This window comes from Marinobacterium profundum, from assembly GCF_001528745.1.
GTDB classification, from domain to species: Bacteria; Pseudomonadota; Gammaproteobacteria; order Pseudomonadales; family Balneatricaceae; genus Marinobacterium_A; species Marinobacterium_A profundum.
In genome coordinates this window covers 56742-114412 of sequence record NZ_BCNS01000080.1, presented here as the reverse complement: position 1 = coordinate 114412, position 57671 = coordinate 56742, and the positions used below count along the sequence as shown (strand labels likewise).

The window sequence follows — 57671 nt, the reverse complement described above, 5'->3', positions numbered from 1 at the left end:
TATTCCCGCACTAAAAAATGCGGCGGCGACTTTCCTGATTGCAGGTACCGGTGGTCCCGATGTCTATAAGGGTAAAGACATGCTGGCGGCACACAAGGGGATGAATATCTCCGCGCTGGAGTTCATGGCGGTGCTGGATGATGCACTGGCGGCGCTCGAAAAAAATGCTATTGGGCAGCGTGAACAGGAGGAAGTACTCTTCGCGCTTTACAGCATGCGCTCCCAGATTGTGCTCGTGTAGTTGTCCAGTCGTGGGCTTGGGTGGCAGGTCAGGATAGCGCCGGCGCCGGCTAAAGTTCAGGCTTTAGGCCGCCTATGACCTTGTCATGCATGGATACCAAAAAGCCCGCTTTCCTTGTGGAGAGCGGGCTTTTTACCGCCTGCTGATCACGAATCACGAATCACGAATCACGAATCACAAATCATCATTCAGATAGCTCCGATCCTGGCGCATTTGCAGGGGTGTATCGCCTGTGACTTTTTTGCATGGCTGGCTGCAAAATTGTAGTTTGCCGCGATAGTCGTATTTGTTTCTGATAAGGCGAGGTTCTTTCGTTTTATTCAGGACAGTAAAACACTATGACGAGTCACAGCCTTCGTATCGAGCATGACCTTATCGGCGAACTTGAGGTGCCTGCCAGCGCACTTTTTGGCGTGCAAACCCAGCGGGCCATCAACCTGTACCCGCTAAATGGAGAGAAACCACTCTCTGCTTATCCTGAATTGCTGCGGGGGTTGCTACAGGTTAAAAAGGTGGCCGCGCGAACCAATATGCTCACCGGTGAACTGGAGCCTGAACTGGGTCAGGCGATCGTCGACGCCATAGACCTGCTGCTTGAACAGAGTCCGCCTGAGTACTTCCCGGTGCATGCCTTTCACGGTGGCGGGGGCATATCCAGCAACATGAATGTCAACGAGGTCATCGCCAACCTGGCCAACCTCAATGCATTCGGCCAGCCGCTTGGGACCTACGCTCCCATTCACCCCAATGATCATGTGAACCTGAACAACTCCACCAGTGATGCGCTGAGCACGGCCTGTCATCTGGCGGTGATGAGTCAATGGCAAGCGCTGGAAGCGGCGCTGGGTCACCTGGCCGAGACTTTGGATGCACAGGCGCTGCGGTGGCAGCAGGTGCTGAAAATATCCCGTACCTGTTTGCAGGATGCCGTTGAAATCAGTTTTGCAGATATGTTCGGTGGTTATTCCTCCCTGGTGAAGCGCAATTGCAGGCGCCTGAAAGCGGATGTGGATGCGCTTTATGCGGTCAATCTGGGGGGTAATATTATTGGCCGGCGGGGCGATAGTTCGGAGGCATTTTTCGAGCGCTGCATCGCACAGCTGAATCGGCTGATGGCAAGCGAGCGCTTTGTGCACAATGACAACCTGTTCGACAGTTCGCAGAATCACGACAAGCTGATACGCGTTTCAGCCGGGCTGGATCAGCTATCCCGGGCTTTGTTAAAGATCGCCAAGGATTTCAGGCTGATGGCCTCCGGGCCTCAGACCGGTTTCGGTGAAATCTCGTTGCCCGCGGTGCAGCCGGGCTCCTCGGCCATGCCGGGCAAGGTTAATCCGACCATCGCCGAGTACCTGGTGCAGTGCTGCATGCAGGCCTGTGGTCGCTGCTATTCGGTGCAGATGACCCACGACCACGGGGAGCTGGATTACACGCCCTGGCAGTCCATCGTGATCAACAACCTGCTCGATAGCATGTCCTGCCTTGAAAGCGGTATTAGCGCCTTTACGCAGCATTGTCTGCACGGGATCGAACCCAATATTGAGCGCAACGCTGCGAATGTTAATAGCCTGATTCCCACCGTTATGCGCCTCAAGAAGGCCCGTGGCTATTCATATGCCTCCCGCATTTATAAGGAAGCCGGCGGCGACCTGGAGCTGATTCGCCAGCACCTTGATGAATAGGGCAGTCGTGGGCCTGGGCCTGGGGTCGGCTGCAAGGATGAGTTTTTTGCAGCCTGGCATACCCTAATGTCAATTGTGCTTAATCCCCCTCACTTTTATGCTCCTTTGCAACGATAAGGGGTATCGACAGACACCGCAGGGCGGGTCCTGATGCCTCTGATTTGCGACTCTCCCGGCCACTCTGGCGGGAGCTGCTCGACCGAGCCTCTAAACGATCGATAGTGCTAAGCGGAGCATCAGATGGACACTACAAAAAGCATTCCCCTGTCCTGGGCCAATGACTGGCTGCAACAGGCTAAACATCAGTATATCGACGGACAATGGGTGGCCGGTGCGAGCCAGGACAGCTGGGTCGTCAGCAATCCTGCGAATCGCCAGACGCTGTGCGCCTTTGCCATGGCCGATGCCGAGCAGATTGAGTACACCGCGCAAGTGGCCCATGAGCGTCACCTGGACGGTGTCTGGTCTAAGGTCAGCCGCACGCAGCGCGCCAACATGCTGCGTCAGATTGCCAGCCTGATTCGTGAAAATACCGAAAAGCTGGCGGTGCTGGAAACCCTGGCCAACGGCAAGCTGTTTACAGAATCCATGGCGGATGACATTCCGACCTGTGCGGATATCTTCGATTACTACGCCGGCTGGACCGACAAGTATTACGGCGAAACCTCACCGGTGGATGATGGTTTCCTGAACTACACCCTGAAAGAACCCGTGGGCGTATGCGGCCTGATCGCGCCGTGGAACTTCCCGCTGTACCAGGCGAGCCTGAAAATAGCGCCGGCGCTGGCCATGGGCAATACCGTTATTATCAAGCCTTCCGAATATACGCCGCTGACGGTGATTTATCTGATGGAGCTGATTGATCGTCACCTTAGCTTCCCCAAAGGCGTGATCAACATGCTGCTGACAGACGGCAAGATGGCGAATCAGCTGACCCTGAGCGATAACGTGCACAAGATCTCCTTTACCGGCAGCACCGGTGTGGGGCGCAAGATTGTACAGAACTCCGGCGGATCAAACCTGAAGGCGACAACGCTGGAACTGGGTGGCAAGTCCCCCTGCATCTTCTTTGAAGATACGCCTGATCTTGAAGGTGCCATCGACCGCGCCTTCACCGTGATGTTCTCCCACAAGGGCGAGAAGTGTTCCGAGCCGACCCGTTTCCTGATCCACGACAGCCTCTACGACCAGGTGCTCGCGGCACTGATTGAAAAAGCCAATGCGGTGAAATGTGGTAACCCGTTCGATGCCGGCGTTACGCAGGGTCCGCAGTGCAATGAAGCCCAGTTCAACAAGATCATGGATTACATCGAGATCGGCAAAACGGAAGCCGAGCTGGTGGCCGGCGGTTATGCGGATACCGAAGGTGAAAACGCCAACGGCTACTTTATTCGCCCGACGATCTTTTCCAATGTGGATCAAAACGCGCGTATCGCCCAGGAAGAGATCTTTGGGCCGGTGCTGTGCTGTACAAGATTCCATACCACTGAAGAAGCGGTCGCCATGGCCAACGGTACGGCCTTTGGTCTGGCCGCAGGCATCTATACCGCCAATGTTGGCCGTGCCCATCGTGTGGCGGAACAGATTGACGCCGGCATGCTGTTTATTAACCGTTATGGCTGCTACGGGCTTAGCAGCCCCTTCGGTGGCTTCAAGCAGAGCGGCTGGGGCAAGGAAATGGCGATCCACTCGCTGTCGTCCTACACCAAGACCAAGTGCGTCTGGGTTTATTTCGGCGACGCCTGAAGCCGGAGTTGAAAGGGCGCTTCGGCGCCCCATCAGGGCCCGGCATTATAGTCCGGTAAACCGGCTGTAGGGATTCAACTGAGTGCGGCTGAGTCATGCGCGCTTTATCCGGCACGGTGATAGCAGCCGGGCCAAATGTACTGCAATGCCAGCGTGCTTTTGATGATTACATTTTGTCATGGTGACAGGCGTTTATGTCATTTTTGTTTCGGCAGCGGTTGCGCCAATATGGCCACGATTCAAAAAAGTACCGGACGTCAGCCTCTCTGACCTACAACAATAACTCGGGGGAGATATGAAAAATATCCGACCAATAACGTTCTGGCCCGCATTCATATGTCTGGCCCTGACGATCATCTATACGATTATGGATGAGAAGAATTTCATTGCCGCCACTTCGGCCCTCAATGATTTGATTATTACCAATCTGTCCTGGCTCTTTAACCTCAGCGCCCTGTCGATGGTTTTTGTGGCCGCCTATGCTTTTTTTGCACCAATTGGCCGGGTGCGTATCGGCGGCGAAAGCGCCAGCCCTATGCTGAGCCCGTTCCGCTGGTTTGCCGTATCCCTGACCACCGTTATCGCCATGGGAATTCTGTTCTGGTCGGTGGCTGAACCCATTCTGCATTACTACGAGCCGCCTCAGTCCCTGGGCATTAGTGCGCAAAGCCCGGAAGCGATGCGCTTTGCCATGTCCACCACCTTCGTGCACTGGACCATCACGCCCTACAGCATTTATACAGTCGCAGGGCTGGCCTTTGCGCTGGCGTTCCATAACCTGAAGCTGAGTTTCTCTATCGGTTCCATGCTGCGCCCGTTATTGGGACGCTGGGTGGATGGTGTCGGCGGTCAGGTGATCGATGGCCTGGCGCTGTTCTCGGTGGTGCTGGGAATGGCGGCAACCCTGACGTCGGGTCTGCTGGTTATTGGCGATGGTCTGGAGTCGGTGCTGGGGATCGAAAAGAGTTCGCTGGTGTATGGCATCATCGCGATCAGCATTATCGGTTCTGCCATTATCTCCGCCGCTTCAGGCCTGCACCGCGGCATTCAGACGCTGGCGCGTATTAATACCTGGCTGTATTTCACCGGCGCCCTGTTTATTTTTATCGTCGGTCCTACCGCGTTTATTCTGTCACTGGGCGTTGAGTCGCTTGGGGTATACCTGTCTGATTTCTTTGCCCGCAATCTGGTCACGGGTGCGTCTGGTAACGATCAATGGCCAGGCTGGTGGACGGTTGCATTCTTTGCCAGCTGGTTTGCCTGGGCGCCGCTGAGTTGCTTGTTCCTGGGCAAGATAGCCCGTGGCTATACGGTGCGACAGTTCATTATCGTTAACCTGCTGTTGCCCTCGGCGTTCGGCTTCCTCTGGTTCAGCATCTTCAGTGGCTCGTCCCTGTTCTTTGATACGACCCAGGGCGGGATCATGTACGCCGCGTATCAGGAAAGCGGCTTTGCGGCGGTGATCTATGTGCTGTTTGATCAGCTGCCCGGCAGCACGTTACTCAGCGGCCTGTTTATCTTTGCCTGCCTGATTACCTTCATTACCGCGGCGGACTCCAATACCGATGCCATCGGCGGTCTCTGTATCAAGGGTGTCGATGCGCAGAATCTGACTTCGCCTTTGTGGATCAAGGTGTGCTGGGGCAGCGCTATCGGTTTCGTGGCCTGGATCAGTGCCAGTTATATCGGCGTCGATGCCATCAAGATGCTGTTTAACCTCTCAGGGGTGCCCGGCATGCTGATTGTCATCGGAGCGGCCTTTGCACTGTTAAAACTGGCGGCCCGGGTTGAGATTAACGGCCGGACCGTGGAGCTCAAGTCTGACGCCCTGGGCGTGGAGCACACCACCGCGCTGGCACGGCCGCTGGCCAAGCCTGCCGCTGTCTGAGCACTCTTATTCACTGCGGTTCGTTGCCCGAGGCGCCGGATCGTAACGCAATTTCGTTGCAAGGATGAGCCGGTGGCTGCCGGCTCTGATTTAATATTTGAGGGGTTCACATGCAATATGTACGTCTTGGCCAGTCTGGCCTGAAGGTCTCCCGCCTTTGTCTGGGTACCATGAATATGGGGTCCAAAGAATGGAAGCCCTGGATCTTCGACGAGAAGGAGAGCGAACCCATTATTCGCCACGCGCTGGATAACGGCGTCAACTTTATTGACCTGGCGGATTTTTACTCCATCGGGGCCGGTGAAGAAGTGGTGTGCAATGTGTTGCGCCGTATCGGTCGTCGCGACGACATGGTTATCACCACCAAGGTGGGCTATGCCATGAGCGATGATGTGAATGCTCAGGGTCACTCGCGCAAGAACATCTTCAACGCCATCGACAACTCGCTCCAGCGTATGGGCATGGATTATGTCGATATCTATATGCTGCACTATTTCGATACCGAGACTCCGCTGGAAGAAACCATGGGGGCGCTGAACGATATAGTGCTGGCAGGCAAGGCGCGTTATATAGGCGTGTCCACCATGTATACCTGGCAGCTGGCAAAAATCCTGCAGGTCTGTGACAAGAACGGCTGGGCACGCCCGATCAATATGCAGCTGCAGCTTAACTGTGCCTACCGTGAAGAAGAGCGGGAAATGATTCCGTTCTGCATGGATCAGGGCATAGGCGTTTCTGTGTTCAGCCCGCTGGCCCGCGGTATTCTGACCAGTGATCTGCAATCGACCCGTAACAAGACGGATTTCTTTACGGCCGAGATGTATAACGATCAGGCCTCAAGGGATATCGCCCATTCGGTGGCCAAGGTGGCCGATGCCCGTGGTTGCCTGCCGGCGCAGGTCGCCCAGGCCTGGGTACTGAACAAGCGCGAGGTTTCGTCAATGCTGGTGGGTGCCGATACCACAGCGCAGTTTGACAGCGCACTGGCGGCGCTGGAAATGCAGCTCAGCGCCGAAGAACTCTACGAGCTGGAGCGCAACTACACCCCCTGTGATCTGATCAATGATTACACGTCCGGCAAGCGTATCGCCCGTACTGCGCGTCAGGCCATGGCACCCTTTACCGGCTGATTGCAAAGCCTTGCTCAAGCATCCTGCTCAAGTGTTAAGTGTTGCACCCGCTGTCTATTTTGGCCCCGCTGTTGCGGGGCTTTTTTTTGAGCGGTGAAAGGGTGGCAGCTTTAGTCTTGCGGACGACGGTCGGGCTCAATGAGCCTGGGTTGGCGACTCTGCGGTGACTTCGCGCAGCCATTCGCTAAAGCGAATCACCTTGGCCAGCCCCTGTCTTTCTGCGTTGATGTCCAGCCAGTAACCGCAGGGGCCGCTGACCTCTATGTCACTAAAGGCGACCAGAGTGCCGGATTTCAATTCGCGGGTAATCATATGCCGGTCGATGATGGCAAAGCCGGCTCCGTTAATGGCGGCGTTGATAACCTGATCGAGGGTGCTGAACTCCATGCCACGGCTGACATCGACCTGATCGCTCATCCCGGCGGCCTGCAGCCAGTTTTCCCATACGGGAAGCCGCTCCCCCTGATCCAGGATATGCAGCAGGCTGGCGTTGGACTTGGCCAGCTGTTGCGCCTTATCCATCATATCGGGGGCGCAGACCGCGAGATGCTGCTCCAGCATAAGCAGTTCACTGTAGTGACTGGGTTTGGCCGTGTGGCCAAAGCGGATGCTGCAGTCGAAGAGGCTGTGTTCGCTTGCGCTGTTGTGAATCGACAGCTCCAGCTCTGGAAAGCTGCTGTGAAAACTGGCCAGGCGAGGCGCGAGCCAGCGCGTGGCGAAGGTCGGGGGAACAAGCAGGTTCAGTTTCTGGCGCTGGTTCGGGTCGCGTAATTCCTGTACCGCCACTTCCATCAGGTTAAAGGCCTGTTCCAGCTTGGCAAGCAGCTGTTGCCCGGCGTCGGTCAGCTCCAGCTTGTGGTGCAGGCGCACAAAGAGGGGTACGCCCAGGTAGTCCTCCAGCTGCTTGACCTGCCGACTGACGGCGCTCTGGGTCACATGCAGCTGCCTGGCCGCATGGGTAAAGCTCAGATACTTCCCCGTTGTTTCAAAAACACGCAGTGCTGTCAGGGGAGGGAGTGAGCGCATAAGGGTTCCGGGGATAGAGGGCGATGCGGGCTGCTGAGCCGCCAGTATAATTCATTGCTCCAGTTGCCAGTAGAGTGATTGCCCACCTACTCGATGCTCGACATGTTCGGTAAAAGGGCGGCACAAAAAAGCCCGCGCTCCATCCGGAGCGCGGGCTTTTTGTTGCTTACGGCTTACAGCTTATCGCCTACCGCTGGCTCACAGCGCTTCGATCTTGGCGTACTGCTCGCTCAGCTTGTCGAAGGCGGACTGGGACTCGGCGATCTTTTCCCGTTCCTTGGCGACGACCTCGTCCGGTGCGTTGGCGACGAACTTGGCGTTGGACAGCTTGCCGACAACCCGCTTGATCTCGCCCTGCAGACGGTCGAGTTCCTTCTGCAGACGGGCAAGTTCCGCATCCTTGTCGATCAGGCCGGCCATGGGCACCAGCACCTCCATATCGCCGACCAGCTGTGTGGCGGCCATGGGCACGTCGTCGTCGGGGTTGAGCCAGGTGATGGAGCTGAGTTTGGCCAGTTTCTTCAGGAAGGAGGCGTTGTCAGCCAGGCGGCGCTGGTCTTCTTCGCTGCCGTTGGTGAAGAGCACATCCAGATCCCTGGACGGCGGAATCTTCATTTCGCCGCGAATGTTGCGGATGCCGGTGATCACGCCCTGCAGCCATTCGATATCGGCTTCGGCCTGGGTATCGATCTTGCTGTCTTCAGCCGCGGGGTAGGGCTGCAGCATGATGGTGTCGCCTTGGGTGCCGGCCAGGGTCTTGATGGACTGCCAGATTTCCTCGGTGATGTAGGGCATCAGCGGGTGGGCCAGTCGCAGCACGGCTTCGAGTACGCGCACCAGGGTGCGGCGGGTGCCGCGCAGGGCTTCTGGCGATGCATTTTCATCCCACAGAACCGGTTTGGACAGCTCCAGATACCAGTCGCAGTACTGGTTCCAGATGAAGTCGTAGATGGTCTGGGCGGCCAGGTCGAAACGGTAGTCGTCCAGCTGCTTAGTCACTGTGGCTTCGGTGCGTTGCAGCGAGCTGATGATCCAGCGATCCGCCAGCGACAGGTCGACAGCGTTACCGCTCTGGCCGCAGTCCTGGTCTTCGGTGTTCATCAGCACGTAGCGCGCAGCGTTCCAGATCTTGTTGCAGAAGTTGCGGTAACCTTCGAGGCGCTTCATGTCCCAGTTGATATCACGCCCGGTGGAGGCCAGTGCCGCCAGGGTGAAACGCAGGGCGTCGGTGCCGTGGGCGGAGATGCCTTCGGGGAACTGCTTCTCGGTGCGCTTGCCGATTTTCTCGGCCTGCTGGGGCTGCATCATGTTGCCGCAGCGTTTTTCCAGCAGCTCGGGCAGGCCTATGCCGTCGATCATGTCCAGCGGGTCGAGCACGTTGCCCTTGGACTTGGACATCTTGTCGCCGCTCTCGTCGCGGATCAGGCCGGTGACGTAGACGGTCTTGAACGGCACCTGGGGCTTGCCGTCTTCATCCTTGATCAGGTGCATGGTCATCATGATCATGCGCGCGACCCAGAAGAAGATGATGTCAAAACCCGTCACCAGGGTGTCGGTGGGGTGGAAGGTTTTCAGGCGTTCGGTGTTCTCGGGCCAGCCCAGAGTGCCGAAAGTCCAGAGCGCGGAGCTGAACCAGGTGTCCAGTACGTCGTTGTCCTGGTGCAGTTCAAGGTCCGCTGCCAGATTGTACTTTTCCCGTGCACCGGCCGCCGAGTTGGAGACGTAGACGTTGCCGGCGTTGTCGTACCAGGCGGGAATGCGGTGGCCCCACCACAGCTGGCGGGAAATGCACCAGTCCTGAATGTCGCGCATCCAGGAGAAGTACATGTTTTCGTACTGCTTGGGCACGAACTTGATATCGCCGTTTTCCACCGCTTCGATGGCGGGTTTGGCCAGGGTTTTGGCATCGCAGAACCACTGGTCGGTGAGCATGGGCTCGATAACAACGCCGCCGCGATCGCCGTAGGGCACGGTCATGGCGTTTTCTTCGATTTTCTCCAGCAGGCCCAGTTCTTCAAAATCAGCGACTATCTGCTTGCGTGCCGCAAAGCGTTCCATGCCCTGGTACTTGGCCGGCAGGGCAGTGTCGACGTCGGTGTTGACGCTGCCGTCCGAGTTGAACACTTGGGCCTGGTCGCGGACATCGGCGTTGAGGGTGAGGATGTTGATCAGCGGCAGCTTCTGACGCTTGCCAACTTCGTTGTCGTTGAAGTCGTGGGCCGGAGTGATCTTGACGCAACCGGTACCCTTTTCCATATTGGCGTAGTCGTCGGCCACGATGGGGATACGGCGGCCGACCAGGGGCAGCTCAACGAACTTGCCGATCAGTGCCTGGTAACGCTTGTCCGCCGGGTTCACCGCCACGCCGCTGTCGCCGAGCATGGTTTCGGGGCGGGTGGTGCCCACAACGATGTAATCCTTGCCATCCAGGGTAGTGGCGCCATCGGCCAGCGGGTAGCGCAGGTACCACATCTTGCCCTTGACCTCGCGGTTCTCCACTTCAAGGTCGGAGATGGCGGTGTGCAGTTTCGGGTCCCAGTTGACCAGGCGCTTGCCACGGTAGATCAGCTTGTCGTCGTACAGGCGGATAAAGACTTCCTGCACGGCCTTGTAGAAGCCGTCATCCATGGTGAAACGTTCGTTCGGCCAGTCGACCGAGTTGCCCAGGCGGCGCATCTGTTCGGTGATGGTGCCGCCGGACTCTTCTTTCCATTCCCACACTTTATCGATAAAGGCATCGCGACCCAGGTCGTAACGGGTTTCGCCGGTCGTGGCCGCCAGCTTGCGTTCTACCACCATCTGGGTGGCGATGCCGGCGTGGTCGGTGCCCACCTGCCACAGGGTGTTGCGACCCTGCATGCGACGGTAACGTGTCAGCGCATCCATGATGGTGTGCTGGAAGGCGTGGCCCATGTGCAGGCTGCCGGTGACGTTGGGCGGCGGAATCATGATGCTGTAGGCATCGCCTTCACCCGAGGGCGCGAAGTAATTGCGTTCTTCCCAGGTTTTGTACCAGGATTTTTCGATGTCGTGGGGCTGGTAAGTCTTGTCCATTACGATTGGCGTCTCTGGAATTCTTGGGAGTCGCTGTATCCGGTTCGCAACCGGGTCAGGCTCGCTGGCATCTGAAAGAATCGGCCGATTATACCCGCTGCCCTCCGATCAAGGTAGGGCGTAGCGGATTGCACTCGGAGTGGGAAGCTAGCGCATGTCGCGGCGGTGCAGTTCCAGACCCTGGTCCTTGCACAGACGGTAGTTGCTGCGGCTGGCCTGAAGTATGGCATCGTCCTGTACCACGATTTCAACGATGCGCTTGAACTGCAGCGCCTCGGGTGGAAGCTCCAGCCCAAGGTTAACGTAGACATCGCGGTGTGCAGGCAGCTCAGAGCCCCAGCCGATGGTGATCGGTGCCTCGGGCGTTGCGCCCTGCAGGGCGTGGGGTACGAAGCTGTCCGGCCGCCAGGACCAGAGCTGTTCGTCGAGCCTGCCGGCGCGGATTTCATCCGGCACCTGCACAAACACCTGCAGCCCGAGGCCGAGAATTTTCTCGCTCAGGCGGCAGAAAAACTGCTGGCGGCTGTCCTCGTCGGACGCCGCCAGTATGTAGAAGTCAGCGCGGTTTTTAGTGCTCATGCTCGCTGTCTTCGATCTGGTCCAGCAGGTACTGGCTCAGTAGTGGTACGCAACGTCCGGTAGCGCCCTTTTCCTTGCCCTTGCTGTTCCAGGCCACGCCTGCGATATCCAGGTGAGCCCAGCGCAGCTTCTTGGTGAAACGGGACAGGAAGCAGGCCGCGGTAATGGTACCGCCCGCCGGGCCACCAATGTTGGCTATATCGGCGAAGTTGGAGTCCAGCTGTTCCTGGTACTCGTCCCACAGCGGCATGCGCCAGGCGCGGTCGGCGGCGAATTCGCCGGCTTCCAGCAGCTCGTTGGCCAGGGCATCGTCGTTGGCCAGCAGGCCTGATGCCTGGTGACCGAGCGCCACTATGCAGGCGCCGGTGAGGGTGGCGATATCCACCACTGTCTTGGGCTTGAAACGCTCGGAGTAGGTGAGGGCGTCGCACAGTACCAGACGGCCTTCGGCATCGGTATTGAGGACTTCAACGGTCTGGCCCGACATGGTGGTGATAACATCACCAGGTTTGGTGGCCCGGCCGCTGGGCATGTTCTCGGCGGCGGCGATGATGCCGACCACGTTGATTGGCAGCGCCATCTCGGCCACCGCGCTCATAGTACCGAGCACGCTGGCGGCACCGCACATGTCGAACTTCATTTCATCCATGCCGGCACCACCCTTCAGGCTGATACCGCCGGTATCGAAGGTGATGCCCTTGCCTACCAGAGCATAGGGCTGGGCGTTGGCGTCAGCGGCACCCTTGTATTCCATCACGATCAGCTTGGAGGGCTGATCACTGCCGTGGCCGACCGACAGCAGCGAGTGCATGCCGAGCTTTTCCATCTCGGATTCATCCAGCACACTGGTGCTGATGCTGTCGTATTCGTCACCCAGACGGATCGCCTGCTGAGCCAGGTAGGTAGGGGTGCAGATGTTGCCCGGCAGGTTGCCGACATCCCGCGCCACCGATACACCGTTGGCAATGGCAACGCCGTCGACCAGGGCATGCTCGCCGGTTTCGACGTCGTCGTCGGGTAGCAGAATATGCAGGTGTGCCAGCAGCAGTGGTTCGGCTTTCTGACTTTTGGTTTCATCGTACTGATAGAGTTCGGCGGTGCCCCACTCAACCAGCTGGCGGGTCTGGCGGTACAGATCGTTCTGCTGAGTGGCGGGCACGTCCAGCGCGAAGGTCACGCTGGTGGCGCGGATGCTCTTGATGCTGCCAAAGGCGGCCTTGACCAGCTTGCGGTAGCTGCGTTCGCTACGCTCGTCGCTCTTGCCCAGGCCCAGCAGCAGAACGCGTTTGGCGGTAACGCCCGGGACGCGCTGCAGCAGAAGGCTTTCGGCCAGCTTGCCCTGGATGTCGCCACCGCCAAGGATGTCGCTCAGGTAGCCGTTACTGGCACTGTCCAGATTGGCCGCAGCGGGGGTCAGGACATTGTCGGCTTCGACGCCGACGATCAGCAGTTCCGTTTCCAGCGCCGCGATGGCGCCACTTACAATCTCGAAATCCATGATGGCTCCAAACAAGACTTTAAAGTCGTATTTATGGATAATGCCGCAGCACTCCAAAGTGCTTTGCACTATAAACTATTTAAAACTATTTGAATTCATTGAACTTAGGATGCGCTGAGTTATTCACAGACGGTGTCCGCCATGCCATCGGGGTCTGCTGCGCCTGCACGCGCGCCCCACAGGCCTGTGCCGAACCCTGCGAATAGCGCAGTTTGTCCTCTGACCAACAAGGTAAAACGTCTTGATCGTTTTCCGATACCTGACCCGCGAAGTACTGATCAGCACGGCTGCAGTAAGCACAATCCTGCTGATGATCATCGTAAGTGGGCGCTTTATCAAGTACCTCGGTGATGCGGCGGCGGGCAAACTTGCGCCCGAGTTGCTGGGTCAGATGCTGCTCTATCGGTTGCCAGGCTTTCTGGAGCTGATTCTGCCGCTGGGGCTGTTTTTGGGTGTATTGCTGGCTTTCGGGCGCCTCTATCTCGAAAGCGAAATGGTGGTGCTGCGGGCCTGCGGCATAAGTCAGAAACGGCTGGTACTTTATTCCCTTGGTCCGGCCGCAATTGTGGCGCTGGTGGTGGGGTTGCTGAGCATGCAGTTGTCGCCGCTGGGGGCGCAGCGCACGGCAGATCTGTACCTGCAGCGAGACAACATCAATGCCTTCGATACGCTGGTGCCGGGCCGCTTTCAGCCGTTGCCAGGCGGCAATCGCGTGACCTACACCGAGTCGCTGGATGCGGCGGCCGGTGGGCTGGAGCGTCTGTTTATTTCCGACAGTAGCCAGGGCGGTGCGCCCGTGGTGGTGCTGGCGGAGCGGGGCTATCGCTACGATACCCAGGACAAGGGCCGCTTCCTGGTGTTGCAGGATGGCGTGCGCTACGAAGGCGTGCCGGGGGACGCCAGCTATCGCCGCATTCAGTATGGCGAGTATGGTGTGCGCCTGCCGGATGCCGCGGCAGAATTGAAGAGTGCAGAACTTGAGGCGCTGCCGACCCTGGCGCTGCTGGCCGATGGCAGTAATGCGGCCCTGGCCCAGTTCCACTGGCGCCTCTCGCTACCCGTGCTGGCGCTGGTGGTGACGCTGCTGGCCGTACCCATGAGTCGCACCAATCCGCGTCAGGGGCGATTTGCCAAGCTGATTCCCTCCATTTTGCTCTATCTGCTTTATCTGACGCTGCTGGGGGCGGCCCGTGGTGCGGTGGAAGACGGTAAGGCTCCGGGTATAAGTCTGTGGCTGGTGCATGGCGGCTTTCTGGCTCTGGCGCTGAATCTGATTTTTGCCGAACACTTCTGGGAGCGGCTGGGCCAGCGCTTGCCGAGCCTGCCGAGTCTTAAACGGAGGCGCGCATGAGAAAGCTCGACTGGTATATAGCTCAGCATGTCCTGGGTGCCATTATGGTGGTCATGCTGGTGGTGGTGGGGCTGGATCTGTTGTTCTCGCTGGTGGATGAGATGGATTCCTTCAACGAGCGCTACGACATGCTGGAAGCGCTGCTGTATCTGGGCATGACGGTGCCGCGTCGCATCTATGAATTTCTGCCGCTGAGCTGTCTGGTCGGCTGCCTGATCGGGCTTGGCATGCTGGCTTCCCACAGCGAACTGACTGTTATGCGCGCGTCTGGCGTGTCTACCGGGCGCATTGTCGGGGCGGTGATGAAGCCGGTGCTGGTGCTGGTGCTGGTGGCACTGATACTGGGTGAGTACGTGGTGCCCAAGACCGAGCAGATCGCCCAGAGCCGCAGGGCCATGGTGCAGTCCGGTGGCGAGGCGTTGCAGTCGCGTTATGGTGTCTGGCACCGTGAAGGCGACAGCTTTATCCATATCAACGCCGTACAGCCCAATGGAGTGATATTCGGTGTAACCCGCTATCAGCTCAATGGTGAGCGGGATCTGGCCTCGGCGAGTTATGCGCGTCGCGGCGAGTTCGTCGACAATGCCTGGAATCTGGAAGACATCCGTGAAACCCGTTTTCTGGGGAATAGCACCGAGGTGCTGGAGCGTGCGAGCGAAGTCTGGAATTCGGGCCTGACGCCAACCCTGCTGTCCGTCATAGTAGTGGAACCGGTGGATCTGTCGATTACCGGCCTGAGCGCATTTTCGGCCTATCTGAGCGAACAGGGGCTGAGCAGTGTGGATTATGAACTGGCCTTTTGGGGCAAGCTGCTGCAGCCACTGGCGATACTGGCACTGGTGCTGATCGGTATTTCGTTTATCTTCGGGCCGCTGCGCAGTGTCACTGTGGGGCAGCGCCTGATCGTCGGTATCCTGGTGGGCCTGACCTTCAAGTTTGCTCAGGATCTGATGGGGCCGGCCAGCAGCGTTTACGGTTTCGCGCCCTGGCTGGCGGTACTGGCGCCTATTCTGGTGTGTATGCTGCTGGGCGGATGGATGCTGCAGCGCGCCAAATAGCAGTGAAAAGGGGCAAGATGAAAGTGGCAAATTGCCCCTTGCCCCTTGCCCCTTGCCCCTTGCCCCTTTTTACCTTGCTCTTCCTAGCCCCTAGCCCCTAGCCCCTTTTACCTTGCTCTTCCTCGCACCTCGCACCTTATCTCACGACTTGGGCTGTTTTTTCAGCTGCACCACGCGGGTGTCTGAGAAACGATCATTCCAGCTGAGCCTCTCGTCGCTCAGCAGCATCCACCAGTAGCCTGCACCCAGCAGTAATACCGAGGGTATGGCTATCAGGAAGCGGATCAGTGCCTGCGTCCAGCTGATGCGCCCGCCCGCCAGGGTCTCAACACGCAGGTTCCAGGCGATCATCCCCAGGGTCTGGCCGCTGCGGGTCCAGAAATAGGCGAAGAACAGGTAGCTGGATATAAACAGCACTGACTTGAGCAGCGGGCCTTCCACGGCCTCACCGTGGTTGATGGCCACACCGATACCACCGAGCACCATCCAGAGCGCGAGAACCAGCAGGCTGTCGTACAGCATGGACAACAGCCGGCGCACCAGAGTGGCGGAGCGTACAGCCTCGCGGCTGTCGGAAAAGGGGATATGCATAAAGTCTCCGGGCGCGGCGAGCCGACACCGGGTCGCAGCGGGAGTCGATGCGGCCTGATGTCAGACTGGAGCTGATTACTTGAAGGGACGCACGTACTGGTCGAGATACTCTTCGGCCAGGGTTTTGGCGGCCTCGGTCTGGGGCTCGTCGAGCTTCATCAGCAGACGTTTTTCGATGGCCGCGGCGGTAGCGTTGCCCAGCTGTGCCGAGTTGTGCATCCAGGCGTAGGCAATCACGTTGGTGTCGGCACTATGATCCAGACCGTGGTTATTGGAATAGAGGGTGCCAAGAAAGAACATGGCATCCATGTGGCCCTGCTGGGCGGCTTCGCGATACCAGAGCTCGGCTTCGGTAAAGTTCTGTTTCACGCCTGTGCCAAAGTTGTAGCAGCGGCCAACGTTGTGCTGAGCGACAACCAGCTTCTGCTCGGCGGCACTCTGGTACCAGCTGAAAGCCAGATTGGGGTCACGCTCAATGCCGTAGCCGAATTCGTACATTTCGCCAAGACGATTCTGGGCGCTGGCATCGCCGGCTTCTGCGCTCAGCTGCACGCTTTTCAGTTCTTCACGGTATTCGATGTTCTTCAGTCGGCGCAGGCCGTTAACGCTGTCCAGGTGGCCCTGATTGGCACCGCGCTTGAACAGGGCGGCGGCCTTCTCGATATCCTGTTTCACACCCCAGCCGTTTTCATACATCTGCCCGAGCATGCTCAGGGCGTCCGGGTTGCCCTCCTTACCCAGGGACTCCAGGGCGTCGAGCGCAGCGCTGTAGTCCTTGTTTTCAAAGTCGCGGCTGGCCTGGCCCAGATCTGCCGCCAGCAGGGGTGTGCTGGACAGAACCATTAACAGGCCGGCGGCGGCAAGGAGTGTTCTTTTGCTCATTGGAAATGGTGCTCCATTGGATCGCGGAGGTACTTCAGAAGTCAGAATGGCGGCTATTATAGCGGCGCGAAGCCGTGGATAAAACGTGTGCAGGCGAAGCTGGATCAATGTCTGCTGACAAAGAGAACCGGAGACGGCGGAAATGTGCAGATAAAACAGGCAACTGCGCGGTGCAGGGCACCGCGCGGCAGGTGATTGCTGCAGCTTAATCGAGGCGCTTGGGATCCAGCAGTTCGATCATGTAGCCATCGGGATCCTTGACGAAGGCCAGAATGCTGGTGCCGCCCTTCATGGGGCCTGCCTCGCGCACGACCTGGCCACCGCGGGTCTTGATGTTATCGCAGGCAGCGTAGACATCGTCCACTTCAATGGCGATATGACCGTAGGCAGTGCCCAGCTCGTAGCTGGAGGTATCCCAGTTGTGGGTCAGCTCCAGCACTGTAGTGTCCTTCTCATCGCCGTAGCCGAGAAAGGCGAGGGTGAACTTGCCAGCCGGATAATCCTTGCGACGCAGCAGGCGCATGCCCATCAGCTCGGTGTAGAAGGAGATTGACTTCTGCAGGTCCGTAACCCGCAACATGGTGTGTAAAAGACGCATAACCACTCCTGATTGGTCGACTGGGCCCGGCGCTTAATGCCACCCTGAGCTTGCCCAAATCCGATTCGAGTGCTGTATTATAGAGACTTGTGAGGAATCATCGTATTACTTCCTTTTATGAGTTTCCTGCAGGCCTGTCGCGACTTTGTTCCCGCCTCAACAAGGGTGATCGCCATGTTTCAAGACTTTACCAAGCAGTTCGGCACATCGATGGAACCGTTCAAGGATCTTGTCAACATCCAGACCAAAATGCTCGAAGAGCTGACCCGCCAGCAGATGGAGTGCACCAAATCCTGCGTCGAGGCGACTATCCAGCAGACGCGGGAAATGCAGAAATGTCAGAACGCATCGGACCTGATGGAGCTGCAGAAGGCCTACGCCAAGGAGCTTGAAGAAACGCTGCGCAGCGTGGGTGAACAGAATCTCAAGGCGCTGCAGGATGCGCGCTCTGCGATCGACAAGATTACCCAGAGCAGTTTCGAATCCTTTAATCCCAAGTAATTCCCGCGTTTCCGGTTCTGCCGCAGCCTGGGGCTCGGCAGAATGCGCTTGATTTTCCCCGCCTGGCTTTTTACTTCAGCTTGTCACTTCAACTTTTTATTTCAGAGCTTCACTGCGGATTTTCATGCTTGCACCTATAGGGCTCTTCTACGGCTCCACCACCGGCAATACGGCCCATGTCGCCGAGCGTCTGTTTCAGCTGGCAGGCCCAGGCCTGATTGATCTGCATGACATAGCTGACACCGCACTCGCGGCTGTGGATGATTACAGTTACCTGATTTTTGGTATCTCCACCTGGGATTTTGGCGAGCAGCAGCTGGACTGGCAGGACCTTTGGCCGCAGCTGGAGACGCTTGATCTGCAGGGGCGCGTCTGTGCGCTCTTTGGTCTGGGGGATCAGATGGGGTATTCGGACTGGTATCTGGATGCCATGGGTCTGCTGCATGAGCGCCTGCAGGCCAGGGGTGCCCGTATTGTCGGTGCCTGGCCCTGCTCCGATGACTATGACTTCAAAGCATCGCTGGCGCTAAGTGAAGATAGGCGCCTTTTCGTCGGTCTTGCGCTGGATGAAGACAGCCAGCGCAGCGAAACCGATCAACGGCTTGCCTGCTGGCTGCCTCAGGTGCTGGCGGCGTTCGGCCTGTCGGGCTGAGAGCGCAGCGCGCAGACTCCATACCAGAGCAGCCCCGCCGCGGATATCAGGCTGGCGATACCAAAGGCGACCCGGTAGGCCATGACCGGATACTGGCCGGCATCGCCGACGGGCCAGAGCTGAATAATGCCGCCCAGACCCCACTGCATCACAAAGGCAAAGACAAAGATTCCCAGGTTCAGGCTGGTACTGACCCGGCCACTCTGGCTCGGCGGGAACTGCTGCGCCAGGCCCGCAAACATCAGTGTGCCCGAAGTGCCGAAAAAGCCCAGCAGGCCCCAGAGCAGCAGACTGGGGGCGCCTGTGTCGAGCTGCAGCAGTAGCAGCAGGCAGACGAAAGCGCTTATACCCCCCAGGCTCAGGTGGCGTGGGGCAATCCCCAGATGCTGCAGTCGGTCGGCGATCAACCCCATCAACAGAAAGCCTGCCACCATGCCGGCGGCGCAGACAAAGAGCACGTCGGCGGCCTCGGCGTCTGGCAGCAGCATTACATCACGCAGCCAGGCACCGACCCAGAGCGATTGCAGGGCGATAAAGCTGGCCTGGGACAGTACGCAGGCAGGTGCCACACGGTAAAAACGCGGGTCAAGCATGACCTGTACGACCGAAAGTTTGGCTTGAGTGTCGCCGTTGACAGCGTCTGTCACTGGTTTTTTGGGCACCAGCAGCCAGAGCAGCAGGGATACCAGCAGGCACAGCAGCGCCATGCCCAGAAAGAGGCCGCGCCAGTCGGTGATGCCCAGCAACCACTCCACCGGTGAGGTTGCTGCCAGGGCGCCGAGCCCGCCGCAGGCCAGTTGCAGGCCATTCACCAGCGGCAGGCGCGCCGGTGGCAGCCAGATGACATAGGCCTTGAAGGCCGCCATCAGGCTGGCGGACACGCCTATGCCAATCAGCCCCCGTCCTATGAGCAGCCCAAGGGCGGATTCCGCCTGGGAAAAAATCAGGCTGCCGGCCGCGGCAAACAGCAGCAGCGCAGCGGCCAGTTTGCGCACCTCTATGCGATCAAGCAGTGCTCCGAGTGGAATCTGGCAGGCGGCAAAGGTGAGAAAGTAGCTACTGGAAATCAGCCCCAGGGTGGCGGCATCCAGTTGCAGGTCTGCGGTGAGGGCAGGCGCCACCACGGCGCTGACTACGCGGAACAGATAGGACAGGAAATAGCCCAGCGCGAAGGGCAGGAACAGTCGTAACAGGGTCGTCATCAGATTCCACTTATCCACAGATGGCAGAGTACGCTCAGGGCGTAGCCCAGGGCAATGGCCCAGGTCCAGCGCAAATGGCTCATAAAGGTATAAACGCCGTGGGCCTGGCCCATCAGGGCTATGCCCGCGGCCGAGCCGATAGACAGTAATGAGCCGCCGACACCGGCGGTGAGGGTGACCAGCAGCCACTGGGCCATATCCATGTCAGGCGCCATGCGCAGCACCGCCAGCATGACCGGAATATTATCGATCACCGCCGACAGCAAGCCGACGGCAATATTGGCCAGTGTAGGTCCGAGAGTGCCATAGACGTGCTCCGAGGCCAGGCTCAGGTAGCCCAGTTGGGCCAGCCCGCCCACCGCCAGCACCACACCATAGAAGAACATCAGGGTGTCCCAGGAAGCGCGCTCGACCACATGAAAGATATCGAATCGGCGCACCACATCGGTGTGATCACCCTGAACGGACTCCATGCTGGTGATATTTTCCGCCTGGTGCTGGCTCAGGTGACCGGTATCGCGCAGAGCCGGTTCGCGCCTTGCCAGCCAGTAGCCGTAGAGTTTCAGGATGCCCAGCCCTGTCATCATGCCCAGCGCCGGGCTCAGGTTCAGGCTGCTGTTGATCAGCACCGAGAATACTATGGTGGCGAGGAAAATGCCGATAATCGCCAGGGCGCCTCGGCGCATGCAGACGCCCCCGTGATGCTCGGCTGCAGGCGGTGCCTTTTCGACCACGCGGTACATCAGCAGCGCCGGCACCAGCCAGTTGACCAAAGAGGGCAGAAACAGACGGCCAAACTCGGTGAAGGGCACCAGACCCTCCTGCCAGACCATCAGGGTAGTGATATCGCCGAAGGGGCTGAAGGCGCCGCCGGCATTGGCGGCGATAACAACATTGATGCTGCCCACAGTGACGAACTGGCGATTGCCGTTACCGACGGCCAGCACCACGGCACCCATCAGCAGGGCAGTGGACAGGTTATCGGCCACCGGTGACAGCGCAAATGCCAGGGCGCCGGTAATCCAGTACACCTGGCGCAGGGAGAACTTGCGCACGATCAGCCAGGAACGCAGCGCGCCGAACACCTGGCGCTCCTCCAGAGTGGTGACAAAGGTCATGGCCGCCAGCAGGAAAAGGAACATCTCGGCGTATTCCAGAATATTGTGCTGCAGCGCTGGGCCTGCAGTTTCGGTATCACCGTTTACGGCGTAGGCGATGCCGGTCAGTAGCCAGATCAGGCCGGCGGCGACGATCATGGGCTTGGATTTGCGCAGCAGGAAAAACTCTTCGCCAATAACGAAGATGTAGGCCAGCACAAAGATGCATAGGGCCAGCACACCGTACAGGCTGGTGGTGAAGTCGGGCATGACGGTTGCTGCAGTATCCGAGGCAGTGGCGGCAGCAGCTGAGGTGCCGAAGAGGGCGGCCAGCGCCAGCAGCAGGGCGGGGATAATTTTCAGCATGACAGAGCCTGTGGGACTAAATGTGAGTCTTTTGTCACTGCGTATATCCATATGGCGTTGCCTCTGCGCTGATACTGCTTGTGGCTGTCGCTTGAATTTGGCCTGGTCGTGGTTTTGTCCTGAGCTTGTTACGGCATTTGTAATGCCGCACCCTGGCGCAAGTATACTTCCAAATTAGGTAGTTAGCTGGGCTAACCCTTGTCTGCGGGGCTGGGCTGGGCGGATTTCAGTGATTGAGACGGAGGCTGCATTATGGGGCTAGTTACGTGCTGCAATGGGGCTTCACCGTGCTTTTGCCGTCTGGGTTTGACCCTGGATATAGGCGGCCAGGCGCAGACAGCGGTAAAGATCATTTAAAGCCACCGGCGGATCAGTTAAAATACGCCCCTTTTCTAATCTGCGAGTATTGAACGCAAGCGATGGAAATTAACCCGATCATCAACGCCTTGAAGGATATCGGCGAGCGCGCCGGCTCCCTGCGTGTTTATCTCGACTATGACGTCAAGAAAGAACGTCTGGAAGAGGTGTCGCGCGAACTAGAATCTCCCTCCGTGTGGGATGATCCTGCCAACGCCCAGAAACTGGGCCGCGAGCGCGCTCAGCTGGAAGACGTAGTGCAGACACTGGATGCGCTGGCAAGCGGTTCGGCTGATGCCCGCGAGCTGCTGGACATGGCCGTCGAGGACGATGACGAAGACACAGCGGCGGAAGTCGAGAAGGAAGTCGCAGCTCTGGTTGCGCGGCTGGAAACCCTCGAGTTCCGGCGCATGTTCTCCGGTGAAGCCGATATCAACAACGCCTTCCTGGATATCCAGTCAGGCTCCGGCGGTACCGAGGCGCAGGACTGGGCCAACATCATGCTGCGCATGTTCCTGCGCTGGGGTGAGGACAAGGGCTTCAAAACCGAGCTGGTGGAAGTCTCAGACGGTGATGTTGCCGGTATCAAGAGTGCCACCATCCGCTTCGAGGGTGAGTACGCCTTTGGCTGGCTGCGTACCGAAACCGGCGTGCACCGCCTGGTGCGCAAGTCGCCGTTCGACTCCGGCGGTCGTCGTCATACGTCCTTTGCTTCGGTCTTTGTGTCGCCCGAAATCGATGACAACGTCGAGATCGACATCAATCCGGCGGATCTGCGTGTCGATGTCTACCGCGCCTCAGGTGCCGGTGGTCAGCACGTTAACCGAACCGAGTCGGCGGTGCGTATCACGCACATCCCGACCAATACGGTGGTGCAGTGCCAGAGTCAGCGTTCGCAGCACCAGAACAAGGACTTCTGTATGAAGCAGCTGCGCTCCAAGCTGTATGAGCTAGAAATGCTCAAGCGCTCTGAAGCCGCTCAGATTCTGGAAGATTCCAAGGCCGATATCGGCTGGGGCAGTCAGATCCGTTCCTATGTGCTGGATGACAGCCGCATCAAGGATCTGCGCACCGGTGTGCAGACATCCAACTGCGACCGCGTACTGGATGGCGACCTGGACATGTTTATCGAAGCCAGCCTCAAGGCCGGCTTGTAAGTCTGGCCCGCTCCGGCGGGCCCGATTGACCCGTATTCAACGTATTACAGATTAAGGTTCCCCCGATGTCCGAGACTACCCCAGCCGTCGCGCAAGACGAAAACCGCCTTATCGCTGAGCGCCGCGACAAACTCAACGCGCTGCGCGAACAGGGCAATGCCTTCCCTAACAGCTTTCGCCGTGACAGCTATGCGCAGGATTTGCAGCAGGCCTACGGCGACAAGACCAAGGAAGAACTGGAAGAACTGGGATATCGGGTATCGGTTGCCGGTCGCATCATGCTGAACCGTGGCGCCTTTCTGGTGCTGCAGGACATGACCGGCCGCATTCAGTTGTACGTCAACAAGCCGGCGCGGCCCTTCGCCAAATCCCTGGATCTGGGCGATATAGTTGCCATCAGCGGCGTGCTGCACAAGTCCGGCAAGGGCGACCTCTTTGTCGATATGGAAGAATGCCAGCTGCTCACCAAGAGCCTGCGTCCGCTGCCCGACAAGCACAAGGGCCTGCAGGACACTGAAATGCGTTACCGTCAGCGCTATGTTGATCTGATCACCAATGATCACTCGCGTCGCGTGTTTGAAGTGCGTTCCGGCATCGTTTCCGGCATTCGCCGCTTCCTTACCGAGCGCCGCTTCCTGGAAGTCGAAACGCCGATGCTGCAGGCGATCCCGGGTGGCGCTTCTGCCCGTCCGTTCGTAACGCATCACAATGCGCTGGATATCGGCATGTACCTGCGTATCGCGCCTGAGCTGTATCTCAAGCGTCTGGTGGTGGGCGGTTTCGAGCGCGTGTTCGAGATCAACCGCAATTTCCGCAACGAAGGGCTGTCGACGCGACACAACCCCGAGTTCACCATGATCGAGTTCTACCAGGCCTATGCCGATTACAAGGACCTGATGGATCTGACCGAAGACATGCTGCGCAGCGTTGCGCAGGAAGTCCTGGGTACCACTACCCTGATCAACACGGTGCGCAACGAAGAAGGCGAAGTGCTGGAAAGCTTCGAATACGACCTGTCCAAGCCCTTTACCCGGCTGTCGGTATTCGACTCCATCCTGCACTATAACCCTGATATCACCGCAGCGGCCCTGGCCGATGACCATGCTGCACGTCAGATCGCGCAGCGCCTGGACATCAACGTCAAGGACAGCTGGGGTCTGGGCAAGGTACAGATCGAGATCTTCGAGAAGACCGTCGAGCACCGTCTGGATCAGCCGACCTTCATTACCGAATACCCGACCGAAGTCAGCCCGCTGGCGCGTCGCAACGACGACAATCCCTTCGTTACCGATCGCTTCGAATTCTTTGTTGGCGGTCGCGAACTGGCCAACGGTTTCTCCGAGTTGAATGATGCCGAAGATCAGGCCGAGCGTTTCCGCGCCCAGGTCGCCGAAAAGGATGCCGGCGACGATGAAGCCATGCATTACGATGCCGATTATATCAATGCGCTGGAATACGGTTTGCCGCCGACAGCGGGCGAGGGTATCGGCATTGACCGTCTGGTCATGCTGTTCACCGACTCGCCGTCGATCCGCGACGTAATCCTGTTCCCGGCCATGCGCCCGGTAAAATCGCAGGCATAAGCCTGGGTTTAGGCAGAGCACGCCGACTATGGGAGTCACGGATAGGGCCAGCAGCAGTCTGCTGTTCCCATCGCCTTCACGCAAAGTGCCGGGCAAGCGCTATCTCAACATAGCGCTGCGCAGCCTGCATCTGGTGGGAATTGCGGGCCTTGCCGGCCATTTCCTTTATCAGCTTCCCACGGCGCAATGGCTCGGTTTTCTGTGGCTGGGCTTTGGTGCCGGGCTCTCCATGGTGCTGATCGAGCTGTACTGCGACGGCGTCTGGCTGTTGCAGCTGCGAGGCCAGGCCATTCTGCTGAAAGTGTTTCTGCTGGGGCTGGTAATACCCTGGCCGGTACTGATGGCGCCTGTGTTCGTGCTGGCGATTCTGATCTCGGGCTTTTTCGCCCATGCCCCAGGCAATCTGCGTTACTACTCGCTTTACCACGGTCGCGTGGTCAAGGCGCTGCGTGATGCCAAGGGCGAGATCAAGGACAGCGGACAGCTCTGATGACCCTGCAATGGCTCGCCCTCGATAAAAAGCAGATGCAACTGTCGCTGCAGCCGGACTGGCAGGCACTGCTGGGGCCTGAGCTTGAACAGCCTTACATGCTGGAGCTGCAGCGTTTCCTGCAAGCTGAACAGCAGGCCGGCAAGCACATTTATCCTGCCCCCGAGCACTGGCTGCATGCACTGCAGAGCACGGCGCTGGAGGATGTGAAGGTGGTGATTCTGGGGCAGGATCCTTACCATCAGCCGGGTCAGGCTCATGGCTTGAGCTTTTCGGTGCCCGCTGGCATCAAGGTGCCGCCCTCCCTGCGTAATATCTACAAGGAGCTGCAGGCGGATCTTGGCATAGCGCCTGCACAGCATGGCTGTCTGGAAAGCTGGGCGCGCCAGGGCGTACTGCTGCTCAATGCGGTATTAACCGTGGAACAGAGTCAGGCGGCGTCCCATCAGAAACGGGGCTGGGAGCGCTTCACCGACAAGGTGATTCACGCCGTTAATGCGCACTGTAACGATGTGGTGTTTATTCTCTGGGGCAGCTATGCCCAGAAGAAGGGCGCCTTTGTCGATACGCAGCGTCACCTTGTGTTGCACTCCCCCCATCCGTCGCCACTGGCGGCGCACCGGGGCTTCTTCGGCTGTCGCCACTTCAGCCAGGCCAATGCGTTTCTCAAGGCCCGTGGGCGCACGCCGATAAACTGGCAGTTACCCGAACTCGATACACTCTAAAGTGTTCTGCCAAACGCCGGTTATTACTGCCAGCTGTGCAATAATGCCCGCAGAGATTGTACAGCGGCATGGGTCTCGGGCATTGTGGAACAGGGTGTAAACCTTCTCAGTCGCACTATCGTTACCGCTGTCGTGCAATGACTGCCGATGGCCTATTCGCATCAAGACATTTGATATAGAAACATGACCAAAACCAGCATTCGTAAAAGTGACAGCAAGCCCGGCGCAGACGACGTATACGATCGTATCTGGTCTGCCATCATGGAGCGCAAGCTGCAGCCGGGTACCCGCCTCAAGGAAGAGGATCTGTGCGAGGTTTTCCAGACCAGCCGTGGGGGTATCCGCAAGGTACTGCTGCGCCTGGCGCACCACAATCTGGTGAACCTGGTGCCCAACAGTGGCGCCTATGTCGCCAAGGTTACGGTGAAGGAGGCACGGGAGGTTTTTCAGGCCCGGCGTCTGATCGAGACCGAGCTGGTACGCGAGCTGGCGCTGAATTTCTCCGCCGACAAGCAGCGTGCGCTGATCGAACATGTCGAGCTGGAAGAGCAAGCCCACCGCGACGGTGACCTCAATCGGCGTATCCGTCTGTCCGGCGAGTTCCATCTCAAAATTGGCGAGCTGGCCGACAAGCCGGTACTGACCCAGTTCCTGCGCGAAATCATTTCCAGAACCTCACTGATCATCGCCCAGTACCAGCGCGCCAGTGCCCGCCATTCCGAGCAGACCGCCACGCATCCCTGCTGCGAGCACAGCGGCCTGATAGAGGCATTTGAACAGCAGGACGCCACCCGCGCGGTGGAGCTGATGATCGAACACCTCAATCACCTGGAAGAACAGCTCGACCTGACTTCCGGCACCCACAGCGCCATTGATCTGCAAAGCATATTCAGCTGAAATTTAGGCTGTAGGAGTTGCCCGGTAAGCAGGAGTAATGCCTTCGCATTACCCCTGCAGCGAGTCATTAACCAGTCAGCTGTTGCGGCAGCCACAGAACAATTTCCGGAAAAATGCTCACCATTAATGCAGCAGTGCACATGAGTGCAAAGAATGGAATTGCGGCGTAGGCAATGCGACCAATCCGCTCGCCGGTTAATCCCTGCAGGACGAAAAGGTTAAACCCTACCGGTGGTGTTATTTGTCCTAGTTCCACCATTATTACCAGGAAAATGCCAAACCACAGCGGGTCAAAGCCGCCCTGAATAACAATGGGCAATGTGATTGGCAGGCTCATGACCGTGATCGATATCCCATCCAGGAACAGGCCCAGCACAATGTAGAACAGCGCCAGTGCCAGCAGCAGCATGGCAGGTGACAGTTCCAGGCTGGCAATATAGGTTGCCAGTTCCCGCGGCAGGTGCAGATAACCCATAGCGGTGGATAGCAGGGCTGCTGCCACCAAAATACTGCACACCATGGTGGCACTGAGAACGGTGCCCGTTAAGGCTTCGCGAAACATGTCCCAGCTCAGTTGCCGTTCGACACCCAGCAGGATAATCGTAACAGCGACTCCAACAGCCGCAGCCTCAGACGGTGTCGCGACGCCGCTGTAGATGGATCCCATCACCAGTGCAATGAGCAACAGTACCGGGGCAAGTAATCCCAGACTTTGCAAAAAGGTAGTGGCTACGTCCTGGCTGCGAGGTGCCTTGTGAGGCTGGCGCAGCGTTACTGCGACTATATAGCCGGAGTAAAGCAGTGCGATCAGAATGCCAGGGAGAACACCTGCCATAAAGAGCTGACTGATTGATACCTCGGCCTGCACGCCATAGACGATCATCACTATGGATGGCGGAATCAGCAGCCCCAGGCTGCCCGCGCCTGCCAGCGAGCCAATGGACAGGTTGCGGTCGTAACCGCGCCGGGCCAGCTCTGTTGTCGTAATCTTGCCAATGGTGGCGGTTGTGGCGGCACTTGAACCACTGACCGCCGCAAACAGGGCGCAGCCCACAACGTTGGTGTGCAAAATTCCACCGGGAATCCGGTTCGTCCAGGGCTCCAACCCCCGGAACAGGCGCTCGGAAATATTGGAGCGAAAAATCAGCTCCCCCATAAATATAAACAGCGGGATGGCAGACAGCTCCCAGGAGCTTCCTGCCCGGAATAAGATACGACTCAGAATGAGTCCTGCACGATCGAAACTGAAGTCACCGAGCCAGACAAGCGAGCCCAGGGCCACGATTACGAGACCGGCAAACACCCAGGTTCCAAGACCCAGCACAATAAGAATCAGACTTATGACCCCGACGGCAACGAACACAGTATCCATTAGTTCACGCTCGTATTGGGAGGCAGGGAACGCTCAGAAATCAGGTGCAATGCGCGGGACAGCAGTGTTAAACACAGCAGCAGCATGCCAACCAGTACCATCCCCTCTGGAATCCACAGCGGAGTTTCAGCCAGGGTTTCACTGAGAGTTCCACGCTTATAACTGCGCCAAACATTGAGCCCCCAGTACCAGGCCAGCCAGGAAAAGGCTGCAAGAGCTGACAGAGTCGATATCAGATCCGGCAGCCAGTGCCACTTGGTCGGAAGTCGATCCAGCAATACATTGACGCGAACCAGAGATCCGCGCTCCAGCGCATAGCCCAGCCCGAGAAATGTCATGCTTGCCACGGCATAGCCGATGAACTCATCCAGCACAAAGGTCGAGGTGCCGAACAGGCGCATAACGATTTCCAGCAGAATATGCCCGGTTATGTAAACAATCAGCAGCATGGCCAGAAGCCCTGCCAGCCGATTGGCTGGGCTAATGCAGCGACAGATCAGTCGAATCATTGAGCGCTGCCGTTCTTCTCGAACTGCGTCATGATAGTTTTTCCGCGCTCACCAACGGCTTCCAGCCACTGCTCAATGGCCAGTTTGGCGGCATTTTTAAGCGCAGTGGAAAGCTCGGGCGAGACAGGGTTCTGGATAGCGACATCATGTTCAGCCAGTTCCAGGTAGTTCGCGGCAACGCGGGAACGTACTTCCTGCCAGTTATGCTCATCTGTGCGTTTGGCTGCTTCCAAAACTGCCTGCTGCTGCTCCTTTTCGAGGCCGTCAAACTCGTCCCTGTTCATGTGCACCATGTTCAGTGGTACCGCATACTGAATAGCGCTGTAGTTATTCAGGTGTTCCCAGAAGCTGCCATTGGCTCCGGCTTCTGCCGAAGTAAGTACGGCCTCAATGCCGCCTGTTGATAGCTGCGGTACTACATCGGCCCACGAAAGCTTAACCGGTGATGCCCCAGCTTCACGCAGTGTAATGGTGCCATTTTTGTCATAGGTGCGAATCTTGAGCTGTTCCAGATCTGACGGCGAGTTGACTGGCTTTTTGGCCCAGATGCCGCTGGCAGGCCAGGGGGACGCGTAGAGCAGAACCTGGTTGTTGTCGGCAAATACCTGCTCGTAATAGGGGCGCGCTATTTTGTAGAGTGCCTCAGCTTCATCTTCATTTTCCGCCAGGAAGGGGAGGGAGGACAGCAGAAAAATGGGGTCTATGCCACTCAGCGTACCGGCCAGTGTGTCTGCAATCTGAATTGCATTGTCGGATACCGCATAAAAATGGTCGGCAGACTTGAAACCCAGTGCTCCACCTGTATGTAACGTGATACCGACCTGGTCCTGCGTTAGTGCTTTGACCTGTTCAATAAAGTACAGGTCGCCCTCGGCATGTATGGAGCTGGCATTGTACTCATTGGAAAAGTCCATCCGGGTTTGAGCTTGTGTGCTCAGGGGCAGCAGACTTGTAAGGGTTAAGAGCGCGGCGGCAATAGGTTTTAAATTCATGATTTCCATCTCGCTTGGGTCCGGTAGACCAAGTAGTATCCTCTCCCCTTGAAGCTAGGCGCTGTCCAATTGCGACTTGGGCGTACTATGAAGCGACCCATTCAAAGTACCTAAAGGCTGAATGACAAAACCTGTACGGCCGTTCATTGTTGGCTCTACTGTTAACGAAAAGTGAAATTTCCTGCGCCTCATACTCTCTCATCAAGGTGGGCATGCCGCCATTTTCAGCAGCATTTGCAGTTGCTGGCTTTGTTGGCTAACCCCTGATTTCTCTGAACTTGTCTCAATTTAACTGACTTTTTGTCCAATTCTGTGGCCTTTCCCTCATTTGTGAACAGTTCTGTCTGGTCTCGGCTGCATGAAGCCGATTCAGCTGGGGGTTATTTGTGTACATCTCTGTAAACATCTTTGTTTTGTTTTTAATCGATATGTGTTCTATTGTCATTGTTAACAATAATGTTTCCAGTAATGTTGAAGCAGGGCTATCGAGGATGATGGCTCAGTGCGTTATGTCGGCCCGGGGTGGTCGGGGTAGGCACAAGCCCACAGGCGTAGCAGCCCTAATAAGATCGGTGGAAAACCATGCGTGAAAATCTAACAATTAAAAAGATCGACAGCAGTTTGTACAACGAGGATCTGGCGCCCATTCCGGTGGAAAAACGCACCTGGGGCTGGTTCGAAATATTCAATGTCTGGTCTAACGACATCCAGAGTCTGTTTGGCTATACCCTGGCGGCGTCGCTCTTTATTAGCTACGGCCTCAATGGCTGGGCGGTGTTTGCGGCTATTATCCTGGCGGGTTTTATCGTCATGGGGCTGGTGAATCTGTCCGGCGCACCCAGCGTGCGCTATGGCATTCCCTATCCGGTGATGGCTCGCGCCAGCATGGGCGTGCGGGGCGCCAACTTCCCCGCTGTAATCCGCGGTATCGTCGCCATCTTCTGGTATGGCGTGCAAACCTACTTTGCCTCGACCGCCATAGCGCTGCTGATCAATACGCTCTTCACCATCGAAAGTACCGCGACCTTCCTCGGCATGACCGCCGTGGACTGGACCGCCTTTGTGCTGGTCTGGCTGTTCCAGATTTACCTGTTCTGGCAGGGTATCGACTGGATTACCCGCTTCCTTAACTGGGCCGGCCCATTGGTATATCTGGTGATGTTCGCACTGCTGGCGGTGATCTGGTACAAGGCCGGCGGCGGTTTGCTGGATGCGGTAGGCACTATTTTCAGCGGCGCTTCGGACTACACCGGCAGCAGCTTTTCCGCCTTCGTGGCTATCGTCGGCACCATGATTGCCTACTTTGCTGCGGTGGTGATCAACTTCGGTGATTTCTCGCGCTTTGTGCGCAGTGAGTCGGAAATGAAGAAGGGGAACCTGCTGGGATTGCCGGTCAGCCTGGCAGTGTTTTCCTTTATTGCCCTCTTTGTGACAGCGGGCACCGTAGTGCTATTCGGCGAAGCCCTGACCAACCCAACCGATATTATCGCGCGGGTGGATAACACCTTCCTCACCGTGGTCGCCGCCATCACCTTCTTTGCGGCTACTATCGGCATCAACCTGGTGGCCAACTTTATCCCGCCAGCCTATGACATCGCCAACCTGGCGCCGAGCAAGATCAGCTTCCGCATGGGCGGGCTGATTACGGCGGTGATAGCGTTCTTTATCGGCGGCCTCTGGGTCTCGTTGGTCAGCCAGGTCGGCATCGCCGGTTTTGTGGATACTCTGGGGGCGGTGCTGGCGCCGGTATACGGCATCATGATTGTGGATTATTACCTGATCAAGGGTGGCAATCTGGATATTCAGGATCTGTTCTCGGCCGATCCCAAGGGCAAGTACTACTTTGACGGCGGCTGGAACAAAAAGGCCATCCTGGGCTTCTGCGTCGCGGGCGTCTTTTCCATCGGTACAGTCTGGGTGCCAGCGCTGGAAGCGCTGTCCGGCTACGGCTGGGTCATTGGCGCATTGCTGGGTGGTGCCATCCACTGGTTGCTGATGCGCGGCGCGGCTGTGCCAGCAGCACAGCGGGCCTGATTCAAGCCTGCGTATATTACATAGTTCAAGTTCGCACTTCCTCGGCCCGCAGCAATGCGGGCCTTTTTTTTGTGTACGCCAGGCATGGCGCATTGGTGGGTGGGCTGGCGGCTTGATGGGCTTCGCTGCGCTGTGCCTATCCGGCGGGTAGCGGCAAGGTTCGCCGAGCCTGTGGTGGGTTCGGGGGATAGTGCATAGGCTTAGATCTATAACTCATAACTAAAAATATTGAATTATGAATTATATGGTGGCAGTATCATGAAAAACACCCGCTACAGGGGCGCCTATGAAAATCCTTTTGCTCAATCCCAATACATCGGAAGTTCTCACCACTCAGCTCACCGAAGTGGCAACGCGCTATGCCGCGGTGGGCACCGAGATCATCCCTGCCACGGGTGCCTTCGGTGTGCCTTATATCGCCAACCGGGCTGAAGCTGTGATCGGCGCCAGTGCTGCGCTGGAGATTCTGGCGCAGCAGCATGATCAGGTAGATGGCGCCATTCTGGCGGCCTTCGGGGATCCTGGGTTGGGAGCGGCGCGGGAGCTGTTTGATATTCCCATCGTCGGTCTGGCGGAGGCGGGCATGCTGACCGCCTGCATGCTGGGCAAAAAATTCGCCATAGTGACCTTTTCCACCGCACTGGGCGCCTGGTACCAGGAATGTGTTGAGTGGAATCAGCTGCAGGACCGCTGCTGCGCTATCCGCATGCTGGATCAGCCGTTCAAGTCTATAGGTGCAGTGCGGGAGGAAAAGGAAGACCTGCTGGCGGAACTGGCCCTGGCAGCGGTACGGGAAAACGGCGCTGATGTGATAGTGCTGGCCGGTGCACCTCTGTCGGGGCTGGCGGATCGTATCCGCCACCGCGTGCCTGTGCCGATGATCGATTGCTGTGCGGCGGCCATCAAGCAGATCGAAGCGCTGGTTAGTTTGAACTTGAAAGCGCCGGAAACCGGTACCTATAGACGTCCCGGCGCCAAGGATACGACTGGGCTCAGTGCAGCCCTGGCAGCCCGTATCGAGCACCGCAGCTGATGAGGCATCTTGCCCAGAGTCTGCCAGCACTGAATGCCGCGAGCCTTGCGGCGATCATCGCCCGGGGGGAGCTCAGCCTGGCCGAGGTGGCCGAGGCCTTTATTGCCGCGGTGACCGAGCGTAATCCGCAGATCAACGCGCTGATTCGTTTCGATGCCCAGGCGGTGCTTAGTCAGCTGCCGGCGCTCGAAGCCTTGCAGCGCTCGGGGCAGCCCGCGCCCCTGCTGGGTGTGCCCTTTAGCGTCAAGGACACTATCTGGGTGCAGGGGCAAAAGACCACCCAGGGTTCCCGGCTGTTTGCCGACTTTGTGGCGCCTGCGGATGCCGTGGCGGTAGAGCGCCTGCGTCGGGCCGGTGCGCTGATACTGGGTCACAGCAACAGCTCGGAATTTGCCTGCAAGGGCGTGACCACGAATAAAGTTTACGGTCCGACCCGCAACCCCTGGAATCTGGACATGACGCCGGGCGGTTCTTCAGGCGGGGCAGCGGCAGCAGTGGCTGCGGGGCTCGGGCCTTTCGCGCTCTGTACCGATGGCGGTGGCTCCACGCGCCGCCCGGCATCCCATACGGGTGTGGTGGGCTTCAAGCCCTCCGCAGGATTGATTGCGCATCCGGTCGGTTTTCAGGAGCCGCTGTTTGGTAACGGCGTCATTGGTCTGATGAGCCGCTCCGTCGCCGATCTGAACTTGCTGCTGCCGGTACTGGCGGGCGCTGATGCCCGGGATGCCGATGCCCCTGTCGGTCTGCCTGCCTATGATCCGGCCGCGGCTTTGGCCTCGGTCAAAGGGCTGCGCATCGCTCTGAGCCCGCGCTTTGGGCTCGACGTACCGGTAGAGCCCGAGGTAGCGGCGGCGATAGAGCAAGTGGCGGTGCTGCTGCGCGATGCCGGCGCCTTCGTGGAAGAACGCGATCCCGTCTGGCCGCCGGGCGCTGGTGAAGCAGCCTTTGCCACCTTGCAGTTTGCCGGATTAGCGGCGCTCTACGGCGAGCAGTGGCGCCAGAATCCAGATCAATTCGATGTCGATATTGGCGCCCAGATAGAGCAGGGCATGGCGCTGTCCGGGACCGCGGTAGCAGCTGCGTATTTTGAGCGAGCGCAGTTACAGCGCTCACTGGCCCAGCTGTTTGAGTGCTGCGATGCGGTGCTGACCCCCACCACGCCCTGTACCGCCTGGGCCTTTACTGAGCTTGGCCCCAACACCATTGACGGCCAGGCGGTATCGGCCCGGGGTCACGCGGTCTTTACCCCGATCATCAATCACAGTTTTCATGCCGCCCTTTCGGTGCCCTGTGGTCTGGCCAGTAATGGCCTGCCGATGGGGGCGCAGATAATAGTGCCACGTTTTCAGGACGCCAGAGCACTGGCGCTTGGCAACCTGATAGAAGCGGCGCTGGGCCATGCCTTTGCCGTGCCCAAATGGCCCTTCGGCTGAGTTAAACAGTCACCAAAAACCTGATGGCCTGTGCCATCTACACTGAACGCAACAGGAGTAACACCATGAACGTAACTCTGAAACAGCCAGCTTTTAAACAGTCTCGCGTAAAGAGCCTGCTGGCGGCTGCGGTTATCACCGCTGGTGCTCTCTGTGCTGCGGGTTCCGCCAGCGCCGCGACCATTCGCCTGAGCACCACTGTGTCGGATTCGTCCAACTGGGTGAAGGCGGCCAACCGATTCAAGGAGCTGGTGGAGGAGCGCAGCGGCGCAAAACACAAGGTTGAAGTCTATGCCAACGGTACTCTGGTTAGCGGCAATGACCGCGTGGAGCTGGAAATGGCCCAGGCCGGCGCCATCGATATCATCATGAAATCGACTCCCTGGCTGAGCCAGCTCAACCCTGACTTCGTGGTGGTATCCATGCCGTGGATCTTCCCTGATACCAATGCGGCCATGGCGGTGATGGATGGCCCTGTGGGCGACAGACTCTCTGCAAAACTCGAATCCCAGGGGATTCGCACCCTGGCCTGGGGTTCCGGCAGCTTCTTTCAGCTCTATACCAACCCAGGCCCGATCGAGACAGTTGATGATATCAGCGGCGTGAAGATCCGCACGCCGGGATTGGAGCTGTACCTCGACTCCTGGTCTGCCATTGGCTCGGTGCCGGTGGCCATGAGCTTTGCCGAAGTATTTACCGCGCTCCAGGCCGGCGCCATCGATGGCGGCATTTCTCCGATTCCGCTGATTTATTCATCGCGCTTCTATGAAGTCAGCAAGAACATTGCCATGGTGAATTATTCCTTCGAAGCCATCGGCATGCTGGCCAGCAATGTGTTCTGGAGCCGCCTGTCGGCGGAAGACCAGACGCTGGTGGGCCAGGCCGCCAAGGATGCCATGATCTATCAGCGTGAGGTGGCCGCCAGCGAAGAGGCGGATCTGGCCAAGGTGATGGAAGAGGCGGGCGTGACTATCCAGACGCCATCTGCCGAGGCGCTGGCGGGCTTCAAGGCCAAGGTGGCGCCTGTCTATGCCACCTTCAAGGAAAAGGTCGGGGCAGAGCTGGTGACTGAAGTCGAAGCACAGGTGCAGGCGCTGAACTGAGGGCTGTTAACTGAGACGCTAAGCCGGGGCGGGTGCTGCCCGCCCTGAGCGAGTCTGGTGTGAAATGATCAGGCTGCATTCCTGACAGCATGGCTATGCGCATCCACTGGAGACTGATGATGAGATATGTCGCTGCAAAAGCTACCAGCTGGCTCGACAGGCTGGAAAAATTTACGGTCGTCACGCTCTGCGGGTCTATTGTCGTGCTGATCTTCATGGGGGTGCTGTCGCGCTTCTTTTTCCACTACTCCATTGCCTGGTCGGAGGAGCTGGCCCGCTACATGTTCCTGTTGGGGGCCCTGTTTGGCGCAGCAGCAGCCTGCAAAACCGGCCAGCATGGCGGCATTCCGCTGCTGGTCGACAAGCTGCCACCGGCCTGGCAGCGCGTGACCGAGGTCATTGTTGGCATCTGCATGCTGGTGTTTATCGGTTTTCTGGCCTGGCTCAGTTACGGCACCACCCTGCGCGCCCTGGCGAGTGGCCAGTCCAGCATGACCACCGGCATTCCGGTCTGGGTAATCAACGGCGGCATGTTCCTGGCGTTTTCGCTGGCCTTCCTGCGCACGATTCAAGGTCTCATTCTGGGCGCCTACCGAATCGACAAGCCTTTGGTAGATGAGCAGAACTGAGCTGCCGCCTGCAGGTTTCCCCAGCTTACGAGTGATTGAATTATGCAGTTACTGACTAACCCGGCCATTATCGGCCTGATGGTGTTCTTTGGCTTTCTGGCCCTGAACGTCCCTGTTTTTGTATCCATCGGCCTTGCTGGCCTGATGGCCTTTGTGGTGTTTGAAATCGCGCCGCTGAGTGTGGTGCCCTATATCTTTTCCGGCTCGCTGGACTCTTTCCCGCTGCTGGCAACACCGCTGTTTATTATTGCCGGCAACCTGATTACCCGCACCGGCATCGCCATCAAGCTGGTGCGCCTGGCCGAGATGATGCTGGGGCCCTTGCCGGGCGGTCTTGCACTCACGGTGCTGGTCACAGGCGCTATGCTGGGCTCGATGTCCGGTTCCAACATCGCCACAGTGGCGGCGCTGAGCTTTCTGGTCGGGCCCATGGTGGAGCGCGGCTATGACCGTGGTTTTGCCGTGGCCGTGGTCGCTGCCGGCTGCACCTTTGGCGTGGTCATACCGCCGAGCATCGGCTTTATCATCTATGGCGTTATTACCGAAACCTCCATCCCCAAGCTGTTTGCCGCCGGTGTCGGGCCGGGCCTGGCCATGCTGCTGATCCTGGGTGGCTATGTCCTCTTTATTTCCAAGAAACGGGGCTACAAGGGCGCGGATATCGAGGATCGCAACCTGGCGACATTTTTCGCCGCTTTCAAGGATGCCTTCTGGGGCCTGATGGCGCCGGTGATTATCCTGGGCGGTATCTATACCGGTATCTTCACCGCGACTGAAGCGGCGGCGGTGGCCGTGGTCTATCTGTTTCTGGTCGATCGCTTTGTGTACAAGCAGATTTCCTTTGCCCAGCTGCCCGATGTGATCTTCGAGTCCGGCCGTACCATCGGTGTCATAGTGCTGCTGATCGCGACCTCGGCCGTCTATGGCTGGGTGATGCAGACCCAGGGCCTGGCTACCATGCTCAACGACTACATTCTGGATATCAGCGGCGGTAACGCCATTCTGATTCTGCTGTTCTTCAATCTGGTGCTGATCGTGTCCGGGGCTTTCCTTGAGCCCATTGCCGCCATGTACCTGCTGGTGCCGCTGTTCAAGCCCACTCTGCTGGCGATTGGCTTTGATCTGGTGCATTTCGGTGCGGTGCTGACGGTGAACCTGTCCATGGCGCATCTGACACCGCCTGTGGGTGTGGGGCTCTTCCTGGCCTCGCAGCTCGGCAAGGTGCCTTTCGCCACGGCGGCGCGCTATGCCATCCCGTTCGTGCTCTGCGAGGTGGTCGTGATACTGCTGGTAACTTACGTTAAACCCATCTCCATGTGGTTGCCGTCCCTGATCGGTTAGCCAGCCACCATGATCGGCTTGAGTCAGGCGCCGGCGAGCTGCTGGCGCAGAAACTGGCGAAACAGTTGTAGCGGATAAGGTCGGTGGGGCATTTTCACCATCAGCGCATAGAGATGCAGCGGTGGGCTCTGGTACTCCCTCAATACAGGGGCGAGCCGACCGAGCTTTATGTCCTCGGTCACCAGAAACTCGGGGATCAGGGCAATGCCTTCGCCAGCCACTAATGCCTCACGCAACAGCAGGCTGTTGTTCGATTGCATGCGTGTCGGTGGGTAAACAACCTGGCCGTCGTTAAAGCGCCAGGGCGAGATCTGGGCCCCGCGGCAGAAGACCAGGCACCGATGCCGGGCAATGTCTGTTGGTGTCGCGGGCTGGCCGTGGCGTTCTATATAGGCCGGCGCCGCACAGGCAATATGCTGGTAAGTCGCCAGCCGCTGGCAGATAAGTGAGCTGTCCGACAGTTCGCTGGCCAGGCGCAGCACCAGATCATAGCGTTCCTCCTGCACACTGACGAACTCATCCCCCAGCTGGGCATCCAGCTCAATATCGGGGTACTGCTGCATAAAGCGTGTCGCCATGCCGGCAAAGTAGCTCAGCCCCCACGACATGGGCATGCTGATTCTGACCTTGCCCGCGGCAAGCTGCCTGTCCTGGGACAGGTCATCCTCCAGTGCTTTCCAGCCATCGAGCAGCTGCACCGCATGCTGGTAACAGCGCTCGCCGGCGCTAGTCAGGCGAATATGGCGCGTACTGCGTTGCAGCAGGGTATTGTCCAATTCGGCTTCGAGCCGGTTAACCGTTTTCGACACCCAGGCCGGGGTGCAGTTGAGGCGCTGCGCGGCGGCGGTAAAGTTGCCTGCCTCTACAATGGCGCGAAAGATTCGCAGGCTTTCCAGTTGATTCAGTGTTGCCATTGCACTACCAATCGTTAAAGGTGACTTAACATTATTGGGGTTATTCAACTAATTGCCAATGAATAGAATGGCTCCACCTTGAATACATTGGAGTCTGGAAATGACTGATAACAGCCTGTTTACCCCCGCTCGCCTCGGCGGACTGTCCCTTGGTAACCGACTTGCGGTTGCCCCCATGACCCGCGTTAGCGCCGGCACCGAAGGCCTGCTCACCCCCCAGATGCTCGACTACTACCATAGTTTTGCCGAGGGTGGCTTTGGTCTGATCATTACCGAAGGTCTCTATACGGACCGGGTCTACAGCCAGGGTTACCAGGGCCAGCCGGGGCTGACCTGTCAGGCACAGGCTGAGAGCTGGAAGCCGCTTAATCAGGCGCTGCATGCCGCTGGCGCCCGCAGTATTGCACAGCTGATGCATGCCGGTGCCCTGTCACAGTTCAATGGTTTTAATAGCGATACGGCGGGTCCTTCGGCCGTTAAGCCCAAGGGGCAACAGATGGGCTTCTACGATGGAGAGGGTGGCTATGCAACCCCCAAAGCAATGACTCAGTCCGATATCGATGTTGCTATCGTGGGCTTTGCGCAAGCTGCACAGCGGGCGCAGGCCGCAGGATTTGACGGCGTTGAAATCCACGGCGCCAATGGCTACTTGCTGGATCAGTTTCTGTCGGCCGGCAGCAATGAGCGCACCGATGGCTATGGCGGTACCCCACAAAATCGTGTGCGCCTGATCCTTGAGGTTATCGCTGCGGTGCGCGCGGCGACAGGCGCAGACTTCGTGATTGGCGTGCGTATTTCACAGAAGAAAGTAAACGACGACCAGCATCTCTGGCCTGAGGGGGAGGCCGCTGCTGCGGCGATCTTTACGGCGATTGGCCAGGCGGGGACTGATTATATTCACACTACCGAGCCTGGTGCCGAGCAGGCGGCATTCGAGGGCACTGCTTCACTGGCGAGCCTCGCGGCGCGTTACAGCGGCCTGCCGGTGATCGCCAATGGCGGTGTTGGGCAAGCTGCTCAGGCACAACATCTGCTGGATGAACATCAGGTGACCCTGGTCGCCCTTGGCAAGGCGGCACTGGCCAACCCCGATTGGGTCCTGCGTGCACGCAGCGGTACCGCGTTGCGCGAGTTCGAATTTGCCATGCTGGCTCCCCGGGCAGATCTGGATAATGCCCAGCGCTACTTTGCCGAACATGCCTCTGCAGCCAGCGCCTGAGCGAGCTATCCACCACAGGCTTGGCGATGTTTTCAGCCTGGCTGAGTCTCTACCATGACTCAGCCAGCCCCTCCGGCATTGTTATTTGTTTGTTTGTTGGCTGTTTCTAACCCCTAGCCCCTTTCACCTTGCTCTTCCTCGCACCTCGCACCTCGCTCCTTGGCGGCCGTCAGGCCCGCGCCGTTTCCGGGGGCTGCATCATGCTGCGGATGGTATCGCCGGTCTTGTTGACGTGGTCGAACAGAATACGGCCGGCGCGCAGGCTGTCCCGGGCCAGCAGAGCCTCGACCAGCGCCTGGTGTTCCTGCACCGATTCATCCCAGTGGGCGTCCGACAGGGTGGAGAAATAGCGGCCGCGGCGGGTACGGCCGCTAATCAGGCTGTGTACCCGCTGCAGCTGGCGGTTGCCCGACAGGTCTATCACCTGCTGGTGGACCTGCAGGTTGAGGGCGAAGTAGGCGCGGGGATCACGGGCGCGGTAGCGCGCTTCCATTTCCAGGTTCAGCAGTCTGAAGGCGTCGAGTTCTGCATCGCTGGCACGCTGGGCGGCAAGTTCTGCGGCCAGGCGTTCCAGCCCGCCGAGAACGTCAAACAGCTCGTTGAGCTGGGCTTCGTTCACCTTGGTGACGCGGGCGCCACGGTGGGGTTCGATGCTGATCAGGCCTTCGCTTTGCAATACCTTGAGCGCTTCGCGCAGCGGCGTGCGGGAAATATCCAGCAGGGCACAGAGTTCTACCTCATCCACCCGGCTGCCTTCAGCCAGGGTTTCCTCGGTGATCATGGTCCGCAAATGTTCGGCAACATCTTCGTGCAGCAGGCGCCGCCGTACGCTGTGTGTGAGCCGGACGCTTTGATTCATGCCTCTCTTCCTCTGTTCTGTGACGCGCAAACCGGCCGGGGTCAAAGGCGGCAAAGCGCCTGAAAACGGGCTCTTTCGGTTCCTGTCAGCCTGATCTGTGCGGTTTGTCGGTGTCGAACATCTGTTGCTGCGTTCGCTCGAAACCATGATTGGCAATACTTAATTCATAATTATGTTGATAATAGTGACGCCTTAGGTGCAGGTCAATCTGTCCGTGCCTCAATGGGGGGCGCTCGCCGATTTTTTGTTTTTTAGTACTTTAAAAACAATGGCTTACGATATTAAAGTAAATTAAAAATATTGAATTATTAATTCCGTATGTTCATGTGGAGTGTTCTTGCGCTCCGTTATGGTGCGGCATGGCGGCATGGCGGCATGGGGGCATGGGGGCGAGGGGCGAGGGGCGAGGGGCGAGGAGAAAGGTGCGAGGAAGAGCAAGATAAAAGGGGCTAGGGGCTAGGGGCGAGGTGCGAGGCGAGGTAAAAAGAGGCGAGGGGAAAGGGGCTAGGAGAAAGGTGCGAGGAGGCGAGGTGCGAGGAGGCGAGGTGCTAGGGGGAAGGGCAGGGCGAGGCACGGATGTTGCGTGCCTTTCAGGTAAATATGGGGCAAGGCGATGGCCAAAAACTGTTGCCGTGCAAGCCGGACGAACTGGAAAAAAAGGGACAACGCAAAAGGGCATGATGGCTTGTCATCCCAAAACTGCTGGTGTATATATTGTTCGTAATTAGAAATTCATAATTATATATTGTGAAGAACTGCTGATCGATCTGGCCAGTTAGCCCCCTGAACCCAGCAAGCGACAGGGGGGCCTGGCCGGTGAGATTGGCGGTAATATGCTGGAAACCAAGAGGAATCATGATGCGAAATAATAACAAGGCTCCATCCCGACTGGATAATCTGACACGGGCCTGTGTCCGTACAACCTTGGCGACCGGGCTGGTGGCGGCGACGCTGTTCTCGGCCAGCGCCCTGGCGGAAAAAAACCTGCGCCTGGCGGGTAACTTTGCCACCACCCACTCCAGCAGTGTGGCGATGGAGCAGTTCAAGGCGCGTCTGCCGGAGATATCCAAGGGGGCGCTGACCGTGGATGTGTTCCCGGCCATGCAGCTGGGCGGCGCCAAGGAAAATATCGACCAGGTACGCTCCGGTGTACTGGAAATGACCTGGGTGGGGGCGTCCTACCTGTCCCGCATAGTGCCGGAGCTGGAGGCGGTGAGCCTGCCCTTTGTGTACGCCAACCGTGAGGAAGCCTTCAAGGTGGTGGATGGCCCGGTGGGGACGCTGCTGAACGAGAAACTGGCTGAGAAGGGCTTTGTGGCTCTGGGTTTTATGGAACTGGGCTCGCGTCAGGTCACCAACAGTCAGCATCCGATCCGCACTCTGGCGGATTTCGATGGTTTGAAGATTCGACTGCAACCCAATGAAACGCACCTCTCTACCTTCCGTGCTCTGGGTGCAAGCCCGGTATCCATGGGCATCAATGAGGTCTACTCGGCGCTGCAGCAGGGCGTGATCGATGGCCAGGAAAATCCCTACAGCGTGATCGAGACGCAGAAGTTCAACGAGGTGCAGACCTACCTGACCGATACTTCGCACTTCTTTGACTTTATCGTGGTGGTGGCCAACAAGCGCAAGTTCGACAAGCTCGATGCCCCTGAACAGCAGGCATTGCGCGAAGCCATGGGTGAAGCCGTTGCCTGGCAGCGGACCAAGGCTGCCGATGAAGACACCGCTGCGCGGGACAAACTGGTGGCATCCAATATGGAGCTGGTTCAGGTTTCCCCCGAACTGCGTCAGCAGATGCGTGAGCGCACAGCACCCGTGATAGAGGCGCTGAAGGAGCGTATTGGTAGCGACGTGATTGATGCCGTACTGGCGGAAGTGCAGTAATGACGGATCGGCTTTTTAGCGGAGCCCCGGTGGCGGAGGAGGCCCTGAGGGTCTCCCCGCTGGCGCGGCGCTATCAGCAGATGCTCAAGTCCGTCGACGGACTGTCGTATGGACTTATTGTGCTGGCGATGACCCTGATGACGGGGCTGGTAACGGCCCAGGTGGTGCTGCGCTATTTCTTTGGTGACTCGCTGGACTGGGCCGATGAAATGTCGCGTCTGGCCTTCGTCTGGTCGATCTTTCTGGCCTTGCCCCACGGCATCAAGAAAGGCATACACGTGGGTATCGATATCCTGATCAACCAGTTCGGCTCGCGTATTCGCGAAAGTCTGATGCGGCTGATGCTGACGCTCAGCGGTGGCTTGATGCTGCTGGTGATGTGGCAGGCGGTGCTGGTGGCGCAGGACGCCTGGGGCGAGATGATGCCCACGGTGGAACTCAGCGTTTCGGCTTTCTATATCGCGGTGATTATCTCCATGACCCATGCCTTCCTGCACCTGGCGTTTCTGGTGTGGCAGGGTACCCATGTCTGGGGGGATGAATAATGGTTCTTGTATCCATTGGCATATTCTTCGTGCTGGCGCTGCTGGGCATGCCGCTGGCCTTTGCGCTGGGTTTTTCGGCGCTCGGCGCCTTTGTTTTCGGTGATATCGATCTGGCGCTGATGCCCCAAAGCATGATGCATGCGGTCAATTCCTTCCCGCTGATGGCGATTCCGCTGTTTATGCTGGCCGGCGAATTTATGGTGGGCGGCCAGATCATGCAGCGTGTGATCGACTTCGCCAATGCCGTGGTGGGCCGGGTGCAGGGCGGGCTGGCCCATGTGACCATTCTGTCCGGGCTGGGTCTTGCCTCGGTCACCGGTGCCGCCGTAGCCGGTGCCAGTGCCCTGGGCACCACCATGATGCCGTCCCTGCGCAAGCATTATGACAACGGTTTCGGCTCCGCCGTGGTGGCCTCGGCATCGAACCTTGGGCCTATCATTCCGCCCAGTGCGGCCATGATCGTTTATGCCCTGATGGCTGGCTCCAGCGTCTCGGTGGGTGGTCTCTTTATGGCCGGTGTAGTGCCGGGCATTCTGCTGACCGTCGGCATGATGGGTCTGGCGACCTGGATGTCATATCGCAAAGGCTATGAGCCCACCGGCGATCCCTTCAGCTGGCGCAATGTACTGCGTCAGAGCCGCCGCGCCGGGGTGATTCTGCTGATGCCGGTACTGGTAATCGGCGGCATCGTTGGCGGGGTCTTCACCGCCACCGAGGGCGCGGCCATCGCCGTGATCTATTCCCTGCTGGTCGGGCTGTTCGTGACTCGCAAGCTGAAAATCGCCGCCATTCCAGGCTGCATGTTCCGCGCCGCCCTGACGTCTGCGGTAGTGGGGGCGCTGATTGCCTTCGCGAAACCCGTGACTTTCGTGTTCACGCTGGATCTGCTGCCGCTGCATTTGTCGCAATTCATTCAAGGCTTTACCGCCGATCCTATGGTGTTCTTGGCGCTGGTCATGGGCATGCTGCTGATCGTGGGGATGTTCCTGGAGTCGAATGCGGCCTACATCATGCTGGCACCGTTGTTCGCCCCCATAGCGCTGGCCTACGGCATAGATCCGATCTACTTCGGCTTCCTGTTCGTGATGAATCTGGTGGTGGGCATGATGACGCCACCGGTGGGGGTGTTGCTGTTCGTGATGTGCGGTATTTCCAAGATATCCATCGGGGAACTGCTGAAATCGGTCTGGCCCTTTATCGTGCTGCAGTATCTGGTGCTGGCGCTGTGCTGGATCTTCCCCGATATCGTGACCGCGCTGCCCCGTGCCCTGGGGTATTAACCCGTCCACTACTTAATGACACTGATCCCGGAGCGTCCGCGGGCGCTCCAGGCTGACTATATAAAGAAGAAGGAAAATATCGATGAACCAACGTACCTTGCTGGGCGTACTGACGCCCTCATCCAATACAGTGCTGGAACCACTGACCGCCGAGATGCTGCACGACCTGCCGGATGTCAGCGCCCATTTTGGCCGTCTCAAGGTGACCGAGATTTCCCTGCGTGATCAGGCCCTGAGCCAGTTCGACAACGAGCCTTTTTTGCAGTCGGCACGCCTGCTGGCCGATGCGCGGGTGCAATCCATCACCTGGAACGGCACTTCATCGGGCTGGCGCGGCTTTGGGGATGACGAAGCACTCTGTGAAGTGCTGCAGGCCGAAACCGGCATCCCCGCCTGCACCTCGGTGCTGGCGCTGAATGAAATCTTCCACAAGACCCGGGTAAAGAACTTCGCCCTGGTGACACCCTATCTGGACGATGTGCAGGAAAAAATCATCACCAACTACCGCGAGGCGGGTTTTAACTGCATCGCCGAGCGTCATCTGGGGGACAAGGGCAACTTTTCCTTCTCCGAGTACAGCGAGGAAACCATTGCCGATATGGTGCGTGCCGTGGCCGCCGAGAGCAAACCCGATGCCATCACTATCTTCTGCACCAACCTGCGCGGCCCCCGTGTAGCGGCGCAGCTTGAAAAGGAACTGCAGATTCCGATCTACGACAGCATCGCTACTGGCCTGTGGAAGGGCATGAAGCTCGCCGGCGCCGATACCCGTCGCATCAAGGGCTGGGGGTCACTCTTCAGCGAGGTTGATTGATCCGTTTGCCATGACGGGTTGCTGTGCATATGGGGAGGATGGGTGACGTGGGTAACGGTGCGAAAATAAAACGGGGATAGAGGGGTTTCTACGCCGCGAAACCCATCAGGTTTTCCGGATGGCACCTGCTGGCCGATAGCATTGATGATGGGTTACACCGCCGCATACCCCGGTGCGGGCCGGTCGGGCAAGTGGCAGGGCGGTTGCACCCATCCTACGGAGTTCGGTTCAGACGAGTAGGATGGGTGGAGCGGCGTAATCCGCTGGAATAAAACGGATACGGCGAGGCATGACGCCGCGCAACCCATCACCGGTTTCGGGCCGCGCATGCTGGCTGATAGCATCGATGATGGGTTACACCGCCGCATAACCCGGTGCGGGCCGGTCGGGCAAGCGGCAGGGCGGTTGCACCCATCCTGCGGAGTTCGGTTCAGACGAGTAGGATGGGTGCAGAGGCGTAATCCGCTGGAATAAAACGGATACGGCGAGGCATGAGCGCCGCGCAACCCATCACCGGTTTCGGATAGCAGGTGCCGCCCAATGCTTCCATGATGGGGTGCACCCCTTTAAACTCCGCTACCAACCGATCACGCAAACATGCCTGGCGGTGTCCCCCATTCGGTAGGTGCGAAGGAGCGTGTCATGGTCTGGTTTTTGCCACTGGGTCTCTGTGTTGCCATAGTGGCGGCGCTGCTGTTGCCAGGGCCTGGCGTTGCGCTCAATCAGCTGGGCCTGCCGGCGCTGCTGGTGGCGCTAATCTTCCTGATCAACGGCATGCAAACACGGCTCTCGGGCCTGAGGCCTGAGCCGCGCTTTGGCGCCACCTTTGTCGCCGCGGCTCTGATCAGCCTGCTGCTGTCACCGCTGCTGGGCTGGCTGATCGTGCGCGGCAGCGGGGTGGATACGAGCCTTGGCCTGGGTCTGCTGGTGATGGCGCTGGTGCCGCCGACCCTGTCATCCTGCATAGTGCTGACCCGGGTGGCCGGTGGCAAGGCGATCTGGGCGCTGTTCATGACCCTGGGGCTGAGCTTCCTCGGCATTCTCACCATTCCGTTATTACTCAGCCCCCTGGTGGGCAGCAGCATTGAGCTGTCGCCCTGGCCGTTGCTGTTCAAGCTGCTGCAAATCGTGCTGTTGCCCTTTGTGCTCGGGCTGCTGCTGCGACCACTGCTGGGTGCCCTGGTACAGGCTCCCTGGCTCGGGGTGGTGCCGACGGTCAGCGTAATAGCGACTGTCTGGATCACCCTGTCAGCCAGCGAGGCGGCGCTCTATCAGTTATCCCTGACTGCGCTGGCCGGCATAGCTGCGCTGGCGTTCGTGCTGCATGGCCTGCTGTTGCTGCTGTGCATGCTGGCGGCACGGCTGCTGAGTCTTGAGGCAGGCGAGCGCAGCGCCCTGATGCTGACGGCCTCGCAGAAGACATTGCCCGTTGCGGTGTCTGTGCTGGTGGGGCTGGGATCCTCCACCGGCGTGGCGGTGATCAGCTGCATTCTGTTTCATTTGCTGCAACTGCTGTTCGACTCCCTGCTGGCGCCGCGCCTGCGACGCTGATATTGGGTCAGCTTCTGTTGGCCCTTCCTTTTTCCTGACTCCCTTTCCTGAAGCAGCCTCAATACCTGAGCAGCACACTGCTGGGTGCTTGGTGTGCTTTCGTAGCGAACATCAGACCTTGCACCTTTGAACTGTTTTCCACCGCGGGCGCTACGGGTGTCGGAATTCGCTACGCTCATTGCCAACCTACGGGTTGTCGTGTGTAGCCTGGAATGAGCTTGCGAATTCCGGGAAATGAGCCCCAGGCGAATTTCGAAGATATGCCTGCGAATTCCGGGAATCAGGATAAACCAGCGGCCTTCGAGTGGGCGACCTAACTGGGTGTCCACTTTCACGGGGTCGCGTCAGTGGCGGGTGCTTGGCTATTCGTGATGGGCATTCCGCTGTATTGGCTCCGATAGCACCGCCTGTCAGGCATTTATTTTCCGTATTTATACACCGCTAAACCACACTTAATTCGATAAATAGTCTTTTAAATCAGTCTCTTGGTTTGATTGTTACCGCTATCTTTATGCGGAATAAAATATATTGCATTCATAATTATATCGGGGGTAGGATAGTTTTAACGCTTAATGAACGGAAAGCGGGTCCGGCGCCAGAGCCTTTGCATTGATAGCAGAGGCGGGCCGGAATACCGCCTTCGAGAGAGGAATCACCATGTCCGAGCCGTCTTCTATCGCACCTTCAGCCCAATCTTCAACTGCACCTTCAGCATCAGCGGGCCAGGCCCAGTTTGATCTGGTGATCCGCAACGGTCAGGTGGTCACCGCCGCCGATACTTCCTACTGCGATATCGGCATCCGTGATGGGCGCATTGTTGCCCTGGGTGAAAACCTGGCCGCCGGGCGTGAAGAGATCGATGCCAGCGGCAAGCTGGTGTTGCCAGGCGGCGTGGATGCCCACTGTCATCTGGATCAGCCGATGCCGGAAGGCATGAAGATGGCGGATGACTTTACCAGCGGCACAAGATCTGCCGCCTGCGGTGGCACCACCACCCTGATTCCCTTTGCGGCCCAGGAAAAAGGCCAGTCGCTGCGCGCAGCGGTGGAGGATTATCACAGCCGTGCCGAGGGCAAGGCACTGGTGGATTACGCCTTTCACCTGATCGTCACAGACCCCACCGAAAAGGTACTCAAGGAAGAGCTGCCACAGCTGATCCGCGAGGGCTGCAGCTCGTTCAAGATCTACATGACCTACGACGACCTGAAGCTCGATGACGGCCAGATCATTGATGTACTCAGCGTGGCGCGCAACGAAGGCGCCATGGCCATGATTCACGCCGAAAACTCCGACTGCATCAGCTGGCTGACCAAGCGTCTGCTGGCGGCGGGTCATACCGAACCGCGCTACCACGCCGCCGCCCGCCCCATGCTGGTGGAACGGGAAGCTGCCCACCGCGTAATCGCCTATGCGGAGCTGGTGGATGTACCGATTCTGATCGTGCATGTCTCAGGCGCGGAAGCCGTGGAGCAGATCCGCTGGGCGCGGGGTCAGGGCCTGAGCGTCTTTGCTGAAACCTGCCCGCAGTACCTGTTTCTTACCGCCGAAGACCTGGGCATCGATGGCTATGAGGGCGCCAAGTGCGTCTGCAGCCCGCCGCCGCGGGACAAGGCCAACCAGCAGGTGATCTGGGATGGCCTCAGCGATGGCCTCTTCACTATTTTTTCGTCCGACCACGCGCCCTTTAATTACGAAGATCCGCTGGGCAAGAAGCCCGGCGGCAAGGAAGTGGATTTCCACTATATCCCCAACGGTATTCCGGGGCTGGAAACGCGCCTGCCACTGCTGTTTTCAGAAGGCGTGGGCAAGGGGCGCATCAGCATCAACCGCTTTGTCGAACTCACCTCCACCAACCCCGCCAAGCTCTACGGCCTCTATCCGCAGAAGGGCAGCATCGCCGTGGGGGCAGATGCCGACCTGGTGATCTGGGATGCGCAGCGCGAGGTCACTATCCGCAACGAACAGCTGCACCACGACGTGGATTACACCCCCTACGAGGGCATGCAGATTACCGGCTGGCCCGAGACCACCCTGTCCCGTGGCGAAGTGGTCTGGGGCGCGGGTGTACCCAGCAATGCCGTGGGGCGCGGGCGTTTTCTGCACTGCGGCCGGCCTGAAATGGCCAAGCCGCGAGTCCGCTAGCGCTGTTTCATCCATACCTGCTGGCCGGGCCTGTGCCCGCGCCAACTTGTCATCGAGCGTTTTATATAACAACAAGGAGATCGCGAATGACTTACCGAAGTGGCCGCCATTTTTTGCAGATACCTGGGCCCAGCAATGTGCCTGATCGCATTCTGCGGGCGATGGACAAACCCACCATGGATCACCGTGGGCCCGAGTTTGCCGAACTGGGTAAAAGTGTTCTGGCCGGCATGAAACAGATATTCAAAACCGAGAATCCGGTGGTGATCTATCCGGCCTCCGGCACGGGTGCCTGGGAAGCCGCGCTGGTGAATACCCTCAGCGCCGGTGACCGGGTGCTGATGTGCGAAACCGGCCAGTTTGCCACTCTCTGGCACGGCATGGCGGCAAAACTGGGGCTGGATGCCGAGTTTATCGACGGTGACTGGCGCCACGGCGTTGATCCCCAGGCGGTACAGCAGCGCCTGAGCGCCGACAGCGATCACCGCATCAAGGCGGTCTGCGTGGTGCATCACGAAACCTCCACCGGCGTGACCAGCGATGTGGCGGCCGTGCGCCGTGCCATCGATGCCGCCGGCCATCCGGCGCTGCTGCTGGTGGATACCATTTCGGGCCTGGGCTCGGTGGATTTTCGTACCGATGAGTGGGGTGTGGATGTCGCCATCACCTGTTCCCAGAAAGGTCTGATGATGCCGCCGGGCCTGAGCTTCAACACCATCAGCTCCAAGGCGTTGGCAGCCTCAAAAACCGCCGGTCTGCCACGCTCCTACTGGGGCTGGGACGAAATGCTGCAGCACAACGCCAAGGGCTATTTTCCCTATTCGCCGGCCACCAATTTGCTGTACGGCCTGAAGGAAGCCATCGCCATGCTGCAGGAGGAGGGGCTGGAGAATGTCTTTGCGCGTCATGCCCGCTTCAGCGAAGCCACCCGCCGTGCGGTACGTGCCTGGGGGCTGGAAGTACTGAGCCTGGTGCCTTCTGAACACAGTAATGTGCTTACCGCCGTACTGATGCCCGAAGGCGAGAGCGCCGACCGGTTGCGGGCGGTGATTCTGGAACACTTCGATATGTCCCTCGGTACCGGTCTGAACAAGCTGCAGGACCGGGTGTTCCGCATCGGCCACTTGGGCGATTTTAACGACCTCACCCTGATTGGCACCCTGGCGGGCGTCGAGATGGGCCTCAGCGCCGCAGGCATTGCCCACACCAAGGGCGGCGTACAGGCGGCGCTGGATTATCTGGCCGAGGTGGCCGCAGGCGGGCAGCGCAGCCAGCAGCAGCGGGTCGCCTGATATACACGGACGCGGGCTCTGGCCCGCGTCCAGCCTTCGTCATTCAAGACGAAATGCTCGACCGCATACCGCGGAGCAGCTTGCAGGCCCTTGTCCTGACAGCTCGATTATAAAAATAAGGAGTCATTGTCATGAAAAAAACCATACTGGCCGCAGTACTGGGTGCCTGTGTAATCAGCGCACCTTTGATGGCAGAAGAAACGGTGAAACTGAGGGTGGTGGGTCAGCCCCTGGCCACCGGCCTTATCCAGAAGAACAAGGAGCAACCCTTCTTTGAAACCCTGCAGGCGACAACCGGCCTGCCCATAGAGGTGAACTACAAGCCGCTGGATACCACCGGCATCAAGGACGTGGAGGAACTGCGGGTACTGAAATCCGGCATGTTCGATCTGGTATCCCTGCGCATGTCCCAGGTCTCCCGTGACGAACCCACCATCCTGGGTCTCGATCTGGTGGGTTTGAGCCCGGACTACAAGGCCGGACGGGACGTGGCCGACAAGTACAGCAAGGTGGTGGATGCGCGTCTGCAGGAGCGTTTCAACACCAAGCTGCTGGGTGTCTGGCCCTTTGGCCCCCAGGTGCTGTTCTGCAATCACCCCATTGCCAGCCTGTCGGACGTCAAGGGGCTGAAGGTGCGGGTCTATGACCAGAATCTGGCGCAGTTCGTCGAGTCCGTGGGTGGCATTCCGGTGCCGCTGGGCTTTGGCGACGTGCACCAGAGCCTGGCGCTGGGTGTGGTGGACTGTGCCATCACAGGCCCAAGCTCTGCCAACTCCGCCGGCTGGCCGGAAGTGACCACCCATGTACTGCCACTGGCTTTCCAGATGGCGCTCAATGGCTACGGCATCAACCTGGACACCTGGAACAAGTTCTCGCCTGAGCAACAGACCACCCTGCAGGGTGCCTTCGATACCCTGGTGGATGATATCTGGGCTTACTCCGAGGAGCTGTTCGATGATGCCGGGCGCTGCAACGTGGGCGCCACGCCCTGCGACACAGGTACCAGCTTCGACCTGGTCGGCGTGCCAGTGAGTGACACTGACATGGCGCTGCTGCGCAACGGTGTAAAGGAAGTCTCCTACCCAACCTGGTCCGAAGTCTGCGACAAGACCAATCCGCAGTGCTCGGCTGACTGGAAAGCAGTGCTCGGCGAGTCCGTAGGGCTCTAACAGCTGACTGACACGGGCCGTGGTGGTTAAAAGCCCCGGCCCGTTTTTTCATGACCTGAGTGAGGTGTCTTGATGAAACCTATAGAGACGATCGCCAGCATGGTATTCGGCGCAGTGTTTTTGTTGCTGTCCGTGCTGGTCTCGGTCGAAACGATTCTGCGCAAGTTTTTCAGCATGTCGTTGCAGGGCGCCGACGAGCTCGGCGGCTATGCCCTGGCCGTCGGTGGCACCCTGGCCTTTTCGCTGGCGTTGCTGGGCCGTACCCATATTCGTATTGATCTGTTCCATGAGTTGCTGCCGCGCAAGATGCAGACGCTGCTTAACTGGCTGTCGGCGGTACTGATGGCGGCTTTCGCGGCCACCCTGTGCTGGACCACCTACAAGGTGATCGGTGAAACCCACGACTACGGCAGCACGGCGGCCACGCCCTGGGCCACACCGCTGATTTATCCACAGGGTGTCTGGTTTGCCAGTATTGCAACCTTTGCACTGGTGTCCGTCGGTTTTGCGCTGCGCGCCACCTGGCTGCTGTGCAGTGGCAATCACGACACCCTGAATATCGAGTTCCACCCCAAGGGTGTGTCCGAGGAAGTGAAGGAAGAACTGGAAGACTTTGAGCAGCGCTCTCATTCTTCGGGCGACGCCCAGGCTGAAACCAAAGACGGCGCCGAAGACAGTGCTGAAGATAGCGCTAAGAAAGGCGCCAATAATAAAGAATCGGCAGCGAGTCGCACTCAGGCATCGCTGGCAACGGCAGGCGTAACGGGCACTGCGGGGGCCGTAAAATGAGTATCTCCATCGTATTTCTGACCTTCTTCGCCATGCTGGCCATGCTGCTGCTGGGGTTGCCGATAGCAGTCACCATGGCAATGGTGGGCATGGTGGGGGGCGGTATCGTGTTTGGCTGGCCTTTTCTGGAGTCCACCGGGGCTGTGATCTGGAGCGTGCACAACGAGAATATCCTCACCGCCATTCCGCTGTTTGTACTGCTGGGCGAGCTAATGCTGCGTAGCGGCATTGCCGATCGCATGTACGTGGCCATGGCGGCCTGGCTGGGGCGCCTGCCGGGCGGGCTTATCCACACCAATATAGGTTGCTGCGCGCTCTTCGCTGCCACCTCCGGATCATCCGTGGCCACCGCCGCCACCATAGGCACAGTCGCCTTGCCAACCCTGGGGGATCGCAAGTATTCCATGAAACAGGCGCTGGGCAGCCTGGCCGCCGGCGGCACCCTGGGCATACTGATTCCGCCCAGCGTCAACATGCTGATCTACGGCTCCCTGACCAATAACTCCATCGGCAAGCTGTTTATGGCCGGTCTCTTGCCGGGCATCCTGCTGAGCCTGCTGTTCATGGGCTATATAGCCGTGACCAACTGGGGCCCAGAGGGCAAGCGCGAAGAAAAAGTCTCGCTGAAAGACAAGCTGCGCCTGTCGAAAAACCTGATTCCGCCGGCGGTGATCTTTGGCATCGTCATGGGCAGCATCTATCTGGGGATTGCCACGGCCACCGAATCCGCAGCCCTGGGCGTGATGGCGGCTCTCTTCTTCGGCTGGACATCCGGCCGCCTGAGTCTGGATTTCTTCAAGAACTGCTTTATACAGACGGCGCGCATCACCGGCATGATTCTGCTGATCATTACCGCGGCCTTTATCCTCAACCTCACCATCAGCCTGACCGGCGTGGTGGATGATCTCACCGCCTGGGTGGTGTCCTTCGGGCTCTCAACCACCGGGCTGCTGCTGGTGCTGATTGTGTTCTACCTGTGCCTGGGCATGTTTATGGATGTGCTGTCGATGCAGGTGGTGACCATTCCCATTACCTATCCCATCATGATGGCCATGGGCGTTGACCCGATCTGGTTTGGTGTCTTTATAGTGCTGATGTGCGAGCTGGGCATGATTACGCCACCGGTGGGCATGAACCTCTTCGTGGTGCAGAGTGTACGCAAGGATGGCGGCAATATTCAGGAAGTCATGTGGGGCGTATTACCCTATATGCTGATAATGCTGGCCTTTACCCTGGCGCTGATGGTCTTCCCGCAGATCGCGCTCTGGCTGCCTGAACTGATGCACTGATTGCCCGGGAACGACTGAACCCGATTTTCAACACACACAGGGGAGAAACCCATGGCAGGACAGCCTGAACAGAAAGCCGCGCTTGATGCCAGTGCTGATGCGCAGCGCATCTTTAGCCTGAGTGCGGCGGCGCTCAGCGCCGCCTACGGTAGCGGTGCCCTGACACCACTGCAGGTGCTGGCGGCGATTGAGCAGCGCATCGCTGCCCTGAATCCGCAGCTCAATGCCATCGTTACCGCGAATCCGCAGGTGCGTGAGGATGCCAGGGCCAGCAGTGCACGCTGGGCGGCGGGTGCGCCACTAAGCGCGCTCGATGGTGTACCAGTGACGGTGAAGGACAACATTCAGGTGCGCGGTCTTGCGTGCTGCTGGGGCTCAAAGTTGCTGGCAGACTATGTACCCGATGTCGATGAGTTGCCGGTGGCGCGCATGCGCGGCGCCGGCATGCTGATTCTCGGCAAGACCAACGTGCCCGAGTTCACCCTGGAGGGCTACACCAGCAACCCGCTGTTCGGCGTGACTTGCAATCCCTGGAACCCGGATCTGACCCCCGGCGGCTCCAGCGGCGGTGCCGTGGCGGCGGTGGCCGCAGGCATGGGCCCGCTGGCCATAGGCACAGACGGCGGCGGCTCCATTCGCCGGCCTGCGTCTCACACCGGGCTGGTAGGGCTCAAACCCTCCATAGGTACGGTGGCACGCTGCGATGGTCTGCCGCCCATATTGCTGGATTTCGAGGTCATAGGCCCCATCGCCCGCACAGTGGCCGATGCCCGGCTGCTGTTTGAACTGATTGCGGGGCCTGATGCCAGGGATCGCAAGTCGCTGGGGGCCGCGCAGGCAGCAGGTGAAAGCGCGGCAGCCGGGCCCGAGGCTCAAAAGCCGCTGCGCATTCTGTATGTGAAGGACTTCGGTGGCAATGCGCTGGACTCTGAGATAGACGCCAGCGTGGCGGGCGCCTGCGAAACCCTGCGGGCCCTGGGGCACCAGGTCACCGAAGGGCCCTTGCCGTTCAGCCTGGATTTCGTTAACGCCTTCTGGCCAGTGCTGGGGCAGGTGGGTGTAGCCTCGCTGTTCGAGCGTTATCCACAGGCTGCAGAGCTTGCCTCAGCGCGCTTTGTCGAGATGGCCGCCGCCGGTGCTGCGGTGGGCGCGCCTGCCTATCTGCGGGCGCTGGAGAGCATCGATCAGTTTCGCAGCGATGTCACCGCCGCCTATGGCGACATCGATATCATCATGACGCCCTCGGCGGCAGCACTGCCCTGGCCTGCGGCCACAGCCTACCCCGATCATATAGATGGCCAGGAAGTCGGCCCGCGGGGCCATGCGATCTACACCGGCTGGGTCAACGCCTGCGGTCATCCGGCCATCAACCTGCCATCTGCGGCATCGGCAGCCGGCCTGCCCATCGGCTTTCAATTGGTCGGCCGCTTTGGCAGCGACCGCGCCCTGCTGGATCTGGCCGAAGACTATGAGGCCTGCACCCGCCGCCAGCGTGGCGAGCCGCACTGGCCGGATTAGTCGTCTTTTTAGCTTTTCCCTTTAACCTTGCTCCTTTCAACTTTTTAGGATTTTCGTATGTCACTAACCCAACCCCAGGTGGAACAGGCCGCCGAACTCTTCCTGCAGGCCTACCGCAGCGGCCAGCAGATCGATGCGCTGCCGGATGCACTATGTCCCCAGAGCAAAGCCGATGCCTACGCCATTCAGGCCATTGTCAGCGGTGAGCTTTGCAGCACAGGCATCCGCACCTGGAAGGTCGGTGCCCCCAATCTCGATACCGAGCCCTACGCCGCACCTATCTTCGAGTCGGTGGTGAGTGCCTCACCCACAATAATCCCGGCAGAAAAACTGCACATGATCGGCATGGAAGTGGAGCTGTGCTATCGCTTCAATACCGATCTGCCAACCCGGGCTAAGGCCTATAGCGTCGAAGAGGTGGCCGCTGCCATTGAGGGCGTTTATGTCGCCATCGAGGTGGTGGATACGCGCATCAAGCAGTGGCAGACCTGCGCCGAGCTGTGGAAGCTGGCGGATAACCAGATCAATGCCGCGCTCATTATCGGCAGTGGCGTGCAGGACTGGCGCGGGCTGGACCCCGCCAAGCTTGCCGGTGAGCTGGTGGTCAACGGTGAAGTGCTGGTGCGCGGAGAAGGCGCCCATTCGGTGGGTGATCCGATGCACCTGGTGCACTGGACGGTGAATCATCTGGCCGGGCGCACTGGCGGGTTTCGCAAGGGGGATGTTGTGACGACCGGGAGTTGGACGGGAATGGTGTTTGTGGAGCCTGGGGCAGAGGTGGTGGGGAGGTTTGAGGGAGTGGGGGAGGCGAGGGTTTCTTTTCCGGTTTGATATTGGTTGTTTGAAGCTTTGGTGCTAAACGGGTCGGTTAGTGGTTTTGGTTGAGTCTGTATTTCGCCTCTCGGCGACCTACTTTCCTTGTTACGCGACAAGGAAAGTAGGCAAAGGAAACGCGCCCCGATGAAGCCTTTTCGCTGCGCTCTGAGGCCCTTTTTCGGGCGCAGCTAACGCACATCCATGTGCGAATCTGCGTCGAGACAGTCCCTGTATCGACCCTTCGGGCCAATTCGAAAAATGACCCCAGTGCTCGCCGGCTTCATAAGGGGATGGGAGCCGTTCTGATATTTCAGTGGTGATTGAATGATATCGGTGCAGCCTGATTCACTGCTGAAGCTTGCGGTGGTCGTAAGAGTTGCGCCCCGCGACGAAGCTTTTGCTGCGCGCCGGAATGATGCTCCGGACGCACTGCCGTCAAGGTGAAGAGCGGAACATCCTGGTCCTCCGGCTCGACAGTCCCTGTCTCACCCCTTCGGGTCTGATCGGAGCATAATCCCGGTGCTCGTCGGCTGCTGAGGGGGTAGAGGGCCGTTCTGATAGTTCTGTAGTGTTGCGCAGACTGTTAGGTTAACCTTTTCGCTGCGCTCTTAGGTCATTTCGCGGGCGCTACTTCCGTCAAGGTGAAGAGTGCATATCCACGCTCTGTTCTGCGTCGATACAGTCCCTGTATCGACCCTTCGGGACAATTCTAAAAATGCCCCCGGTTCTCGCCGGCATATGGCCATGGATGGCCGGTAGTCAGAAAATGCAGGAGCAATTTTCTGCTCATAAGGGGTAAAAGGCCGTTCTGATATTTCTGTAGTGATTGAATGATATCGGCGCAGCCTGATTCACTGCTGAAGCTTACGGTGTTCGTAGGAGTCGCGCCCCGCGACGAAGCATTTTTCACTGCGCTCTGAGCGCATTTTGCCAGCTCGACAGCCTCTGCCTTGCCCTTTCGGGCCAATTTGAAAAATGACACCAGTACTCGCCAGCTTCATAAGGTGAAGGAAAGCGGCTCTTGAGTTTTGGTGCCAGTCTTAAAGTATTTTTGGCACACGCTGGTGCTCAACCACTTGTTCGTTTAATAGTTTAAGCTTATTTAAACTGATCTGATATTGACCGTTAGAGGGTAGCGTCTTAGCTGAAAAAGATTTCCAGACCAAACTGCCTGGTCCGTTATATATTTCTTCAAATTTGCCGTCAGGGAATATCTTAATCACTATCGTATGTTCAGGTTCGCTACGAAATGCGACTGAATTTGATTGCGTCGCCTTGATCTCAACCTTTTTGCCAGATTTGGACACTGCATCATAACCTTTGTTTGACGCGGTCATTAATTCAAGGTCATAAGCATCAGCGACCAGACATTCTCCAATGCTACCAACCATGTGGCCATCGGGCGTGAAATGTCGGCCGGGAAACATGGATTCCAGGTCTTTAACGGTTGAATAGAGCTGTTGTACCAAGCTCTGAAATTTATCGTGGTTTATCATGGCCGTTTAACTCCGCATACAGCGTTTTTTCACTGATTTATTTAGCCTATCGTCGACCTGCGAGCTTATACCGCACTATTGGCAGGTAGCGCGATTTTTGACGCTGGTATTGGCGTAATTTCGATCGGGAAAGTGTGGGTTTTAGGTTTACGGTAGGAATAGCCAGCTGTCCTGAATAAAGGGTAATAAACGGGGGTGATATGTAGCGCTGTTTGGGCGAGTATTGCGCCTTGCTGGCGCGATACTTTCTTTGCTCGTGCAAAGAAAGTATCCAAAGAAAGCACGCCCCAATGAATCCTTTTCGCTGCGCTCTGAGACCCTTTTTCGGGCGCAGCTAACGGCACATCCTGTGCCTAATCTGCGGCTCGACAGTCCCTGTCTCGCCCCTTCGGGCCAATTCGAAAAATGCCCCCAGTGCTCGCCGGCTTCATAAGGGGAATGGGAGCCGTTCTGATATTTCAGTCGTGAATGATTGATAGCGGCGCAGCTAGATTCACTGCTGAGGCGTGCGGTGTTCGTAGGAGTCGCGCCCCGCGACGAAGCCTTTAGCTGCGCGCCGGAATTCTGCTCCGGACGCACTGCCATCAAGGTGAAGAACGGAGCATCCTGCTCCTAATCTGCGGCTCGACAGTCCCTGTCTCGCCCCTGCGGGCCAATTCGAAAAATGCCCTCAGTGCTCGCCGGCTTCATATGGGGTCATGGGGTCGTTCTGGCGCTTGGTTGCCAATCTTCAAGTTCGCTCGAGCTCAGAGTTATCGTAGGGTGGCAGTGAGCCTCCGGCAGAATTGAACCTGCATTGAAAACGGTGTAGATAGTAAGCATATATAAGGCTGAAATTTTAAAAAAATCTCCTGATGTTTCCTTACTTATGATTAACTTTCATTCAATTGGGGGAATGCTTTCTCTAAATATCCTATCTGCTTATTTAGTCGTGGTTTTGATATCCTAAGAATGAGAGACTCAACATGTTTAGGGTAATCAATCCAGTTCGATTCTCCAACATCGTATGCAGAAATATAACGTACTACTTCATAACGTTTCTCAGGGGCTTTTTTAACCCCAGCAGGAAATCTTACAGGTACATCTCTACGTATGGCCGAATAACATTCATCTAATAAATTAGTGGCCTTTCCAACATAAATAAGATTGGCAAATGCATCATAGAAAGCATAAATACCCATCCGTGACTCATATCCTTCAAATAGTTTTCTTAATTGATAACGTACTTCTTCAGTTGAATCGAATTCCCCATACTCGACAATAACTTTAAATTCAGGAACAAAAATTTTAT

Annotated in this window: 49 protein-coding genes (2 of these 49 cut by a window edge); 33 read left to right on the top strand and 16 right to left on the bottom strand. The window is 58.3% G+C overall.

Annotated elements, in window-relative coordinates:
• The 5 genes from MPRO_RS04110 to MPRO_RS04090 form a co-directional block, all read left to right on the top strand.
• Nucleotides 1–241, top strand: partial view of a group I truncated hemoglobin gene (locus MPRO_RS04110; RefSeq protein ID WP_067287369.1) — the 3' portion only. The gene continues 119 nt to the left of window position 1, outside the view; only the last 241 of its 360 coding nucleotides appear in the window; its start codon lies beyond the left edge, outside the window; the stop codon is at nt 239–241.
• 338 nt (nt 242–579) lie between these two features.
• Nucleotides 580–1923, top strand: a complete 1344-nt coding sequence (locus MPRO_RS04105; RefSeq protein ID WP_067287366.1) for a lyase family protein — start codon at nt 580–582, stop codon at nt 1921–1923.
• 240 nt (nt 1924–2163) lie between these two features.
• On the top strand, nt 2164–3669 hold the full coding sequence (locus tag MPRO_RS04100) for an aldehyde dehydrogenase family protein (protein ID WP_067287364.1): 1506 nt from the start codon (nt 2164–2166) through the stop codon (nt 3667–3669).
• Nucleotides 3670–3964: 295 nt separating this feature from the next.
• Entirely contained in the window at nt 3965–5557 is a 1593-nt protein-coding gene (locus tag MPRO_RS04095) for a BCCT family transporter (RefSeq protein WP_067287361.1), read from the top strand.
• A gap of 110 nt (nt 5558–5667) precedes the next feature.
• Nucleotides 5668–6687 (top strand): aldo/keto reductase, encoded by a 1020-nt coding sequence (locus tag MPRO_RS04090; protein WP_067287359.1) that lies wholly within the window; start codon nt 5668–5670, stop codon nt 6685–6687.
• A gap of 135 nt (nt 6688–6822) precedes the next feature.
• Here MPRO_RS04090 and MPRO_RS04085 read toward each other — a convergent pair whose 3' ends face one another.
• The 4 genes from MPRO_RS04085 to MPRO_RS04070 all read right to left on the bottom strand — a co-directional run bounded on the left by MPRO_RS04085 (nt 6823) and on the right by MPRO_RS04070 (nt 12844).
• Nucleotides 6823–7713, bottom strand: a complete 891-nt coding sequence (locus MPRO_RS04085) for a LysR substrate-binding domain-containing protein (RefSeq protein WP_067287356.1) — start codon at nt 7711–7713, stop codon at nt 6823–6825.
• A 198-nt stretch (nt 7714–7911) separates the two neighbouring features.
• A complete protein-coding gene (locus tag MPRO_RS04080; protein ID WP_067287353.1) occupies nt 7912–10767 on the bottom strand; it encodes a valine--tRNA ligase in 2856 nt (951 codons plus the stop codon).
• 147 nt (nt 10768–10914) lie between these two features.
• The gene (locus MPRO_RS04075; RefSeq protein WP_067287349.1) at nt 10915–11346 is read right to left on the bottom strand and encodes a DNA polymerase III subunit chi; all 432 of its coding nucleotides are present in this window, start codon (nt 11344–11346) and stop codon (nt 10915–10917) included.
• A complete protein-coding gene (locus MPRO_RS04070) occupies nt 11336–12844 on the bottom strand; it encodes a leucyl aminopeptidase (protein ID WP_067287346.1) in 1509 nt (502 codons plus the stop codon). The genes MPRO_RS04075 and MPRO_RS04070 overlap by 11 nt, the downstream gene beginning before the upstream one ends.
• Before the next feature lie 241 nt (nt 12845–13085).
• Here MPRO_RS04070 and lptF point away from each other — a divergent pair, with 241 nt between their 5' ends.
• Both lptF and lptG read left to right on the top strand, forming a co-directional pair.
• The gene (gene lptF / locus MPRO_RS04065) at nt 13086–14195 is read left to right on the top strand and encodes an LPS export ABC transporter permease LptF (RefSeq protein WP_067287343.1); all 1110 of its coding nucleotides are present in this window, start codon (nt 13086–13088) and stop codon (nt 14193–14195) included.
• The gene (lptG, locus tag MPRO_RS04060; protein WP_067287340.1) at nt 14192–15253 is read left to right on the top strand and encodes an LPS export ABC transporter permease LptG; all 1062 of its coding nucleotides are present in this window, start codon (nt 14192–14194) and stop codon (nt 15251–15253) included. Before lptF ends, lptG begins: the two co-directional genes overlap by 4 nt.
• Nucleotides 15254–15394: 141 nt before the next feature.
• Here lptG and MPRO_RS04055 read toward each other — a convergent pair whose 3' ends face one another.
• The 3 genes from MPRO_RS04055 to gloA form a co-directional block, all read right to left on the bottom strand.
• The gene (locus MPRO_RS04055; protein ID WP_067287337.1) at nt 15395–15844 is read right to left on the bottom strand and encodes an RDD family protein; all 450 of its coding nucleotides are present in this window, start codon (nt 15842–15844) and stop codon (nt 15395–15397) included.
• A gap of 75 nt (nt 15845–15919) precedes the next feature.
• Nucleotides 15920–16726: a tetratricopeptide repeat protein gene (locus MPRO_RS04050; RefSeq protein WP_067287334.1), complete on the bottom strand. Its 807-nt coding sequence runs from the start codon at nt 16724–16726 to the stop codon at nt 15920–15922.
• Nucleotides 16727–16931: 205 nt separating this feature from the next.
• Entirely contained in the window at nt 16932–17324 is a 393-nt protein-coding gene (gene gloA / locus MPRO_RS04045) for a lactoylglutathione lyase (protein WP_067287331.1), read from the bottom strand.
• Between the two features lie 174 nt (nt 17325–17498).
• On the opposite strand from gloA, the gene MPRO_RS04040 reads away from it, so the two are divergent.
• A complete protein-coding gene (locus tag MPRO_RS04040) occupies nt 17499–17825 on the top strand; it encodes a phasin family protein (protein ID WP_067287423.1) in 327 nt (108 codons plus the stop codon).
• Between the two features lie 124 nt (nt 17826–17949).
• Nucleotides 17950–18477, top strand: coding sequence for a flavodoxin (locus tag MPRO_RS04035; protein WP_067287328.1), 528 nt, complete (start codon nt 17950–17952; stop codon nt 18475–18477).
• Here the strand turns inward: MPRO_RS04035 and MPRO_RS04030 are convergent.
• Nucleotides 18444–19679: an MFS transporter gene (locus MPRO_RS04030; RefSeq protein ID WP_067287326.1), complete on the bottom strand. Its 1236-nt coding sequence runs from the start codon at nt 19677–19679 to the stop codon at nt 18444–18446. The two genes, MPRO_RS04035 and MPRO_RS04030, sit on opposite strands and share 34 nt — an antisense overlap.
• Nucleotides 19679–21142, bottom strand: coding sequence for a sodium:proton antiporter NhaD (gene nhaD / locus MPRO_RS04025; protein WP_067287322.1), 1464 nt, complete (start codon nt 21140–21142; stop codon nt 19679–19681). The genes MPRO_RS04030 and nhaD overlap by 1 nt, the downstream gene beginning before the upstream one ends.
• Before the next feature lie 419 nt (nt 21143–21561).
• Between nhaD and prfB the strand changes: the two genes are divergently transcribed.
• The 5 genes from prfB (at nt 21562) to MPRO_RS04000 (ending at nt 26351) form a co-directional block, all read left to right on the top strand.
• Nucleotides 21562–22656, top strand: a complete 1095-nt coding sequence (gene prfB / locus MPRO_RS04020; protein ID WP_067287319.1) for a peptide chain release factor 2 — start codon at nt 21562–21564, stop codon at nt 22654–22656.
• A gap of 65 nt (nt 22657–22721) precedes the next feature.
• Nucleotides 22722–24239, top strand: coding sequence for a lysine--tRNA ligase (gene lysS / locus MPRO_RS04015; RefSeq protein ID WP_067287315.1), 1518 nt, complete (start codon nt 22722–22724; stop codon nt 24237–24239).
• Between the two features lie 28 nt (nt 24240–24267).
• Nucleotides 24268–24729 (top strand): hypothetical protein, encoded by a 462-nt coding sequence (locus MPRO_RS04010; protein WP_067287312.1) that lies wholly within the window; start codon nt 24268–24270, stop codon nt 24727–24729.
• 35 nt (nt 24730–24764) lie between these two features.
• Nucleotides 24765–25454 carry a uracil-DNA glycosylase gene (ung, locus tag MPRO_RS04005; protein ID WP_067287420.1) on the top strand — a complete coding sequence of 230 codons (690 nt, stop codon included), beginning with the start codon at nt 24765–24767 and terminating at the stop codon, nt 25452–25454.
• A gap of 183 nt (nt 25455–25637) precedes the next feature.
• Nucleotides 25638–26351 (top strand): GntR family transcriptional regulator, encoded by a 714-nt coding sequence (locus tag MPRO_RS04000; protein WP_067287309.1) that lies wholly within the window; start codon nt 25638–25640, stop codon nt 26349–26351.
• Between the two features lie 67 nt (nt 26352–26418).
• Here MPRO_RS04000 and MPRO_RS03995 read toward each other — a convergent pair whose 3' ends face one another.
• The 3 genes from MPRO_RS03995 to MPRO_RS03985 are packed head-to-tail and all read right to left on the bottom strand — an operon-like array spanning nt 26419 to nt 29224.
• A complete protein-coding gene (locus MPRO_RS03995; RefSeq protein WP_067287306.1) occupies nt 26419–27723 on the bottom strand; it encodes a TRAP transporter large permease in 1305 nt (434 codons plus the stop codon).
• Nucleotides 27723–28232: a TRAP transporter small permease subunit gene (locus tag MPRO_RS03990; RefSeq protein ID WP_067287304.1), complete on the bottom strand. Its 510-nt coding sequence runs from the start codon at nt 28230–28232 to the stop codon at nt 27723–27725. Before MPRO_RS03990 ends, MPRO_RS03995 begins: the two co-directional genes overlap by 1 nt.
• On the bottom strand, nt 28229–29224 hold the full coding sequence (locus MPRO_RS03985; RefSeq protein WP_082708433.1) for a TRAP transporter substrate-binding protein: 996 nt from the start codon (nt 29222–29224) through the stop codon (nt 28229–28231). Before MPRO_RS03985 ends, MPRO_RS03990 begins: the two co-directional genes overlap by 4 nt.
• 582 nt (nt 29225–29806) lie before the next feature.
• Here MPRO_RS03985 and MPRO_RS03980 point away from each other — a divergent pair.
• From MPRO_RS03980 to MPRO_RS03955, 6 genes are all read left to right on the top strand, one after another.
• On the top strand, nt 29807–31258 hold the full coding sequence (locus MPRO_RS03980) for an NCS1 family nucleobase:cation symporter-1 (protein ID WP_067287297.1): 1452 nt from the start codon (nt 29807–29809) through the stop codon (nt 31256–31258).
• A gap of 286 nt (nt 31259–31544) precedes the next feature.
• Nucleotides 31545–32291, top strand: a complete 747-nt coding sequence (locus tag MPRO_RS03975) for an aspartate/glutamate racemase family protein (RefSeq protein WP_067287294.1) — start codon at nt 31545–31547, stop codon at nt 32289–32291.
• The gene (locus MPRO_RS03970) at nt 32291–33724 is read left to right on the top strand and encodes an amidase (RefSeq protein ID WP_067287290.1); all 1434 of its coding nucleotides are present in this window, start codon (nt 32291–32293) and stop codon (nt 33722–33724) included. Before MPRO_RS03975 ends, MPRO_RS03970 begins: the two co-directional genes overlap by 1 nt.
• Before the next feature lie 65 nt (nt 33725–33789).
• Nucleotides 33790–34827, top strand: a complete 1038-nt coding sequence (locus MPRO_RS03965; RefSeq protein WP_067287287.1) for a TRAP transporter substrate-binding protein — start codon at nt 33790–33792, stop codon at nt 34825–34827.
• Nucleotides 34828–34943: 116 nt separating this feature from the next.
• Nucleotides 34944–35456, top strand: coding sequence for a TRAP transporter small permease (locus MPRO_RS03960; protein WP_158651746.1), 513 nt, complete (start codon nt 34944–34946; stop codon nt 35454–35456).
• Between the two features lie 42 nt (nt 35457–35498).
• On the top strand, nt 35499–36797 hold the full coding sequence (locus MPRO_RS03955) for a TRAP transporter large permease (RefSeq protein ID WP_067287280.1): 1299 nt from the start codon (nt 35499–35501) through the stop codon (nt 36795–36797).
• Nucleotides 36798–36820: 23 nt separating this feature from the next.
• Here the strand turns inward: MPRO_RS03955 and MPRO_RS03950 are convergent, their stop codons facing one another.
• On the bottom strand, nt 36821–37711 hold the full coding sequence (locus MPRO_RS03950; protein WP_067287277.1) for a LysR family transcriptional regulator: 891 nt from the start codon (nt 37709–37711) through the stop codon (nt 36821–36823).
• Between the two features lie 100 nt (nt 37712–37811).
• Here MPRO_RS03950 and MPRO_RS03945 point away from each other — a divergent pair, with 100 nt between their 5' ends.
• Nucleotides 37812–38930 (top strand): oxidoreductase, encoded by a 1119-nt coding sequence (locus MPRO_RS03945; RefSeq protein WP_067287275.1) that lies wholly within the window; start codon nt 37812–37814, stop codon nt 38928–38930.
• Between the two features lie 169 nt (nt 38931–39099).
• Here the strand turns inward: MPRO_RS03945 and MPRO_RS03940 are convergent, their stop codons facing one another.
• Nucleotides 39100–39789, bottom strand: coding sequence for a GntR family transcriptional regulator (locus MPRO_RS03940; RefSeq protein WP_067287273.1), 690 nt, complete (start codon nt 39787–39789; stop codon nt 39100–39102).
• An 855-nt stretch (nt 39790–40644) separates the two neighbouring features.
• Here MPRO_RS03940 and MPRO_RS03935 point away from each other — a divergent pair.
• The 12 genes from MPRO_RS03935 to MPRO_RS03880 all read left to right on the top strand — a co-directional run bounded on the left by MPRO_RS03935 (nt 40645) and on the right by MPRO_RS03880 (nt 54899).
• Nucleotides 40645–41679 (top strand): TRAP transporter substrate-binding protein, encoded by a 1035-nt coding sequence (locus tag MPRO_RS03935; protein WP_245635023.1) that lies wholly within the window; start codon nt 40645–40647, stop codon nt 41677–41679.
• The gene (locus tag MPRO_RS03930) at nt 41679–42224 is read left to right on the top strand and encodes a TRAP transporter small permease (RefSeq protein WP_067287271.1); all 546 of its coding nucleotides are present in this window, start codon (nt 41679–41681) and stop codon (nt 42222–42224) included. The genes MPRO_RS03935 and MPRO_RS03930 overlap by 1 nt, the downstream gene beginning before the upstream one ends.
• Entirely contained in the window at nt 42224–43504 is a 1281-nt protein-coding gene (locus MPRO_RS03925) for a TRAP transporter large permease (RefSeq protein ID WP_067287268.1), read from the top strand. Before MPRO_RS03930 ends, MPRO_RS03925 begins: the two co-directional genes overlap by 1 nt.
• Nucleotides 43505–43586: 82 nt before the next feature.
• Nucleotides 43587–44318, top strand: coding sequence for a maleate cis-trans isomerase family protein (locus MPRO_RS03920; protein ID WP_067287265.1), 732 nt, complete (start codon nt 43587–43589; stop codon nt 44316–44318).
• Nucleotides 44319–44960: 642 nt separating this feature from the next.
• Nucleotides 44961–45869, top strand: coding sequence for a bile acid:sodium symporter (locus MPRO_RS03915; RefSeq protein WP_067287261.1), 909 nt, complete (start codon nt 44961–44963; stop codon nt 45867–45869).
• A gap of 657 nt (nt 45870–46526) precedes the next feature.
• Nucleotides 46527–48011 carry a dihydropyrimidinase gene (gene hydA, locus MPRO_RS03910; protein WP_245635022.1) on the top strand — a complete coding sequence of 495 codons (1485 nt, stop codon included), beginning with the start codon at nt 46527–46529 and terminating at the stop codon, nt 48009–48011.
• A gap of 86 nt (nt 48012–48097) precedes the next feature.
• A complete protein-coding gene (locus MPRO_RS03905) occupies nt 48098–49303 on the top strand; it encodes a pyridoxal-phosphate-dependent aminotransferase family protein (protein ID WP_067287258.1) in 1206 nt (401 codons plus the stop codon).
• Between the two features lie 131 nt (nt 49304–49434).
• Nucleotides 49435–50472: a TRAP transporter substrate-binding protein gene (locus MPRO_RS03900; protein ID WP_067287254.1), complete on the top strand. Its 1038-nt coding sequence runs from the start codon at nt 49435–49437 to the stop codon at nt 50470–50472.
• A gap of 72 nt (nt 50473–50544) precedes the next feature.
• A complete protein-coding gene (locus tag MPRO_RS03895; RefSeq protein ID WP_067287251.1) occupies nt 50545–51261 on the top strand; it encodes a TRAP transporter small permease in 717 nt (238 codons plus the stop codon).
• Nucleotides 51258–52550 carry a TRAP transporter large permease gene (locus tag MPRO_RS03890; protein WP_067287248.1) on the top strand — a complete coding sequence of 431 codons (1293 nt, stop codon included), beginning with the start codon at nt 51258–51260 and terminating at the stop codon, nt 52548–52550. The genes MPRO_RS03895 and MPRO_RS03890 overlap by 4 nt, the downstream gene beginning before the upstream one ends.
• A 51-nt stretch (nt 52551–52601) precedes the next feature.
• Nucleotides 52602–54068: an amidase gene (locus MPRO_RS03885; RefSeq protein WP_067287245.1), complete on the top strand. Its 1467-nt coding sequence runs from the start codon at nt 52602–52604 to the stop codon at nt 54066–54068.
• 57 nt (nt 54069–54125) lie between these two features.
• The gene (locus tag MPRO_RS03880; RefSeq protein ID WP_067287241.1) at nt 54126–54899 is read left to right on the top strand and encodes a 2-keto-4-pentenoate hydratase; all 774 of its coding nucleotides are present in this window, start codon (nt 54126–54128) and stop codon (nt 54897–54899) included.
• A 1025-nt stretch (nt 54900–55924) separates the two neighbouring features.
• On the opposite strand, the gene MPRO_RS03875 is transcribed toward MPRO_RS03880, so the two are convergent.
• Nucleotides 55925–56380, bottom strand: a complete 456-nt coding sequence (locus MPRO_RS03875; protein ID WP_067287226.1) for a DUF6998 domain-containing protein — start codon at nt 56378–56380, stop codon at nt 55925–55927.
• Nucleotides 56381–57252: 872 nt separating this feature from the next.
• Nucleotides 57253–57671 carry the 3' portion of a GIY-YIG nuclease family protein gene (locus MPRO_RS03870; RefSeq protein WP_067287224.1) on the bottom strand. 160 nt of this gene lie beyond the right edge of the window, so 419 of the gene's 579 nt are visible here — the last part of the coding sequence; the start codon falls outside the window, past its right edge; it ends in the stop codon at nt 57253–57255.

Excerpts from the sequence above, each read along its gene's own strand:
- MPRO_RS03900 (WP_067287254.1), top strand. The coding sequence starts at position 49,435 with ATGAAAAAAACCATACTGGCCGCAGTACTGGGTGCCTGTGTAATCAGC.
- MPRO_RS03895 (WP_067287251.1), top strand. The coding sequence starts at position 50,545 with ATGAAACCTATAGAGACGATCGCCAGCATGGTATTCGGCGCAGTGTTT.
- MPRO_RS04100 (WP_067287364.1), top strand. The coding sequence starts at position 2,164 with ATGGACACTACAAAAAGCATTCCCCTGTCCTGGGCCAATGACTGGCTG.
- MPRO_RS03905 (WP_067287258.1), top strand. The coding sequence starts at position 48,098 with ATGACTTACCGAAGTGGCCGCCATTTTTTGCAGATACCTGGGCCCAGC.
- MPRO_RS03980 (WP_067287297.1), top strand. The coding sequence starts at position 29,807 with ATGCGTGAAAATCTAACAATTAAAAAGATCGACAGCAGTTTGTACAAC.
- MPRO_RS03990 (WP_067287304.1), bottom strand. The coding sequence starts at position 28,232 with ATGATTCGACTGATCTGTCGCTGCATTAGCCCAGCCAATCGGCTGGCA.
- MPRO_RS04080 (WP_067287353.1), bottom strand. The coding sequence starts at position 10,767 with ATGGACAAGACTTACCAGCCCCACGACATCGAAAAATCCTGGTACAAA.
- MPRO_RS04030 (WP_067287326.1), bottom strand. The coding sequence starts at position 19,679 with ATGACGACCCTGTTACGACTGTTCCTGCCCTTCGCGCTGGGCTATTTC.
- MPRO_RS03985 (WP_082708433.1), bottom strand. The coding sequence starts at position 29,224 with ATGAATTTAAAACCTATTGCCGCCGCGCTCTTAACCCTTACAAGTCTG.
- MPRO_RS04090 (WP_067287359.1), top strand. The coding sequence starts at position 5,668 with ATGCAATATGTACGTCTTGGCCAGTCTGGCCTGAAGGTCTCCCGCCTT.
- MPRO_RS04040 (WP_067287423.1), top strand. The coding sequence starts at position 17,499 with ATGTTTCAAGACTTTACCAAGCAGTTCGGCACATCGATGGAACCGTTC.
- ung (WP_067287420.1), top strand. The coding sequence starts at position 24,765 with ATGCAACTGTCGCTGCAGCCGGACTGGCAGGCACTGCTGGGGCCTGAG.
- MPRO_RS03960 (WP_158651746.1), top strand. The coding sequence starts at position 34,944 with ATGATGAGATATGTCGCTGCAAAAGCTACCAGCTGGCTCGACAGGCTG.
- MPRO_RS03875 (WP_067287226.1), bottom strand. The coding sequence starts at position 56,380 with ATGATAAACCACGATAAATTTCAGAGCTTGGTACAACAGCTCTATTCA.
- MPRO_RS03890 (WP_067287248.1), top strand. The coding sequence starts at position 51,258 with ATGAGTATCTCCATCGTATTTCTGACCTTCTTCGCCATGCTGGCCATG.
- MPRO_RS03920 (WP_067287265.1), top strand. The coding sequence starts at position 43,587 with ATGAACCAACGTACCTTGCTGGGCGTACTGACGCCCTCATCCAATACA.
- MPRO_RS03885 (WP_067287245.1), top strand. The coding sequence starts at position 52,602 with ATGGCAGGACAGCCTGAACAGAAAGCCGCGCTTGATGCCAGTGCTGAT.
- MPRO_RS03935 (WP_245635023.1), top strand. The coding sequence starts at position 40,645 with ATGATGCGAAATAATAACAAGGCTCCATCCCGACTGGATAATCTGACA.
- MPRO_RS04105 (WP_067287366.1), top strand. The coding sequence starts at position 580 with ATGACGAGTCACAGCCTTCGTATCGAGCATGACCTTATCGGCGAACTT.
- MPRO_RS03970 (WP_067287290.1), top strand. The coding sequence starts at position 32,291 with ATGAGGCATCTTGCCCAGAGTCTGCCAGCACTGAATGCCGCGAGCCTT.
- nhaD (WP_067287322.1), bottom strand. The coding sequence starts at position 21,142 with ATGCTGAAAATTATCCCCGCCCTGCTGCTGGCGCTGGCCGCCCTCTTC.
- lptG (WP_067287340.1), top strand. The coding sequence starts at position 14,192 with ATGAGAAAGCTCGACTGGTATATAGCTCAGCATGTCCTGGGTGCCATT.
- gloA (WP_067287331.1), bottom strand. The coding sequence starts at position 17,324 with ATGCGTCTTTTACACACCATGTTGCGGGTTACGGACCTGCAGAAGTCA.
- MPRO_RS04095 (WP_067287361.1), top strand. The coding sequence starts at position 3,965 with ATGAAAAATATCCGACCAATAACGTTCTGGCCCGCATTCATATGTCTG.
- MPRO_RS04055 (WP_067287337.1), bottom strand. The coding sequence starts at position 15,844 with ATGCATATCCCCTTTTCCGACAGCCGCGAGGCTGTACGCTCCGCCACT.
- MPRO_RS04085 (WP_067287356.1), bottom strand. The coding sequence starts at position 7,713 with ATGCGCTCACTCCCTCCCCTGACAGCACTGCGTGTTTTTGAAACAACG.
- MPRO_RS04070 (WP_067287346.1), bottom strand. The coding sequence starts at position 12,844 with ATGGATTTCGAGATTGTAAGTGGCGCCATCGCGGCGCTGGAAACGGAA.
- MPRO_RS03995 (WP_067287306.1), bottom strand. The coding sequence starts at position 27,723 with ATGGATACTGTGTTCGTTGCCGTCGGGGTCATAAGTCTGATTCTTATT.
- MPRO_RS04000 (WP_067287309.1), top strand. The coding sequence starts at position 25,638 with ATGACCAAAACCAGCATTCGTAAAAGTGACAGCAAGCCCGGCGCAGAC.
- MPRO_RS03950 (WP_067287277.1), bottom strand. The coding sequence starts at position 37,711 with ATGGCAACACTGAATCAACTGGAAAGCCTGCGAATCTTTCGCGCCATT.
- MPRO_RS03940 (WP_067287273.1), bottom strand. The coding sequence starts at position 39,789 with ATGAATCAAAGCGTCCGGCTCACACACAGCGTACGGCGGCGCCTGCTG.
- MPRO_RS03955 (WP_067287280.1), top strand. The coding sequence starts at position 35,499 with ATGCAGTTACTGACTAACCCGGCCATTATCGGCCTGATGGTGTTCTTT.
- MPRO_RS03925 (WP_067287268.1), top strand. The coding sequence starts at position 42,224 with ATGGTTCTTGTATCCATTGGCATATTCTTCGTGCTGGCGCTGCTGGGC.
- lysS (WP_067287315.1), top strand. The coding sequence starts at position 22,722 with ATGTCCGAGACTACCCCAGCCGTCGCGCAAGACGAAAACCGCCTTATC.
- MPRO_RS03915 (WP_067287261.1), top strand. The coding sequence starts at position 44,961 with ATGGTCTGGTTTTTGCCACTGGGTCTCTGTGTTGCCATAGTGGCGGCG.
- MPRO_RS04035 (WP_067287328.1), top strand. The coding sequence starts at position 17,950 with ATGCTTGCACCTATAGGGCTCTTCTACGGCTCCACCACCGGCAATACG.
- MPRO_RS03945 (WP_067287275.1), top strand. The coding sequence starts at position 37,812 with ATGACTGATAACAGCCTGTTTACCCCCGCTCGCCTCGGCGGACTGTCC.
- prfB (WP_067287319.1), top strand. The coding sequence starts at position 21,562 with ATGGAAATTAACCCGATCATCAACGCCTTGAAGGATATCGGCGAGCGC.
- MPRO_RS04075 (WP_067287349.1), bottom strand. The coding sequence starts at position 11,346 with ATGAGCACTAAAAACCGCGCTGACTTCTACATACTGGCGGCGTCCGAC.
- MPRO_RS04010 (WP_067287312.1), top strand. The coding sequence starts at position 24,268 with ATGGGAGTCACGGATAGGGCCAGCAGCAGTCTGCTGTTCCCATCGCCT.
- hydA (WP_245635022.1), top strand. The coding sequence starts at position 46,527 with ATGTCCGAGCCGTCTTCTATCGCACCTTCAGCCCAATCTTCAACTGCA.
- MPRO_RS04050 (WP_067287334.1), bottom strand. The coding sequence starts at position 16,726 with ATGAGCAAAAGAACACTCCTTGCCGCCGCCGGCCTGTTAATGGTTCTG.
- MPRO_RS03880 (WP_067287241.1), top strand. The coding sequence starts at position 54,126 with ATGTCACTAACCCAACCCCAGGTGGAACAGGCCGCCGAACTCTTCCTG.
- MPRO_RS03930 (WP_067287271.1), top strand. The coding sequence starts at position 41,679 with ATGACGGATCGGCTTTTTAGCGGAGCCCCGGTGGCGGAGGAGGCCCTG.
- MPRO_RS03965 (WP_067287287.1), top strand. The coding sequence starts at position 33,790 with ATGAACGTAACTCTGAAACAGCCAGCTTTTAAACAGTCTCGCGTAAAG.
- MPRO_RS03975 (WP_067287294.1), top strand. The coding sequence starts at position 31,545 with ATGAAAATCCTTTTGCTCAATCCCAATACATCGGAAGTTCTCACCACT.